The organism is Bradyrhizobium barranii subsp. barranii (assembly GCF_017565645.3).
Taxonomy (GTDB): Bacteria; Pseudomonadota; Alphaproteobacteria; order Rhizobiales; family Xanthobacteraceae; genus Bradyrhizobium; species Bradyrhizobium barranii.
The window spans coordinates 5,536,868-5,593,975 of record NZ_CP086136.1; the positions used below are offsets into that span (position 1 = coordinate 5,536,868).

The 57,108-nt window shown below is 59.9% G+C and carries 44 protein-coding genes and 6 pseudogenes; 19 read left to right on the forward strand and 31 right to left on the reverse strand.

The features are described 5' to 3' along the window. Positions 1-380: 380 nt before the first annotated feature. Positions 381-1,109, reverse strand: a complete 729-nt coding sequence (locus J4G43_RS26620; RefSeq protein ID WP_208086798.1) for a hypothetical protein — start codon at positions 1,107-1,109, stop codon at positions 381-383. A 25-nt stretch (positions 1,110-1,134) separates the two neighbouring features. Here J4G43_RS26620 and J4G43_RS26625 point away from each other — a divergent pair, with 25 nt between their 5' ends. Beyond that, entirely contained in the window at positions 1,135-1,359 is a 225-nt protein-coding gene (locus J4G43_RS26625) for a hypothetical protein (protein ID WP_208086799.1), read from the forward strand. 392 nt (positions 1,360-1,751) lie between these two features. Here the strand turns inward: J4G43_RS26625 and J4G43_RS55360 are convergent, their stop codons facing one another. Continuing rightward, complete coding sequence (locus tag J4G43_RS55360) at positions 1,752-1,886, reverse strand: hypothetical protein (protein WP_256461294.1); 135 nt, start codon at positions 1,884-1,886, stop codon at positions 1,752-1,754. A 117-nt stretch (positions 1,887-2,003) separates the two neighbouring features. Here J4G43_RS55360 and J4G43_RS26630 point away from each other — a divergent pair, with 117 nt between their 5' ends. Together J4G43_RS26630 and J4G43_RS26635 are read left to right on the forward strand one after the other, a co-directional pair. Beyond that, positions 2,004-2,348, forward strand: coding sequence for a hypothetical protein (locus J4G43_RS26630; RefSeq protein ID WP_208086800.1), 345 nt, complete (start codon positions 2,004-2,006; stop codon positions 2,346-2,348). 528 nt (positions 2,349-2,876) lie between these two features. After that, positions 2,877-4,220, forward strand: a complete 1,344-nt coding sequence (locus J4G43_RS26635; RefSeq protein WP_208084195.1) for an IS1380-like element ISBdi2 family transposase — start codon at positions 2,877-2,879, stop codon at positions 4,218-4,220. Between the two features lie 938 nt (positions 4,221-5,158). Here J4G43_RS26635 and J4G43_RS26640 read toward each other — a convergent pair. The 3 genes from J4G43_RS26640 to J4G43_RS26650 form a co-directional block, all read right to left on the reverse strand. Then, positions 5,159-5,773: a hypothetical protein gene (locus J4G43_RS26640; RefSeq protein ID WP_208086801.1), complete on the reverse strand. Its 615-nt coding sequence runs from the start codon at positions 5,771-5,773 to the stop codon at positions 5,159-5,161. A gap of 182 nt (positions 5,774-5,955) precedes the next feature. Further along, on the reverse strand, positions 5,956-7,299 hold the full coding sequence (locus J4G43_RS26645; RefSeq protein ID WP_208084195.1) for an IS1380-like element ISBdi2 family transposase: 1,344 nt from the start codon (positions 7,297-7,299) through the stop codon (positions 5,956-5,958). Between the two features lie 456 nt (positions 7,300-7,755). After that, positions 7,756-9,807, reverse strand: coding sequence for a Dyp-type peroxidase (locus J4G43_RS26650; RefSeq protein ID WP_208086802.1), 2,052 nt, complete (start codon positions 9,805-9,807; stop codon positions 7,756-7,758). A 116-nt stretch (positions 9,808-9,923) separates the two neighbouring features. On the opposite strand from J4G43_RS26650, the pseudogene istA (J4G43_RS26655) reads away from it, so the two are divergent. The 5 genes and pseudogenes from istA (J4G43_RS26655) to istB (J4G43_RS26675) form a co-directional block, all read left to right on the forward strand. Further along, positions 9,924-11,033 (forward strand): annotated as a pseudogene (gene istA, locus J4G43_RS26655) (IS21 family transposase); the annotation flags it as partial. 106 nt (positions 11,034-11,139) lie between these two features. Continuing rightward, positions 11,140-12,897 carry an IS21-like element IS1631 family transposase gene (gene istA, locus J4G43_RS26660; protein ID WP_100214066.1) on the forward strand — a complete coding sequence of 586 codons (1,758 nt, stop codon included), beginning with the start codon at positions 11,140-11,142 and terminating at the stop codon, positions 12,895-12,897. 4 nt (positions 12,898-12,901) lie between these two features. Next, positions 12,902-13,669 carry an IS21-like element IS1631 family helper ATPase IstB gene (gene istB, locus J4G43_RS26665; protein ID WP_038952109.1) on the forward strand — a complete coding sequence of 256 codons (768 nt, stop codon included), beginning with the start codon at positions 12,902-12,904 and terminating at the stop codon, positions 13,667-13,669. Between the two features lie 76 nt (positions 13,670-13,745). Beyond that, a pseudogene (locus J4G43_RS26670) lies at positions 13,746-14,183 on the forward strand (IS21 family transposase); the annotation flags it as partial. Continuing rightward, positions 14,143-15,006: an IS21-like element helper ATPase IstB gene (gene istB, locus J4G43_RS26675; protein ID WP_208083951.1), complete on the forward strand. Its 864-nt coding sequence runs from the start codon at positions 14,143-14,145 to the stop codon at positions 15,004-15,006. The pseudogene J4G43_RS26670 and the gene istB (J4G43_RS26675), both read left to right, overlap by 41 nt. 1,390 nt (positions 15,007-16,396) lie before the next feature. Here the strand turns inward: istB (J4G43_RS26675) and J4G43_RS26680 are convergent. Beyond that, positions 16,397-17,305 (reverse strand): annotated as a pseudogene (locus tag J4G43_RS26680) (sulfatase-like hydrolase/transferase); the annotation flags it as partial. Between the two features lie 350 nt (positions 17,306-17,655). On the opposite strand from J4G43_RS26680, the gene J4G43_RS26685 reads away from it, so the two are divergent. Next, on the forward strand, positions 17,656-17,910 hold the full coding sequence (locus tag J4G43_RS26685) for a PepSY domain-containing protein (protein WP_039156949.1): 255 nt from the start codon (positions 17,656-17,658) through the stop codon (positions 17,908-17,910). Positions 17,911-18,017: 107 nt separating this feature from the next. Further along, complete coding sequence (locus J4G43_RS26690; protein WP_135217200.1) at positions 18,018-18,215, forward strand: hypothetical protein; 198 nt, start codon at positions 18,018-18,020, stop codon at positions 18,213-18,215. Between the two features lie 36 nt (positions 18,216-18,251). On the opposite strand, the gene J4G43_RS26695 is transcribed toward J4G43_RS26690, so the two are convergent. The 4 genes and pseudogenes from J4G43_RS26695 to J4G43_RS26710 all read right to left on the reverse strand — a co-directional run bounded on the left by J4G43_RS26695 (position 18,252) and on the right by J4G43_RS26710 (position 20,891). Next, a complete protein-coding gene (locus J4G43_RS26695) occupies positions 18,252-18,629 on the reverse strand; it encodes an NUDIX hydrolase (protein ID WP_039148570.1) in 378 nt (125 codons plus the stop codon). Between the two features lie 86 nt (positions 18,630-18,715). After that, positions 18,716-19,984: an IS256 family transposase gene (locus tag J4G43_RS26700; RefSeq protein ID WP_038952271.1), complete on the reverse strand. Its 1,269-nt coding sequence runs from the start codon at positions 19,982-19,984 to the stop codon at positions 18,716-18,718. Between the two features lie 297 nt (positions 19,985-20,281). Beyond that, positions 20,282-20,530: a hypothetical protein gene (locus J4G43_RS26705; RefSeq protein WP_208086804.1), complete on the reverse strand. Its 249-nt coding sequence runs from the start codon at positions 20,528-20,530 to the stop codon at positions 20,282-20,284. Further along, positions 20,530-20,891: pseudogene (locus J4G43_RS26710) on the reverse strand (hypothetical protein). The gene J4G43_RS26705 and the pseudogene J4G43_RS26710 overlap by 1 nt, the downstream one beginning before the upstream one ends. A 472-nt stretch (positions 20,892-21,363) precedes the next feature. Between J4G43_RS26710 and J4G43_RS56055 the strand changes: the two are divergent. Then, the gene (locus J4G43_RS56055) at positions 21,364-21,525 is read left to right on the forward strand and encodes a DUF6894 family protein (protein WP_408581366.1); all 162 of its coding nucleotides are present in this window, start codon (positions 21,364-21,366) and stop codon (positions 21,523-21,525) included. 151 nt (positions 21,526-21,676) lie between these two features. Here J4G43_RS56055 and J4G43_RS26715 read toward each other — a convergent pair. The 4 genes and pseudogenes from J4G43_RS26715 to J4G43_RS26730 form a co-directional block, all read right to left on the reverse strand. Then, positions 21,677-22,528 (reverse strand): annotated as a pseudogene (locus tag J4G43_RS26715) (IS1380-like element ISBdi2 family transposase); the annotation flags it as partial. Positions 22,529-22,673: 145 nt separating this feature from the next. Beyond that, a protein-coding gene (locus J4G43_RS26720; RefSeq protein WP_129557670.1) for an IS3-like element ISRj2 family transposase occupies positions 22,674-23,803 on the reverse strand; the annotation gives its coding sequence in 2 pieces (ribosomal slippage) (positions 22,674-23,551 and positions 23,551-23,803; 1,131 coding nt in all). 86 nt (positions 23,804-23,889) lie between these two features. Then, positions 23,890-24,387: pseudogene (locus tag J4G43_RS26725) on the reverse strand (transposase); the annotation flags it as partial. 469 nt (positions 24,388-24,856) lie between these two features. Continuing rightward, positions 24,857-25,921 (reverse strand): IS630-like element ISRj1 family transposase, encoded by a 1,065-nt coding sequence (locus J4G43_RS26730; protein WP_208086805.1) that lies wholly within the window; start codon positions 25,919-25,921, stop codon positions 24,857-24,859. A 471-nt stretch (positions 25,922-26,392) separates the two neighbouring features. On the opposite strand from J4G43_RS26730, the gene J4G43_RS26735 reads away from it, so the two are divergent. Then, the gene (locus tag J4G43_RS26735) at positions 26,393-27,676 is read left to right on the forward strand and encodes a sensor histidine kinase (RefSeq protein WP_225005113.1); all 1,284 of its coding nucleotides are present in this window, start codon (positions 26,393-26,395) and stop codon (positions 27,674-27,676) included. Between the two features lie 1,175 nt (positions 27,677-28,851). Here J4G43_RS26735 and J4G43_RS26745 read toward each other — a convergent pair. From J4G43_RS26745 to J4G43_RS26765, 5 genes are all read right to left on the reverse strand, one after another. Further along, positions 28,852-29,502, reverse strand: a complete 651-nt coding sequence (locus J4G43_RS26745; RefSeq protein WP_063712394.1) for a UPF0149 family protein — start codon at positions 29,500-29,502, stop codon at positions 28,852-28,854. Further along, positions 29,499-31,049, reverse strand: a complete 1,551-nt coding sequence (tnpC, locus tag J4G43_RS26750; RefSeq protein ID WP_035681142.1) for an IS66 family transposase — start codon at positions 31,047-31,049, stop codon at positions 29,499-29,501. Before tnpC (J4G43_RS26750) ends, J4G43_RS26745 begins: the two co-directional genes overlap by 4 nt. Before the next feature lie 50 nt (positions 31,050-31,099). After that, complete coding sequence (gene tnpB / locus J4G43_RS26755) at positions 31,100-31,456, reverse strand: IS66 family insertion sequence element accessory protein TnpB (RefSeq protein ID WP_018273742.1); 357 nt, start codon at positions 31,454-31,456, stop codon at positions 31,100-31,102. Beyond that, positions 31,453-31,875 carry an IS66-like element accessory protein TnpA gene (gene tnpA / locus J4G43_RS56060; protein ID WP_018273743.1) on the reverse strand — a complete coding sequence of 141 codons (423 nt, stop codon included), beginning with the start codon at positions 31,873-31,875 and terminating at the stop codon, positions 31,453-31,455. Before tnpA (J4G43_RS56060) ends, tnpB (J4G43_RS26755) begins: the two co-directional genes overlap by 4 nt. A gap of 797 nt (positions 31,876-32,672) precedes the next feature. Beyond that, a complete protein-coding gene (locus J4G43_RS26765; protein WP_208086806.1) occupies positions 32,673-33,902 on the reverse strand; it encodes a tyrosine-type recombinase/integrase in 1,230 nt (409 codons plus the stop codon). Positions 33,903-34,351: 449 nt separating this feature from the next. Between J4G43_RS26765 and J4G43_RS26770 the strand changes: the two genes are divergently transcribed. Together J4G43_RS26770 and J4G43_RS26775 are read left to right on the forward strand one after the other, a co-directional pair. After that, complete coding sequence (locus tag J4G43_RS26770; RefSeq protein ID WP_210387364.1) at positions 34,352-34,618, forward strand: helix-turn-helix transcriptional regulator; 267 nt, start codon at positions 34,352-34,354, stop codon at positions 34,616-34,618. A 1,175-nt stretch (positions 34,619-35,793) separates the two neighbouring features. Next, on the forward strand, positions 35,794-37,137 hold the full coding sequence (locus tag J4G43_RS26775; protein ID WP_208084232.1) for an IS1380-like element ISBdi2 family transposase: 1,344 nt from the start codon (positions 35,794-35,796) through the stop codon (positions 37,135-37,137). A gap of 406 nt (positions 37,138-37,543) precedes the next feature. Here the strand turns inward: J4G43_RS26775 and J4G43_RS26780 are convergent, their stop codons facing one another. After that, positions 37,544-38,002 (reverse strand): hypothetical protein, encoded by a 459-nt coding sequence (locus J4G43_RS26780; RefSeq protein ID WP_208086807.1) that lies wholly within the window; start codon positions 38,000-38,002, stop codon positions 37,544-37,546. A gap of 84 nt (positions 38,003-38,086) precedes the next feature. Continuing rightward, positions 38,087-39,031: a hypothetical protein gene (locus tag J4G43_RS26785; protein ID WP_208086808.1), complete on the reverse strand. Its 945-nt coding sequence runs from the start codon at positions 39,029-39,031 to the stop codon at positions 38,087-38,089. Between the two features lie 138 nt (positions 39,032-39,169). Here J4G43_RS26785 and J4G43_RS26790 point away from each other — a divergent pair, with 138 nt between their 5' ends. Beyond that, on the forward strand, positions 39,170-40,438 hold the full coding sequence (locus J4G43_RS26790) for an IS256 family transposase (protein ID WP_038952271.1): 1,269 nt from the start codon (positions 39,170-39,172) through the stop codon (positions 40,436-40,438). Positions 40,439-40,708: 270 nt separating this feature from the next. Here the strand turns inward: J4G43_RS26790 and J4G43_RS26795 are convergent, their stop codons facing one another. The 3 genes from J4G43_RS26795 to J4G43_RS26805 all read right to left on the reverse strand — a co-directional run bounded on the left by J4G43_RS26795 (position 40,709) and on the right by J4G43_RS26805 (position 43,996). Beyond that, positions 40,709-40,945: a hypothetical protein gene (locus tag J4G43_RS26795; protein WP_208086809.1), complete on the reverse strand. Its 237-nt coding sequence runs from the start codon at positions 40,943-40,945 to the stop codon at positions 40,709-40,711. A 79-nt stretch (positions 40,946-41,024) separates the two neighbouring features. Continuing rightward, positions 41,025-42,029 (reverse strand): M12 family metallopeptidase, encoded by a 1,005-nt coding sequence (locus J4G43_RS26800; RefSeq protein WP_208086810.1) that lies wholly within the window; start codon positions 42,027-42,029, stop codon positions 41,025-41,027. Further along, positions 42,026-43,996 (reverse strand): gluzincin family metallopeptidase, encoded by a 1,971-nt coding sequence (locus J4G43_RS26805; RefSeq protein ID WP_208086811.1) that lies wholly within the window; start codon positions 43,994-43,996, stop codon positions 42,026-42,028. The genes J4G43_RS26800 and J4G43_RS26805 overlap by 4 nt, the downstream gene beginning before the upstream one ends. A gap of 1,573 nt (positions 43,997-45,569) precedes the next feature. Between J4G43_RS26805 and J4G43_RS26810 the strand changes: the two genes are divergently transcribed. Both J4G43_RS26810 and J4G43_RS26815 read left to right on the forward strand, forming a co-directional pair. Further along, entirely contained in the window at positions 45,570-45,725 is a 156-nt protein-coding gene (locus J4G43_RS26810; protein WP_208086812.1) for a hypothetical protein, read from the forward strand. A gap of 117 nt (positions 45,726-45,842) precedes the next feature. After that, positions 45,843-46,640: a hypothetical protein gene (locus J4G43_RS26815; RefSeq protein WP_208086813.1), complete on the forward strand. Its 798-nt coding sequence runs from the start codon at positions 45,843-45,845 to the stop codon at positions 46,638-46,640. Positions 46,641-47,255: 615 nt separating this feature from the next. Here the strand turns inward: J4G43_RS26815 and J4G43_RS26820 are convergent. The 5 genes from J4G43_RS26820 to tnpA (J4G43_RS56065) form a co-directional block, all read right to left on the reverse strand. After that, a protein-coding gene (locus J4G43_RS26820) for an IS3-like element ISRj2 family transposase (RefSeq protein WP_085967151.1) occupies positions 47,256-48,385 on the reverse strand; the annotation gives its coding sequence in 2 pieces (ribosomal slippage) (positions 47,256-48,133 and positions 48,133-48,385; 1,131 coding nt in all). Positions 48,386-48,623: 238 nt separating this feature from the next. Continuing rightward, positions 48,624-49,274, reverse strand: a complete 651-nt coding sequence (locus J4G43_RS26825; RefSeq protein WP_063712394.1) for a UPF0149 family protein — start codon at positions 49,272-49,274, stop codon at positions 48,624-48,626. Beyond that, positions 49,271-50,821 (reverse strand): IS66 family transposase, encoded by a 1,551-nt coding sequence (tnpC, locus tag J4G43_RS26830; protein ID WP_035681142.1) that lies wholly within the window; start codon positions 50,819-50,821, stop codon positions 49,271-49,273. Before tnpC (J4G43_RS26830) ends, J4G43_RS26825 begins: the two co-directional genes overlap by 4 nt. 50 nt (positions 50,822-50,871) lie before the next feature. Further along, positions 50,872-51,228, reverse strand: coding sequence for an IS66 family insertion sequence element accessory protein TnpB (gene tnpB / locus J4G43_RS26835; RefSeq protein ID WP_018273742.1), 357 nt, complete (start codon positions 51,226-51,228; stop codon positions 50,872-50,874). Further along, the gene (tnpA, locus tag J4G43_RS56065; RefSeq protein WP_018273743.1) at positions 51,225-51,647 is read right to left on the reverse strand and encodes an IS66-like element accessory protein TnpA; all 423 of its coding nucleotides are present in this window, start codon (positions 51,645-51,647) and stop codon (positions 51,225-51,227) included. Before tnpA (J4G43_RS56065) ends, tnpB (J4G43_RS26835) begins: the two co-directional genes overlap by 4 nt. Before the next feature lie 116 nt (positions 51,648-51,763). On the opposite strand from tnpA (J4G43_RS56065), the gene J4G43_RS26845 reads away from it, so the two are divergent. Both J4G43_RS26845 and J4G43_RS26850 read left to right on the forward strand, forming a co-directional pair. Further along, entirely contained in the window at positions 51,764-52,135 is a 372-nt protein-coding gene (locus tag J4G43_RS26845) for a hypothetical protein (RefSeq protein WP_208086814.1), read from the forward strand. A gap of 230 nt (positions 52,136-52,365) precedes the next feature. After that, on the forward strand, positions 52,366-54,156 hold the full coding sequence (locus tag J4G43_RS26850) for an adenylate/guanylate cyclase domain-containing protein (RefSeq protein ID WP_208086815.1): 1,791 nt from the start codon (positions 52,366-52,368) through the stop codon (positions 54,154-54,156). 178 nt (positions 54,157-54,334) lie between these two features. On the opposite strand, the gene J4G43_RS26855 is transcribed toward J4G43_RS26850, so the two are convergent. Beyond that, complete coding sequence (locus tag J4G43_RS26855; RefSeq protein WP_208086816.1) at positions 54,335-55,267, reverse strand: hypothetical protein; 933 nt, start codon at positions 55,265-55,267, stop codon at positions 54,335-54,337. Between the two features lie 1,399 nt (positions 55,268-56,666). Beyond that, positions 56,667-57,101, reverse strand: coding sequence for a hypothetical protein (locus tag J4G43_RS26860; RefSeq protein WP_225005117.1), 435 nt, complete (start codon positions 57,099-57,101; stop codon positions 56,667-56,669). Positions 57,102-57,108 lie beyond the last annotated feature (7 nt).

The following is a 57,108-nucleotide window of genomic DNA, read 5'->3' on the forward strand; positions in this document are numbered from 1 at the left end:
ATCGATTTGCGACAGGTTCGGGTGGAAGTAGGGCGGCGAGATCCTATCCGTAAAAGCCAATCAAAAAACGGATAGCAAAAAACGCCCCTGCGACTACGGCTGCCGTGATGGCTATCGCGAAACCAACCCTAAAGCTTTCGCCCATCAGTTCACCCCGTTAGGCCGCAGGCAGATCCCCCTCCGAAATTGCGCCTGCGGCCTCCGCCGCGACGGTCCTCAATCATGCCGGTCACTGCGGTAGTGTGCGACTACAAATTCTTGTAGTTGACCAGTTCGTGTTCTCTGGGCTCGAATCGCTGTCGAGCGGACCCTATGCCAGTCGCGAGCCCAATCGCCGGATGGAGCGTAGCCATGACGAATGAACCCTGGCACAAGGCCGGCTAAAGCACCGCGCCAGATGGCGGCCTTATCGCGGGCCAGCGTTCGACCAGATTGGCACAGGTGGCGGCCATTTCCTTGAAGAGATAGGTAGCGTTGCCCGGCGCTTCGTGGGCGATGGCCGAATGGGCATCCAATGTGATGCAGAGCGCCTTTTCAGATTCCCCCTCTTCTTTGAACTGAGGCTGGCGGAAAAATTCGTAAAGAAAAGCGCTCTGATGAAGCCCGGCTTTTTCAGCAAGAGGCTTGCCCTTTGCATATCGCAACATCAGAGCACCAATCTTGCGCTTATTAGTCCGAGTCATTCGGGAAAGTAGAACGTCAGCCTGAACGCTGATGGGCATCCCGTTTAACACAATCTTATCAAATTTTACTGGTTTGGCGTAAGTGTAGTCTTTGAAATCGAAGTCATCGTGCAAAGCAATAAACCGTGAAACGTAGTTGCAGTTGTGCGCTTTTACGTCTTCCTCGAAATCACTGTCGCAAATCTTGTTCTGAAGTATTTCGAGTTTTTGCTTCAGATCTTTAAGTTCTCGATTCTCAGAGCGGATATAGTTTGATACTATCGCCTTTGCGTCGTTGTACTGGATCAGGCGAGCGATTGGCTGGTACTTGCAACTCGCTGCGATGCTTCGTTTGGCCTGCTCGGAAGCGGCCATGTAGTCGGCCAATCGCGCGAGTGAGATTTGCGGACTCTTACGCTCGACGTGGGTCTTTTTTGGCTCAGCCATGGGCACCACATTTGGAGGCGAATCGATGGGGGAACTCTACTTTAGCACGAATGTCTCCAACGACGTGACCCTGTGCATCTCCCCGTTGACAGATGAGCGGGCCAGCGCCGCCGGGCTTGATGCTGATGCAACTGGCTATTTTCTCTATGAGCGCTCGCAGAGTGGCGAGGCCAACGATGTCTCGGTGTTGGCCCAAATCCACTCTGAGGAAGCTGCATTCCGCTTGAGCCGAATGCTCGGGATGGATTAGCTTTTACCACCTTCGATTACTACGAACTTCCGGCGCCGATCTGGCGGGGTCTCGGTGGGCAGCGCAGGGGCCACAGCGAGCGCAGCTTCCACAGGCTGGGCGACGCTCCAAGGCCGCTCAGCGAGCCCCAGCGCCCTTGCCGGCGACGGCGAAATGCGGATCGGCTCTCGGCGTTAGGGTATCTTGACGCGCAAGGCAGCGAGGCCTGCTGGCGTGATCCGGTACGTTCCTGCCGTGCTCCCACGTTCAATCCAGCTCTTCGACTGCATGTTTGCGATGGTGCGCTGACCGGTGGGCTCAAGCGCTCTGAGTGTCAGCTCGCGACCCGCCCGTAGTTTTTGCAATGCATCTCGCTCCGAGCTGGTCGGCAAATGACTGGCACGCGCTGGCATCTATTTCTTGGCCTTCAGTCCGATCTCCACCAGCCGGCGGATGGACTCAGGCCGGCCGGGCAGGTCATCTTGCTTGCGGCGCCAGTCGTCGATCTCGGAAACAGCCTCTACGGGCAGCCGAACATTGACCGCCATGGTATCCACAGGCGGCCGGCCTCGTTTTGGTTTGTTAGCGCTATTAATTGTTGACTTCATGGTTTGATGATGCCATAAATTAGCGAGTCGAGCAATACCTGTTCGATTTTATAGATAATGAAAGCCATCACCAGCATGACCGCTTCTGTTGCCGTAAACACTGTCGCAATCCCTCTATCCCAGCTCCTCGAAGCCCACCAAAAAATCACAGACCTAGTCGGCACTGCACTGTCCAGCGCTGCGGGCGACAACCTTCGGGAGACCGCCGAAGAAGTGCTTTATGACATCACGCTTACGCGTGCCGCGACGTGGGCTGAGTTCGGCCGGAAGGTGCAGCTCCTCGTCGATCAAACAACCGAGGCGTCCCACGAGGGTTGGCTGACCGCGGTACAAGAAGGCGTGTATTGGGATCTGAAGCAGCTGAACGGCGATCCGGTCAAGTTTGCCGAAGCGGCGGAATAGGCCAGCCTGACGCCGTATTAGCCCGCGTCGTAACTGGCGCGGGCTGTTTCTATTTAAGGGCAGGGCGCTTAGCCCGTCTTATTCGCGAGAGGGCGCCTGAGAGGCTGGCGAGCGTGGTGTAAAGCGCTGATGCGGCGTAGGATTCGGTTGCGAAGCCACCCCATCACCTTCAACCGCGAACGCCACGCCCGCCATGACCGATGATACGATTTCAGACCACTATCGAGAAGCAAGAATTCAACACAAATAAAACCTCTGCCTCGCGCTCGATCTCTTCATGCTTGATAGTCTCGTTTCGGAGGCTGATCACCTACCGCGTCTAATAGGCCGCTCGCGCCGGTTTCTTTGGACGCGGCACGACCGCGACTCCACGTTTCGGCACAGAAATGATCGGGAGTCACTCAATCTTTCTTCAACTTAACCCGTCTTATTCGTAAGAGTGCGCCTGAGGGGTAAAGCGCTGATGCGGCGTAGGATTCGGTTGCGAAGCCAACCCCATCACCTCCAACCGCGAACGCCACGCCCGCCATGACCGACGATACGATTCCGCCCTTCTCGTTTCCAGCCGTTCACGCCAAGAAAGTCACAGCTGCCTTCGATGGTGGGCGCCTAACCTCGAACGGGGGCGTGATGCTTCTGGCGATGGCCGAGCGGCGTCTCGGTTTGGCCAACAATCTGGCCCGGGTGTTCCCGGATCGGCGCGATCCGACGCGGGTCGTGCACAGCCTGGTCGATATGCTCCGCGCTCGCATGTTCGCGATCTGCTGCGGCTACGAGGACGCCGACGACCTCGATCATCTGAGGTCCGATCCGGCATTCAAACTGGCCTGCGGACGGCTGCCGGACACGGGCCGGGATTTGTGTTCCCAGCCGACGCTGTCGCGGCTGGAGAATGCTCCGCGCCTGCGCGACGTGATCCGGCTGACCTACATTTTGGTCGACGCATGGATGGATAGCTACCCCCACGAGCCGGCATCCGTCACGCTCGACATCGATGATACCTGCGACGTCGTCCACGGCCATCAGCAGCTCTCGCTGTTCAACGCTCATTATGACGAACGCTGCTTCCTGCCGATCCACGTCTACGACACGGAGAAGAGCCGGCCCGTGGCCGTCGTGCTGCGGCCCGGCAAGACGCCGGGCGGCGTCGAGGTGCGTGCCCATCTGCGCCGCCTGGTACGGCATATCCGGACGCGATGGCACAACACGCAAATTACGTTCCGTGGCGACGGGCACTATGCCCGGCCGGAGGCCATGGCGTGGTGCGAGACCAACGGCATCGACTACATCTTCGGTCTGTCCGGCACCAAGCCTCTCGCCAGAAAAGTCGACGAGGTCGCCGACGACATCCGCACGCGACGCGCCATCGAGAACCTGCCGGTTCTGCGTGGCTATACCGAGACGCGCCACAAGGCAAAGTCCTGGGATCGCGAACGGCGCACTGTCGCCCGTATTGAGGCGACGATGCTCGGCCTCGACATCCGCTTCGTCGTCACCAGCCTCGATGTCGGCTCGGCCGAGTGGATCTACGACAGCCTGTATTGCGCGCGCGGCCAAGCCGAGAATCTGATCAAGCTGCATAAGACGCAGCTCGCCTCCGATCGCACCAGCTGCCGTTCGGCGCTCGCCAACCAGGTCCGTCTCGTGCTCCATACGGCCGCTTATTGGCTGATGCTGACCGTGCGCGACGCCATTCCCAAAGCCCGGGAATTGGCCGCTGCCGAGTTCGCGACGCTGCGTCTTCGGCTCTTGAAAATCGCCGCCCGTGTCGTCGAGACCACGAGCCGCATTCGCCTTGCGTTTGCCGCGGCATGTCCCGAAGCCGACCTGATCTGCGGCTTGCCCGGCGCGCTGCTGCCGCTCGGTCCTTGACCGGCGGGGCGTCCGCCCCCGTTCGCCCAACCCATCCCTCAAGCGCGTTGCAAAGTACCGGTCGTCAGGCGGCGAAAAGCCGAAGGCAATCCTGTGCGCCTCGTCAGACAAGATGTGCGGCCGCATCAATCGGGCCCAAAAGCCGCACTCTCACGAATAGGACGGGTTAGGAATCAGGTTAGGAATGGACCATCCTATATTCGAGTTGCCTTAGTAATTTCAATTATATACATGTAATGACTGGCGGAAGGGGTGTCCTGTCAACCTTGCTGCAATTACTTGCATTTTCTGTCTGCGTCGCGAGCAATCTACGGTCCTAACCACGGCTAGCTTAGCGGCCTCTCGACCGTAGTTTTCGGCCAGCTCCCCGTAGCTCGCCGCGCTCGAGGGGCAGGGTGCTTTCGCACATCAGGGCGTGGGGGACGCTCCACTCGAAGACGCGACCGGCTCACGAATAGCTCGATCGGCCTCGATCGCGCTGCGGATAGCGGAAGAACTCACGGAGTTCGCGCCAATACAGTCACCGTCGCCAATCCGATTTTCTTGCTCATCCGCTGTCAGTGCTTCGGCGGCGATAACGAGGGACAGCTCGGCCAGCTGAGAGTAGTTTCTTCGGTCGTCTGACCTATACCGAAAACCTTCTTGCACTGTCGCTCAAAAGATCTCGATTTTTCAGAACCTCTGAGTGTGTTGGTGTCTATACGGAAAACACTTGGACAGGGTGGGTACCTGGGTCGTGCAGCGCGTACTCGCGGCGTCAGTAGAACGTTGCTGAAATCCAAGGCTGCGCCGGACTATCGGCGGCACAGTGGAAGCCAATCGCTAGAGGTTTTGAATCCTCCTCCACTTTGTCGCAGATCAATCCCAACGCGCCTGTGCAATCTATGATTTTTGCACTGGGTGATATCGCCGTCTTCGCCAGGAGGCGGCGAGAACCATTAAAGCTCATACGTAAGAGGCTGCTGTGGTCGCCACGCAGCGCATCCCAAAAACGATAGTGCTCCAAGCTGGGCAATGGCAAGAACGATCAGCAGACCGTCGGACAAGTACGGAATGTACTCTGCGACGTGCTCAGCACGGCCGGCCCCCTCCATACGCTGTCCCATCGCGAAGCATGGCCCCTTTGGGCAGCCTTTCGCTTGTGCTTCGGCCCGGCTCCCAATGAACGAATCCGAAAGCGGCGCGGTCGAATCCCACAGATAGATGCGACTGTCAGCATATCTGTTTCCAAAGCAAGCAATGCCGGCGAGTATCATGAGTCCGAAAGCTGCAACGGTGCTCCACGACAATAGCCTGCTTCGGTTATCGGGATCCTCGAAGAAAGTGTTGGGAGGCGCGATGATCGGCGCATGTGCGCGGCGCGCCTTGAGGACATAGAGCGCCAACGTAGACGCGAGCAAGGTACCGACCGCCAGGGTTACGCCTAAGCCAAGATAGCCAGCGGAGATCAACATCCCCCGGTGGGGACCGTTGTAGACGAAGAATCCCCAGCTGCCAGCGGCGGGTAAGTAGGCGCCACCCAAGATTGTCCAGAAGCGAGCCAGCGGCAACATTGCAGCCAACCCCTAGCCCGTCCTATTCGTGAGAGTGCGGCTTTTGGGCCCGATTGATGCGGCCGCACATCTTGTCTGACGAGGCGCACAGGATTGCCTTCGGCTTTTCGCCGCCTGACGACCGGTACTTTGCAACGCGCTTGAGGGATGGGTTGGGCGAACGGGGGCGGACGCCCCGCCGGTCAAGGACCGAGCGGCAGCAGCGCGCCGGGCAAGCCGCAGATCAGGTCGGCTTCGGGACATGCCGCGGCAAACGCAAGGCGAATGCGGCTCGTGGTCTCGACGACACGGGCGGCGATTTTCAAGAGCCGAAGACGCAGCGTCGCGAACTCGGCAGCGGCCAATTCCCGGGCTTTGGGAATGGCGTCGCGCACGGTCAGCATCAGCCAATAAGCGGCCGTATGGAGCACGAGACGGACCTGGTTGGCGAGCGCCGAACGGCAGCTGGTGCGATCGGAGGCGAGCTGCGTCTTATGCAGCTTGATCAGATTCTCGGCTTGGCCGCGCGCGCAATACAGGCTGTCGTAGATCCACTCGGCCGAGCCGACATCGAGGCTGGTGACGACGAAGCGGATGTCGAGGCCGAGCATCGTCGCCTCAATACGGGCGACAGTGCGCCGTTCGCGATCCCAGGACTTTGCCTTGTGGCGCGTCTCGGTATAGCCACGCAGAACCGGCAGGTTCTCGATGGCGCGTCGCGTGCGGATGTCGTCGGCGACCTCGTCGACTTTTCTGGCGAGAGGCTTGGTGCCGGACAGACCGAAGATGTAGTCGATGCCGTTGGTCTCGCACCACGCCATGGCCTCCGGCCGGGCATAGTGCCCGTCGCCACGGAACGTAATTTGCGTGTTGTGCCATCGCGTCCGGATATGCCGTACCAGGCGGCGCAGATGGGCACGCACCTCGACGCCGCCCGGCGTCTTGCCGGGCCGCAGCACGACGGCCACGGGCCGGCTCTTCTCCGTGTCGTAGACGTGGATCGGCAGGAAGCAGCGTTCGTCATAATGAGCGTTGAACAGCGAGAGCTGCTGATGGCCGTGGACGACGTCGCAGGTATCATCGATGTCGAGCGTGACGGATGCCGGCTCGTGGGGGTAGCTATCCATCCATGCGTCGACCAAAATGTAGGTCAGCCGGATCACGTCGCGCAGGCGCGGAGCATTCTCCAGCCGCGACAGCGTCGGCTGGGAACACAAATCCCGGCCCGTGTCCGGCAGCCGTCCGCAGGCCAGTTTGAATGCCGGATCGGACCTCAGATGATCGAGGTCGTCGGCGTCCTCGTAGCCGCAGCAGATCGCGAACATGCGAGCGCGGAGCATATCGACCAGGCTGTGCACGACCCGCGTCGGATCGCGCCGATCCGGGAACACCCGGGCCAGATTGTTGGCCAAACCGAGACGCCGCTCGGCCATCGCCAGAAGCATCACGCCCCCGTTCGAGGTTAGGCGCCCACCATCGAAGGCAGCTGTGACTTTCTTGGCGTGAACGGCTGGAAACGAGAAGGGCGGAATCGTATCGTCGGTCATGGCGGGCGTGGCGTTCGCGGTTGGAGGTGATGGGGTTGGCTTCGCAACCGAATCCTACGCCGCATCAGCGCTTTACCCCTCAGGCGCACTCTTACGAATAAGACGGGTTAAGTTGAAGAAAGATTGAGTGACTCCCGATCATTTCTGTGCCGAAACGTGGAGTCGCGGTCGTGCCGCGTCCAAAGAAACCGGCGCGAGCGGCCTATTAGACGCGGTAGGTGATCAGCCTCCGAAACGAGACTATCAAGCATGAAGAGATCGAGCGCGAGGCAGAGGTTTTATTTGTGTTGAATTCTTGCTTCTCGATAGTGGTCTGAAATCGTATCATCGGTCATGGCGGGCGTGGCGTTCGCGGTTGAAGGTGATGGGGTGGCTTCGCAACCGAATCCTACGCCGCATCAGCGCTTTACACCACGCTCGCCAGCCTCTCAGGCGCCCTCTCGCGAATAAGACGGGCTAGACCGTCGTGGCGGTAGGCAAACAGTTGATTTTATCATCTCGGACGGTGGGCAATCCGTCGCTGCACCATTTGCTAGCATTAAGATTGGCGAGATATCGAATAGCCGAACGGCTCGGCAGGAAGAAATATCCTCCTGCCCGAACGTCAACGAAGCTTTCCATGTCGTGTAATCTCACAGGACCCGACGGAGTCGGTATCGTAAATACTCGGGTCTTGGGGGCCTGCCAGGCGACGATTGGGTCAGGCTCGTTGTTTAAGCCATGGAAAGTTGGCGAGCCTATCCATGTTTGCTGAACAAACTCGAATTGGCGCTCCAGATCGGTACACAGCGCAACGAACAGAAGGCCCCTCTCAGCCACGGCGCCTTCCTTCGTATAATACTCGTACGAGCGGCCTCGTCGCAGGAGCCGGTGGCGGTTGGTGATTAATTGTTGCGTGGGATCGTCGGGCTGCAGGCTGTCGCGGGGATTCGCCCGGCGAATGTGGGATCCGAACGGACAGTGCATTCCTTGCGGATCGTCGAGAGCGTACGAAAAGTCGTTCTCGTGCGTTGAATGCTTCCGCAAACCCTCGCCCTTGTCGGCGCCGGGGCGCTCAACGAGTGGCGTTCCGTCTCGCCACCGTCCCATCATCTTAGCGGCAACCCAGTCCGCCGTGATTTGTCCGCCGGCAATATTGGCAAGATTCGGATATTGCCCGGATAGCTCGTTCGCTTTGTTGGAGGTGAATTTCCAGAATCCCTCAACGTCCTGGGCGAGCTCCCTGATCACCAGATAGCTGCCGTTACGGCCAAAATCGCGGGCCGCTGGATCCTTGCGGCCGAACGCAGGAAATCTCGAGGGAGGCCTTGCGGGAATCGGAAGACAATCCCCCAGGTCGGAGTCGGCTCTGACAAGCGGCGCCGGCGGATAGTGATCCTGGTTGTTGCGGTAGCCGAGAATGAATTCGCCTGGCTCCACGGTGTCGCGTGCCAGGGCACCCTTTGAAAACCGCTGGGTTCCGTGGATGACCGGCTGAGAGATGCCATCGCGAAATCCGAAATGTTCGAACTCCAGGGACTCCTTCTCAGTCGCTGCGGCGTGAGTGCGCACGGGTCTTGTGTCGATCCTATGCAGGAGGCGCCCTGCAGAACCGATAGCTTTCTCATGTTGATCGAGAATAGCTTCGCAATGTTTGATCGACTTGCCGTAGATGAGAATAGCAGCATCTGCCGCACGCGGGTTCTGCGCCACTTCATTGCAATCGCCGTCGGTCCAGCGCCAACCCTGGCTCCCGCCACGATCGCCGAGAGCACGGCCGCGGTTGGCCATTCCTATATTGAAGACGCCTTGAAACGAGCCCAGACCGTCGCTGCACTGAGGTCCCGGTACCCGAAGTTTCTTGAGACCGGTCGCCGTAAACGCGACAAAGGTAGCGATGGTGTTTTCGTCAGGAGCGCTCCTGAATGGACGATCTCCGAACGTTATCTCGAGAGAACTTGTGGCTCTCACCGGATAGCCCTCATGCGGGTTGAGGCTGCCAGGCACCAGCATGTCCAGCCATTTGGCAAGCTCTTTCGGGTCGGATTGCTCCGAAAACTGGAACAAGGCGCACACCGAATAGGGGAGGGCCCGCAATCCCCGAAACACAAGCGATTGCACTTCGTCGGTCTCGATGACGTAATCGGGGCGCGGCATGGAGCCGAGGCAATCAAGCCAAGCACGTGCGTCCGAATCGGTTCTCGCTCGCGCGAGTCCATCGTGAATCAAGGCATTGTTACGAATATGATCGGTCGTCAGTTCGGGAAACCGGCTGTACCAAAACTGCGCGACTACCTGTTGAAGGCGCACCCAACGCTTGAATTGATCGCCGTTTTGGGCGCCATCCTTGATCAGGTATCTTGTCCGGGGGAAACCGACGCCATTACACCAGGCGGCGGTCTGACCGGGATGTGCCTTCATGATGAAATCTTCCAAATAGCTTTCCCAGCTTCCGTCGTAGTTCGACAGAAAGATCAGGTTTTCCGTACCGGCCGGGCGAAACCATCTTGCGTAGTGGATCGTGCCCATATTGTGTGTTTCGGCATGGAATAAGGACCCCGTATTCGGGGTAATCGGCATCCAATCGGGACCCCGGGACAAGGGTCCACAGTGGCTTCCATCAAGTCATGGAAGCCGAGGTTGGGATGCTGGTGGTGGAGACGATTGCGAAGATCCGTCGCGCTTATTTTGTTCATGGTCAGCCGATCAAGGCGATCTGCCGGGAGCTTGGCGTATCGCGCAAGGTGGTCCGCAAGGTCATCCGCTCGGAGGCGACGGAGTTCCGGTACGAGCGAGAGACGCAGCCGCTTCCGAAGATGGGCCCGTGGAGTGCCGAGCTTGACCGGTTGCTGGCGGCGAACGAGAGCAAGACGACGCGCGAACGGCTGACGCTGATTCGCTTGTTCGAAGAGCTTCGCGGCCTCGGATATGCCGGCGGCTACGACGCGGTTCGTCGCTATGCGCGGCGGTGGAGCCGAGAGCGTGGCGCCTCGACGACCTCAGCTTATGTGCCGTTGAGCTTTGCGCCCGGCGAAGCCTACCAGTTTGATTGGAGCCACGAAGTCGTCCTGTTGAGCGGAACCACGGTGGTCGTGAAGGCGGCGCATGTCCGGCTTTGCCACAGTCGGATGCTGTTTGTTCGGGCCTATCCGCGCGAGACGCAGGAGATGGTGTTTGACGCCCACGACCGGGCGTTCGCACTGTTCAAGGGGACTTGCCGGCGCGGCATCTACGACAACATGAAGACGGCGGTGGAGACGATCTTTGTCGGCAAAGGCCGCCTCTACAATCAGCGCTTCCTGCAGATGTGTAGCCATTATCTGGTCGATCCGGTTGCCTGCACGCCAGCGTCGGGCTGGGAGAAGGGACAGGTCGAGAACCAGGTCGGGTTGGTCCGCGAACGCTTTTTCACCCCGCGACTGCGCTTCAAGACATTGGACGAGCTGAACGCCTGGTTGCTCGATAAATGTATCGCCTACGCCAAGGCGCATCGGCATCCAGAGTTCGCCGACCGGACTGTCTGGGAGATCTTCGAGGCCGAGCGACCCAATCTCGTGCCTTATGCAGGTCGGTTCGATGGCTTCCATGCCGTCCCGGCCTCGGTCTCCAAGACCTGCCTGGTGCGCTTCGACAACAACAAGTACTCGGTTGCGGCAAGCGCGGTCGGGCGGCCCATTGAGGTCCAGGCTTATGCGGACCGCATCGTGATCCGCCAGGACGGCCGGGTCGTTGCCGAACATCCGCGATCATTCGGCCCCGTGGGTCGGTCAAAATCCCCCGGGTATGGTCACTTGAAACTCCCCCACCTGATGATCGCCGTCAGCGCCGCTGAACAGCAGTAGCCGGTCAGGCAGGACGTTTATGTTCGACCCCTTTAGCCAGCAAGGGGCCGGGGAGTTGAACGTCTTGAAGCGACATCTGCAAAGCACCGTACTTACATTACTTGATCGCAACACCAGCCAGCGCGAGATTCACCGGCTGACGGGTGTCGATCGCAAGACGATCCGGCGTTATCAGGCGCTGCGGGCCGGTGCGGAGGCAAATTCCCCCGGGGAAGTGACCACCGGCTCGGTGAGCGCGGACGGCCAAATTCCTCCACCCCGACCACCGGCTTTTGGGACATCGGAAGCGACGGTCACCAGCAGCCTGGCCCGTTCGGCTTGCGAAGCGCATCGGACGTGGATCGAAGAACAGGTCCGGCTGAAGCGGAACGCGCAGGCGATTTACCAGGACCTGGTTGATCAATTTGGCTTTCCGTCCAGCTACCAGAGTGTCAAGCGGTTTGTGCGCCGGTTGCGGCACGCTGATCCTGAGCAGTTTGATCGTCTTGAGTTCCTCCCCGGCGAGGAAGCTCAGGTCGACTATGGCGAGGGCGCGCCGACGGTTGATCCGAAGAGCGGGCGGTACCGTCGTCCCCGCCTGTTCGTGATGACGCTACGCTACTCGCGGCGCAGCTTCCGGCGGGTAGTCTGGAAGTCCAGCCAACAAGTCTGGGCGCAGCTCCACGAAGAGGCGTTCCGGTATTTTGGCGGGGTCCCCAGCTATGTCGTGCTCGACAACCTGAAGGAAGGCGTCCTCAAGCCGGATTTGTACGAGCCCCAGCTCAACCCGATTTACAGCGCGATGCTGGCTCATTACGCCGTGGTCGCCGATCCCGCGCGCGTGGCCGATCCAAATCGGAAAGGATGCGTCGAGAATGCGATTCAACATACCCAGGGCACTGCGCTGGCCGGACGGCGCTTCGAGACGCTGGAGGCGCAAAACGAGTTCTTGAGGCACTGGGAGGAGAACTGGGCTTCCAAACGCATCCACGGCAGCACGCGCCGTCAGGTCGAGGCGATGTTCCAGGAAGAGAAGCCGCACCTGCGGCCGCTGCCTGTCGCTCCCTTCCGCATCTTCACCGAAGTCGTCCGGACTGTCTGCGACGACACCACCGTACGCGTCGACAACAGCTATTACGCCGCGCGGCCCGCGCCGATCGGCAGCCAGGTCGTCGTGCGCATCTACACCACCACGATCGAGATCCGTGATCGCCACACCCGTGCGCTGCTGCGTGTTCATTCCCGGATGGCGCACCCCGGTTCTGTCGTCCTGCCGACCAGCGAACGGCCGTTCAACCCGTCGCGGCAAACCGCCGTGCTGCTGGCGAGCGCCGAGCGCATCGGACCGCAGACCAGGGCCTTGTGCCAGCAGGTGTTCGACACCGAAGGGCGCCCCGGACAGCGCGCGATGTGGGGCATTGTCGGGCTGGGCCGGAAGTATCCGGCGCGGCTGGTCGAGCAGGCCTGCGCGCACGCCATCGACAACCGCATCTACCGCTACAAGCACGTGCGTGCGACCGTCGAGCGGTTGTTCGAACAGGCGATCGAGCAGGTTGGAGTGACGCCACAGCCGGCATCGCCGCTCACCCAGGATCATCCGCTGATCCGTACCCCCGCGGAATACGGCGACCTCTTCAGCCGCGCTGTGCGGCGCGACGCCGACGACAATGGTCGGCAGGCCGAGGCTCACGACGATCACGCCACGGCAATCCGCGCTCGTGTCGCCTGCGCAACCCCGGCCAACTCCGGCGCCACGAGCGCTCCCGCTGCACCTTCTCACCTTAAACTGGAGACCTAGCCACATGATGACCATGCCGGAAATTGAGCGTTGCCTACGACAGCTGCGCCTGTCGGGTGTCCGCGACACGCTGCAGACGCGCGTGCTCCAGGCGCAGGGCGCCAACCAGCCCTTCCTCGAGACCTTCTCCCTTATCCTGCAGGATGAACTGGACCGTCGTCAGTCCCGTCTTATCGAGCGGCGATACCAGCAATCCGGGCTCGACGAAAAGCTGACGCTCGCCGAGTTCGACTGGTCCTTCAATCCCAAACTGCCACGTCAGACCTGCTTCCAGCTCCACACCCTGGCGTTCATTGCCGCTGGCGAGAACGCTCTGCTTGTTGGCAAACCTGGCACCGGGAAGTCGCACATCGCCAAGGCGATTGCCTATCAGGCGATCCTGCAAAGCCACAAGGTCCAGTATCTTGAGACCGACGACTTCTTCCACCGCTACGCCCTGAACTCTCCGGCACAACGCGAGGTCCGGCTGCGAACCATCATCGACTGCGATCTCCTCGTGCTGGACGATCTATTCCTCGCACGCGCCATCCCCGACGACGCCGGCACTTTGCTGCAGACCCTGATCCATCAGCGTTACAAACTGCGCCGCAGCGTCATCGTCACCTCCAATCGCGTCGTGCAGGATTGGGGGGCATACCTTGGGGACAACACTATGAGCACGACGATCCTCGATCGCCTTATGCATCATTGCCATCTGCTTGAGTTCGACGGACGCAGCTATCGGCTCAAAGAAGCCGCTGAAGCTCTTGCCCGGGAAACAAACTCAAACTAACAGTCCCTTGTCCTGCCTCGCGGGTGGAGGAATTTGACTGACCACACCCGGAGGAATTTGAAGTGACCCGCGGGGATCATTCGGTCGCGGCGAGACGGTCTACGACCCTTGGCACTATGTGCCCGTGCTTGTGCGCAAGCCCGGTGCCTTGCGTAATGGCGCTCCCTTCAAGGACTGGGTGCTGCCCGCAGCGATTGAGCGTGTACGGCGCAAACTCGCCGGTGCCGACGATGGCAATCGACAGATGGTCGATATCCTCAATGCGGTGCTGACAGACGGATTGCCCGCGGTGGAAGCCGCCTGCGCCGAGGCGGTCGCTCATGGCGTTCATTCCGCCGATGTCGTGCTCAACATCCTGGCTCGTCAACGTGAACCTGCCCCACCGGCCAACATCATGACGCCGGCCGCCTTGACGCTTCGCCATGCGCCGATCGCCGATTGTGCCGCTACGACAACCTCCGGAGGACAAACTGATGGAACGAACCCAAATCTTCGATCTCATGGGCGAGCTTAAGCTCTACGGCATGAAGGCCGCCTTCGACGAGATCATGGCGACCGCCGTCAAACGCCAGCACGAACCCCAGCGCATCGTCGGCGATCTGCTCTCCGCCGAGATCAACGAGAAGCAGGCCCGCTCGATCAAATACCAGCTCACCATCGCCAAGTTGCCGCTTGCAAAGGACATCGCAGACTTCCAGTTCGACGCCACGCCGATCAACCAGACGCTTGTCAATGATCTCGCCGGCGGCGGCTTCATCGCCCAGCAACGCAACGTCGTCCTGGTCGGTGGAACGGGCACCGGCAAGACCCATCTGGCCATCGCTATCGCGCGAAGCTGCATCCGATCCGGCGCCCGTGGCCGCTTCTATAACGTGGTCGACCTCGTCAACCGCCTCGAGACCGAGACCCGCAACGGGCGACAGGGCCGGCTTGCCGAGCACCTAACCCGCATGGACTTCATTGTCCTGGACGAGCTCGGATATTTGCCCTTTGCCCAGTCCGGCGGTCAGCTTCTCTTCCACCTCGTCAGCCGGCTTTATGAGCGCGCCTCCGTCCTCGTCACCACCAATCTGGCATTCGGCGAGTGGCCGAGCGTGTTCGGCGATGCCAAGATGACGACCGCGCTGCTCGACCGGCTGACTCATCACTGCGACATCGTCGAGACCGGTAACGACAGCTGGCGCTTTAAAAGCCGCGACGACGATCAAACAACCCGCGCTCGCGCCGTCTCCGCAACCCCGGCCAGCTCCGACGCCGCGAGCGCTACCATCAAGACTCGCCGATCAAAGGGGTCCCCTTTGGACGCCGATCGGGGGTCCCAGTCCAACGCCGATTGACAGCTGGGCCAGATCGGCCACCGTCGCCTGCTCCCGCACCGCTTCCAGCGCGATCTTTGCCTTCAACGCCGCGTCGATCTTCCGTCGTGTCTTCTTCGTCATCATGCCCTCCGTCTATCAAACGGAGCGGCCCTTTTCCAACTTAGCCTCTGGTCCCAAAACCGGGGTCCATTTCAGACATCAGTGCCTCATCCTAGTGGTGGCTGCAGCGAGCCGGGACAAGTACGGCGCCGGGCTTAAATTGGCCCGGCGGCGGTAAGGTTCAATCTGTTGGGATGCCAACTCAAAGGCCCGCTGGTTCACTGGCGGGCCTACCACCAATAAGCAACCCCTGCCGGTTTACGACAGGGGCTGCCGCGGATGGATGGCCTGAGGCTAGCGCCGGGGCGTCTAGGTGTCACGCCAAGGACCCGCTGAAAGTCAACGCCGCTCGGCGCCTCGCAGCTAGCAGATTTGTTAAGCAGCGCGCACAAATAAGCGGCTTCTTAGGGCCGTGTCGGGTTCGATCACGTGTACCAGGGCGGAATACACGTTTTGGTTTTACCAATTGTTCTGCAGTACGCATTGCGACCACCAGTCACGCTAGCGGTTCGCCAGCTTGACCGATCGAAAAGCGGTCGCGCAAGCCGTGGTCCCCCGACACACGGGCTTTCTAACTCAACGATGCTGCGATATTTTAAAAGCCATGCCTCGGAGCGCAAACCGTAACCTGCCGAAATCTGCAGACCTATTGGCCGCCAAGGACGAGCTTCTTGCTGGTCGACGGATCGTCATTGGTGCTTCGGCTGGACCGCGTCTTAGCGGGAAGAAAGGCATCGTTCTTGGTCAGGGAGCGACGGCCACTCAGGTCAAGGTGCTCTTAGACGGTGCCAAGGGCTACGTGATTCTCCATGCGCGATACGTTGATCTATTCGAGGATCGATCCGCTACCGAGGGGGTCTAGAATGACCGAAATGAAGGCGCGGTACGTTGTTTGGTATGAGCGACCGGTGACCGGCCGGTTCACCGTACTGGATCTTTCACTAGATGTGCCTGCGATCGGAAAAGGCGGGAAGCCTCTGTCTGGCTTGTCGCACTCCATTGCTGAAGCAGAGGCCGATAGACTGAACGCTGCCCGCAGCCGACCGAGGGGCCCAGAAAGGGGATGGACGGAAAGGGGCAATTGAACCGCCGGGCGACGCATCGTCGGCGCTTAAAGCGCTAGGAAATAACGAAGGCCGCAGTGATTGAAGTCGCCGCGGCCCGCGCATGGTCAAATCAGACCGGGTAAAAAGATCTAAGTGAAATATGGCCAAATGCACTATGCGACCTGATCATCCTTTGTGGGACTTCTGGATGCTCGGGGACAAGTGGCCGATCCGAACGGATCGGCCACTTCTGACGTTCGCGACTAATCGCTGCGACCGGCAATTTTGGCCTGCTTGATCTGTTGCAGCACCTGGTCGAGGTTGTAGCTCGCCGGGTCCTGGAGCGGCGGGTACGCAATATAGGTCTCGAGTTCCTTCAGCCACAGCGACTGGCCGATGGGCAGCATGTTCCAGTCATAGACGTAGGCTGTAGAAGGGGAGCCGATTGTGCCGCCCAGACCCATGAGTGTCTTGTATTGTGAACCGATCGAGGTCTCGAACGGGTCTCGCTTGATATTGACGACCTGGGCCCAGTGATAGGGAGCCGCACCGGCAATAAAGCCCTGCGGCGCGTCGGATACCATCGTGAAGTAGATCTTCCAGTTCTTGTAGCGGACCGCCGACGGATCCTTGCCCGAATAGTAGAAGAAGGTATCGCGCGCCGACGTTTCCGAACGCCCGGAAAGGTATTCGGTCTGATCGACGCCATCGAGCGTCGTCTTCACGATGCCGGGATATTGACCGGCCTCGATACGCTTCTTCAGCGCATCTCCCTTTGCGCCACCGGCGATGTTGACAAACGTCGGCAGCCAGTCGAGCGCCGCGAATATCTCGTTCTTGATGGTGCCGGGCTTGATGACCCCCGGCCAGCGAACGACCAACGGAGCGCGCATGCCGCCTTCCCAGGTGCTCAGCTTGCCGCCCTTGAACGGAGCGGTGCCGCCGTCCGGAAAGGTGATGGTTTCGGCGCCGTTGTCGGTGGTGAACACGACGATCGTGTTGTCGAGCTGACCCATGTCCTGGAGCTTCTTGAGCACATAGCCGATGTTGTCATCCATCTGCTTCATGCCGGCCTCGTTGAGGCCCCAGTCCTTGCCGCCGGGCTCGCCGACCATGGCCGCGTACTTGTCATTCAGCACGGTCGTGATGTGCATGCGCGCAGGGTTGTACCAGTCGTGCCCGTTGCGGGTGAATAGCCGCACGGTCTTTCCGTGGCGCTCGACGCGCAGGCGATAGCCGTCATACTTGATTTCGTGGATCCAGTCGGGCCCGGCCGGCACCACCTTGGCGGCGGTCGGCAGGCAAAATTCGAACGCGGTACGCATGCTGCGGAGATAGGGATCGTCTTTCCCATAAGAAGGGGCAGCATTGTCGGTTTTGACCCGAAGCCGACTATCTTGTCCCCAGGAGCCCAAAACGGACGTCCATTCGTTTGCGTCGATCTGACACCAAGTCCGCGGGCGAGACAGAGGAACATCAATTCAGCGCGCCCGTTGAAGCCTTTCATCGAGAGGAGGCCAAAATGAAGCTTGCCACAATTCTGGTTCTCGGTTCCCTCGCCATTGGCTCAGCAGCGAGAGCAGACCAACCCGGGCCTGACTGGATGCCGATGGAGCAAGTGAAGGCCAAGGTCATGGAGTCGGGCTATTCGCAGGTCACTAAGCTTGAAGCCGACGACGGCCAATGGGAGGGCGAAGGCATCAAGAACGGACAGAAGATGGAATTCCACGCCGACCCTAAGACCGGCGTGATCGTGCGCGAAAAGCCAGACCACTAGCTTTGAGAAGATGCAAGGTGGGTGGCCAGTTGAGCCGCCCCCTGGGGGCATTACAGTATTGACGCATCAGCATCTGGCCCGAAACGACAATCGGGATCGCACTGCAAATGCGCACCAAGGATGTCACCAAAGCCGCCGCGCTCTATATGCTCAAGAATGGTCTTGCGAGCTATAAGGAAGTCGCCGAGCTTTCCGGTCGATCACGGCAACTCATTCGCATTTGGGGCGGGAAGGTTGGTGCACCGGGAGCCCGAAAACGATATCTGAAGAAGGTCTGGACCCGCGCTAAACGGTTGCGCGGTTGACCGCTGGGTTCGAGGCCGCAGTTGCGAGCGCGTGGTCTACTTCGGAAACAACTTGTCCCGGATGTAGCGCGACGTGGGCGTGAGTCTGATGCCGCGCGGCTTGCGCCAAGCCGCTTTGTCGATCTCGTTCTTATCGCCGATCCTCAGGGCACCGGACGCCTTCTTGGCCACAAAGATCGCGTCGCTCATCTGTCGTCCGGACTGACGGTTTTTTCCCTTTACCTCTTTCCAGAGCTTCACTGGCCCAAGTTTTAGCTTCGGCAGTTCCTCGGTGATCTCGCGGCGAAGACACTTCCTCTCACTTTCACCCGCACGCTTACGGCCGCCCGGGAACGCCCAGCGCTTATCGCGCCGTCGTCGGACCAGAAGTACTCGCCCATTCTTAGCGGCGACAAGTTTCGAGGATTTAGCCATCTTCCTACGAATCGATTTCACAATCCGGCATCAGTTTACAGCGGGGTTCGCCCGAGCTATGGCTGATTTTGGGTGACGCGGCCTGATCAGGCGGCGTGGCTTTCAGTGTTCGGAATGACTTCGATTCCGTCGATGAACTTTACACCGGCGATGACTTTCGGCAACTGGTTCGTGCTCTTCAATCGCCGCCAGGTCTTCGATGCGGCGTCGATGAGCTTGAACACCATCAGCTTTGCAGTTTGTTGCGACAGCGATCCCTTGGTCCGCACCGTTCGGTGGCGCACCGTGGCGAAGACGCTCTCGATCGGGTTCGAGCTGCGTAGGTGGATCCAGTGCTCAGCAGGGAAGTCGAAGAAGGCGAGCAGCGCATGGCGATCCTTGATCAGGCACTCCACCGCACGTCCGTATTTGACGTGGTATTTCTCGACGAAGACGTCGATCGCGGTTTCAGCTTCGGCCCGGTGTGGGGCCAGATAGATGTTCCGCAGGTCGTTCTTCATGGGGCCCTGCACGGATTTGGCGACCTTGTCGAGTACGTTGCTCACTTTATGGCACCAGCATCGTTGGTGCCGCGTGCCGGGAAAGGCCTCGTCCAGTGCCTTCCAGAAGCCGAGGGCGCCGTCGCCGATGGCGAGTTGCGGGGCAATCCGTAACCCGCGTTGCCGCAGGTCGATCAGGAGTTCGCGCCAGCTCTGCGCGCTCTCGCGCACGCCGACCTGGAAGCCGATCAGCTCCTTCTTGCCTTCCGGCGTGGTGCCAATCAGCACCAGCATGCATTCGCTGTGATCTTCCATGCGGGCCTGCAGGTACACGCCATCGGCCCAGATGTAGACATAGCGACGCGCCGACAGATCGCGTCTCTGCCAGCGTTCGTACTCGACCTGCCAATCGGCCTTCAGGCCGGCGATCACCGAAGGCGACAGGTTCGGCGCATCCTTGCCGAGCAGCGCCGAGAGCGCCTCCTGGAAGTCGCCGGTCGAGATGCCGCGCAAATAGAGGACCGGGATCAAGGCATCCAGGCTCTTCGTCCGCCGCGCCCATAGCGGCAGGATTGCCGAACTGAAGCGGAGGCGGTCGCCTGGCCCGCTCGCTCCGCGGTCGCGGACCTTGGGACGAGCGACCTCCACCGGACCGATGCCGGTCGCAATCTCGCGCACCGGACCGTGCCCATGTCGGACCAGGCGCGCTCGACCGTCGGGCAGCGTCAGATTGGCCGTGCTGGCCAGAAACGCGCCAACCTCGATCTCGATCGCCCTGGCAAGCAGGTCCCGCGCGCCGGCACGAACGATATCGGTCAGTGGATCATCAACCGCGGACGGCTGACGGAAAGCAAGAACATTGGTAGTCTCGGTCATGGCGTATCGCTCTCCTCGAGAGGTTCTGGCAGGCTCGTCACCCGCCTCGATACGCCGCCTTCCTCACACCGTCATCACCCAGATTCCGCCATAGCTCGGTTCGCCCCGCAGTGAAGAGCATCGTTCCCCTATGATTACGGAGCAATCGGTTTACGTCCACGTCGCTGGTTCGCGCTGGGCCAACGACTGGTCGCGCTGTGCGTATCGGGCGGGTGAGCGCCGAAGGCGGCTCTTGTGGACCCGCCGATGAAGTCGCCAGCGACCGTTCGGCGCTACTGCGAAGGCGCTTGGGGCCGCTCACAAGGCACAGTGCCGCCAGCCGTCCTTGTCGACCTCCACCCGAAAGCCTTCCGGCATGCGCGGCACTTCACCTTCGCCAGCAGCGTTGCAGGCCGGGCAGGGTGCGCCAGCGCCGCCACAGGTGCAGGCGCGCGCGCCGTCCCAGGGGCGGTCCGGGTGGTTCTCGCAAACCCAGCCGAGATCGTCACAGTTGGCGCACGTCGTAGCCATTGCACCGGCCGCCAGGGGCTTTTCGTCGCTGGGCATCAGGCGACTCCGCGCAAGGGCAGCGCTAGCTGCATGTCGAAGCGCCTTGTGGCGTTGGCGATGATGAAGGCTTGCAGTGCAGAAGAGACCTCAGTGTCAGTGTCAGATGCGCGCTGGGCCAGTGCGTCGGCGACGTCGGAAGTCGCATCTCGCGACCACCCCTCGATGGGATTGAAGGACACAATCCGAACTGGATAGGCGACTGGCCGGACGGGAGATTTCGCAAGATCGTCTCGAGGTCGGTCTCAGCCTCGTCGGTCTCGCGCCAGGCGCAACCGGCGCGCGCGCCAAAGTCTTCAAGCACCAGATAGATGTCGCGGTCGAAGCGGTCAGCCGGCACGATCGAGGGCGCGGAACGCATACGCTACTCCGATCGACAAGGGCGGAGACACGGCCCCGGCTGCAGGGGACGAGGGGGGTAGGCCGGGGCCGCTCCGCCAGCTCTGGCAGCGAGCCGGCGACGACTCAAATAAGCGCCCGTGCTCGTCGTTCCTATTGGGATCACTCCAAAAAATTGGCTCGTGCCCGACCTTAGGAGAGCCCTGACGGTACTTAACCTCAATGTCCGAAGCTGATCTTTGACTGGCCTTACGGCAAAAGGGAGGCTGAGCTCTTGATCAACATTGCTGAGTGCCGAGAACATACTGACCTCTACAAGAGACTTTCTCGCGCGAGCGGTATTTCCAAGGATCGCGTCGCCGTCTTGAAAAACATTGCCCGAGGAATGAGCAGAGGTAGGATGCCGGCACTGCTTCCGGCGTCAGTCCCAGTTTGATTTGGGTGTGGCCTGCTTTACGAAAAGAACAATTTGAGGTCGGCGTCGTTCTGGTCTGATGAGACGGTATTACTTTGACATCAGAGAGGGTGACGAGATTTTCCCGGATGAGGAAGGTCTGGAGCTCTCAACCATAGAGAAGGTGCAGGAAGAGGCGGCGCGCTCGCTGGCCGATATGGCCCGAGATTGCCGTCGGCACCCTAGCCCGTCCTATTCGTGAGAGTGCGGGTTTTTGGCCCGATTGATGCGGCCGCACATCTTGTCTGACGAGGCGCACAGGATTGCCTTCGGCTTTTCACCGCCTGACGACCCGTACTTTGCAACGCGCTTGAGGTATAGGTTGGGCGAACGGGGGGCGGACGCCCCGCCGGTCAAGGACCGAGCGGCAGCAACGCGCCTGGCAAGCCGCGGATCAGGTCGGCTTCGGGACATGCCGCGGCAAACGCAAGGCGAATGCGGCTCGTGGTCTCGACCACACGGGCAGCGATTTTCAAGAGACGAAGACGCAGCGTCGCGAACTCGGCAGCGGCCAATTCCCGGGCTTTGGGAATGGCGTCGCGCACGGTCAGCATCAGCCAATAAGCGGCCGTATGGAGCACGAGACGGACCTGGTTGGCGAGCGCCGAACGGCAGCTGGTGCGGTCGGAGGCGAGCTGTGTCTTATGCAGCTTGATCAGATTCTCTGCTTGGCCGCGCGCGCAATACAGGCTGTCGTAGATCCACTCGGCCGAGCCGACATCGAGGCTGGTGACGACGAAGCGGATGTCGAGGCCGAGCATCGTCGCCTCAATACGGGCGACAGTGCGCCGTTCGCGATCCCAGGACTTTGCCTTGTGGCGCGTCTCGGTATAGCCACGCAGAACCGGCAGGTTCTCGATGGCGCGTCGCGTGCGGATGTCGTCGGCGACCTCGTCGACTTTTCTGGCGAGAGGCTTGGTGCCGGACAGACCGAAGATGTAGTCGATGCCGTTGGTCTCGCACCACGCCATGGCCTCCGGCCGGGCATAGTGCCCGTCGCCACGGAACGTAATTTGCGTGTTGTGCCATCGCGTCCGGATATGCCGTACCAGGCGGCGCAGATGGGCACGCACCTCGACGCCGCCCGGCGTCTTGCCGGGCCGCAGCACGACGGCCACGGGCCGGCTCTTCTCCGTGTCGTAGACGTGGATCGGCAGGAAGCAGCGTTCGTCATAATGAGCGTTGAACAGCGAGAGCTGCTGATAGAGCTGGCCCCGGTTGTTTGGACAGCGCCCCGCTGGATTTAAGTGGATTCCTGCCGGGTTATGCTGAACGCGGGGCTTTACGGTTTTGTCGTTGCGTCGGGAGGGCGTAGCCCGACCAGAGCGACGACAAAACCGTCGGCGACGGTCATGCGGCCATCACCATAGCTTGCGTGCCGAAGTAAGCCTCGTCGGGCGTGCGCCCGTCAAGGCTCGAGTGAGGGCGTCCCTGATTGTAGAAGGCCAGATACTTGGCAATTGACGCTCGCGCCTCGGACACGCTGTCGTAGGCGCGGAGATATACTTCTTCGTATTTGACCGTGCGCCAGAGCCGCTCGACAAACACGTTGTCGCGCCAGGCGCCCTTGCCGTCCATGCTGATGGCGATCTTCGCGTCCAGCAGCACATCGGTGAACTCGAGGCTGGTGAACTGGCTGCCCTGATCCGTGTTGAAAATCTCGGGCCTGCCGTGCTTCGCCAACGCCTCCTGGACCGCTTCGACGCAGAAGGCCGCCTCCATTGTGATCGAGACGCGATGGGCCAGGACCCGTCGGCTGAACACATCGACGACCGCCGCGAGATAGACGAAGCCACGCCGCATCGGAATGTAGGTGATGTCCATTGCCCACGCATGGTCGGGCCGCTCGATCTTCAATCCGCGCAACAGGTACGGGTAGATCTTGTGACCCGGAGCCGGCTTGCTCGTGTTCGGGCGACGATAGACCGCCTCGATCCCCATGCGCTTCATCAGCGTCGCGATGTGGCGGCGACCGGCGTATACGCCCTCCCGCCGCAGCAACGATCGCAGCATACGCGCTCCCGCGAAGGGATAATCGAGATGCAGCTCATCGAGCCGACGCATCAAGGCAAGGTCCTCGGCCGAAACTGGCCGAGGTTCATAGTAGACCGTGCTGCGAGCCAGCTTCAGGACCTTCGCCTGGCGCACGATAGAAAGATCATGATCGCGGTCGATCATCGCTTTGCGCTCAGCAGGCCCGCCTTGGTGAGCGCGCCGGACAAAAAATCGTTTTCCAACGCCAGCTCGCCGATCTTGGCATGTAACGCCTTCAAATCGACCGGCGTCTCGGCCGATGTCTTGTCATGCCCAAACACGCCGGCGGCGCCTTCCAGGAGCTGGTTTTTCCAGATCGTGATCTGGTTCGGATGAACATCAAACAGTTGCGCCAGCTCCGCCAGTGTCTTGTCGCCTTTGACCGCAGCCAAAGCAACCTTCGCCTTGAATGCCGGAGAATGCGTCCGGCGGCTCTTCTTCGTCATCTTCGCTCCTGATTCGCAGCAAGAATCCTCGCCGCTGTCAGGCAGAAAATCCACTCAAGCTACTGTCCGAATTTGCGGGGCCAGCTCTGATGGCCGTGGACGACGTCGCAGGTATCATCGATGTCGAGCGTGACGGATGCCGGCTCGCGCGGGTAGCTATCCATCCATGCGTCGACCAAAATGTAGGTCAGCCGGATCACGTCGCGCAGGCGCGGAGCATTCTCCAGCCGCGACAGCGTCGGCTGGGAACACAAATCCCGGCCCGTGTCCGGCAGCCGTCCGCAGGCCAGTTTGAATGCCGGATCGGACCTCAGATGATCGAGGTCGTCGGCGTCCTCGTAGCCGCAGCAGATCGCGAACATGCGAGCGCGGAGCATATCGACCAGGCTGTGCACGACCCGCGTCGGATCGCGCCGATCCGGGAACACCCGGGCCAGATTGTTGGCCAAACCGAGACGCCGCTCGGCCATCGCCAGAAGCATCACGCCCCCGTTCGAGGTTAGGCGCCCACCATCGAAGGCAGCTGTGACTTTCTTGGCGTGAACGGCTGGAAACGAGAAGGGCGGAATCGTATCGTCGGTCATGGCGGGCGTGGCGTTCGCGGTTGGAGGTGATGGGGTTGGCTTCGCAACCGAATCCTACGCCGCATCAGCGCTTTACCCCTCAGGCGCACTCTTACGAATAAGACGGGTTAAGTTGAAGAAAGATTGAGTGACTCCCGATCATTTCTGTGCCGAAACGTGGAGTCGCGGTCGTGCCGCGTCCAAAGAAACCGGCGCGAGCGGCCTATTAGACGCGGTAGGTGATCAGCCTCCGAAACGAGACTATCAAGCATGAAGAGATCGAGCGCGAGGCAGAGGTTTTATTTGTGTTGAATTCTTGCTTCTCGATAGTGGTCTGAAATCGTATCATCGGTCATGGCGGGCGTGGCGTTCGCGGTTGAAGGTGATGGGGTGGCTTCGCAACCGAATCCTACGCCGCATCAGCGCTTTACACCACGCTCGCCAGCCTCTCAGGCGCCCTCTCGCGAATAAGACGGGCTAGTACCCGGAATCAGAGCTGAGTGATACGGCGGCCTTTGAAACGGCGTTGACGGACCTTTTTCTTGGTCCAGACGAAGGGCTCGGCTCTGTCGTTGTATGCGTTGACGTAGGCATCGATGTGTTCCTGAAGCTGCTTGAGGCTCGTGAAGGAGGTGCCGCTGAGCGACTGCCCCTGCAAGATGGAAAACCATACTTCGACCTGATTGAGCCATGACGCACTTGTCGGCGTGAAATGAAATTGCACGTTGGGGTGGGCCTTGAGCCAGTCCTCGTTCTTTTTATGGGTGTTGAGGTTGTCGAGGATGACGTGAAGCTTGCGGTTCGGAAAAGTCGCGGTGACGCTGTTCATGAAATCGAGAAACTCGACGCGGCGCCGGCGTTTTGAATGGGTCGCGATGATCTTTCCGGTGGCGACTTCGAGCGCCGCAAACAATGTTGTGGTGCCATGCCGCTTGTAATCGTGGCTTTGGCCGGTTAAGGCGCGGCCATTGGGCAACTTCAGATAACCCTGCGCTCGCTCCAAAGCCTGGATCGAGGGCTTCTCGTCCACGCACAGCACAATGGCCTTCGCCGGCGGCGCGACATAGAGGCCGACAACATCGGCGGCTTTGGCCGTAAAGTTCGGGTCGTTGCTCTCGCACCAGGACTTGCGAGCCACCAGGTCAATCTTGTGGCTGCGCAGGAACCGCCAGACATATTGGACATCGACATCGCCCAGCGCCTCGGCCAGCAGGGGGCCGGTCCAGCGCGCAAACCCTTGCGGTGGCGGCTTATCCAGCAGCTTCAGAATCCGCTTGTCGGTCGTCTTCGTATAGATCGGCTGCTTGCCAGGCCGCGGCTTGTCTTGCAGCCCTTCAAGGCCATGGTCGGCATAGCGATGCCGCCAAAGGCTGACAATCCGCGGCTGGACCCCAACTTCCTTGGCGATCGACCGGGTGCTGCGCCCATCCGCCGCCAACAGAACTATCCGCGCCCGCTTCAAATCGCGCTGCAACGTCACCGGAGAGCGATAACACGCCTCAAGCACCTTGCGATCTTTCCTCGAAAGGTGGACTTCTCTTGCTTCGGGTATCATCCCGACCTTGAATCACGACTCACGTTCCAAGAAAAGTGGGTACTAGGGACCAGTGGCCGACAGATGTCGATTGAAGTCCGGGACGACAGCGGTCCGGTGCTCCACCTCAAATTCACATTCGCGGTCGAACGGCGCAGGCATTGAGGCCGCCTCCGTTGGCGGGCTGTGTTCCTTCTGTCGGGAACCCGAGTTCTGGTTTATGGTCCCGAGATCACCGCCCAGTCCGAGGCGTCCATCGGTGACTGAGAGTGCTTCATGCTCCCGCCCCATATGCGAGCGGAAGCATGTGTGAAAAGTGCACTCTGTACGACGATAAGATCGCCCGATATCGACGATTGTCACTCGGGATCAACGACCGGCAAACACTGGACGAAATTGCAATCCTGATCGCACAGGCGACGGAAGCGAAGGCCGCCAATCACCCCCCCGACCCGAAAGAGTAGGGCCGCCTAAGTTTGGCGGCTTCGGTCATTGACCTCTTCAGCCTGCGCCGCCGCTAACAGCGTTTCTGAACTCACTCGAAGCATGGCGGGCTTTCACCTTAACAAAAAAACCACGGCAGAATACTCAACATGCGCAAAGGGGCCGGCTGTGACCAATCCAAGTGAGACACGAGGGCATGAACGCCGGCTGGCGGATTTCATTCGGCAAAACCACGCCGCTATCGTCAAGGAATGGATCGATTTCGCGCGAACTATATCGCCGGCCAGCGACAAGATGACGAAGCTAGCTTTGCAAGATCATGTCGTGGATATTCTCGGGTTTATTGCAGACGACCTCGAATCTGCGCAGACTGCGCGAGAGAGGTTTGATAAATCGCGCGGCGTGGGCCCTCCAGAAAATCCGTTTTCCGAGAGCGCGGCTGAGGTTCATGCCGCTCTTCGCCTTGCCGATGGTTTTGACATCGACCAGATGGTCTCCGAATACCGGGCGCTTCGCGCAAGTGTTGTGAAGCAATGGGTGGCTCATCATCAAGGGCTGGCTGCAACCGATGTTGAAGACCTCACGCGATTCAATGAAGCGATTGATCAGGCTGTCACGGAGTCGGTAGCTCACTACACTAAGACGATTAATGACTCCCGCAATTTGTTCTTGGGCGTGCTGGGTCATGATTTGCGCAACCCCATAGGCGCGGTTTCGATGGGTGCTCAGTGGATGGAGCGATCCGGAATAACAAATCCGAAACAGGCAAAGGTGGTTTCGGAGATTAGGACGGCGGCCCGTCGGGCGACACAAATTTTAAATGACTTACTCGATCTCACGCGCTCGTCCTTCGGTACTGAAATTCCAGTTGTAAAGACCAAAATCGACATGGTGGCGCTCTGTCAGGAGATAGCGGATGAGCTGCGCGCCATCCACACGGATCGTGATTTTGAGGTCACGCACGACGGAGATCCTACGTGCTCGTGTGACGCTGCGCGCCTGGGGCAGGTGCTGTCGAACCTGATGGGCAACGCCATCCAATATGGCGACCGAGAGCAGCCTATCACTGTGAGGATCGCAGGCAACGCCCCCGACACCGTCACAATAGCCGTGCACAACATGGGTTCACCAATCCCCCCGGACACACAAAAATTAGTATTTCAGTCTTGGATGCGCGGCCAGGACGTCAGCGATGAGTCTGAGCACAGTACACATCTGGGCCTCGGTCTCTATATCGCGAAATTAATCGTCGAAGCCCACGGCGGCGAAATTTCTGTCGCCTCCAACGAACAAACGGGAACGACATTTTCCCTCCGACTTCCGCGCAGTTGAACTCGCAGGAGCAGGGCTACACACTTCAAGGCTGTCCTTGGGCGAAGAGAACGGCCCCGGCTCCGGAGGGATCAAGGGGTAGGCCGAGGCCGCTCCGCCGGCTGTGGTCAGCGAGCCAGCGACGATTCAAATATTCGGCCGCCCTTGTGTTCCCTTTGAGTCCTTGTCCCGCAAGAAAAGGGCCCCAGCTCAAATGGGGGATGAGCCGGGGCCTAGAGGTTACCCTCGACGAGCCTCGAGGGCGTCGGGAAAACTTGGCAAAAGCGACGATGTTCCTGGCTCGGCAGAACCCCCTCGGCCAACAAACGTCAACGGTGCAGGGTAGCACCAGATGCACGCCGATCGTGCGGAACGTCGCAGCACGGGCCGCAGGTGCCGGACGAGACCGGACCCTGCGGCCGAGCGCGCGCTGTGTGAAACAGGCCACAGGCAGGGGAGATTTAGGACTTGGCTGGGAACATCTATGTTGCGCCCGGCTTGTGTTCTGCGGTGACGGTCTCGGTCCCACGAGACAGAAGCCTGTCCGGAAGCCGCAGCATCATCACGCCCCCCGGCCCGATGCTGGGGCCTCCACGGGCAGAGGATTCAAAGATGGGTCCCAATGCCAATACGGTTTTGGGCGTTCTGCTGGCGGCCGCCCTCGCGTACGTCATTTTTGTGCATTAGGCGCTGGCCTGTTTCCGATCGCGGTGGCTTATGTAGGGGAGTGGCCTTTACCTTCGGTGACTGGTGCGAGGTGATCAAAATTGACCATAAGTCCGGTAGCGTACATGCCAGACTAGCCCCATCACCGCGCAGCCCTTGGCATCTATCGGTGATGAGAACGCCATCACGCGCTCCCGCCTCCTTCCCTTTGGACAGGAGCTGGCGCCATGCACCGACGCCGCATCAAGCAAACTACATCTCTTGAAGAACGCCTTGCCGAACAAGCCCAGCGGCTCCGGCAGGCAGCCAAATCGCTTCCGCCAGGTATCGAGCGGGAGCGGGCGATCCGCAAAGCTCGGCAAGCCGAGACCGGCGCTCACATAAGCGAGTGGCTGACCTCGCCGGGTCTGGCACCACCGAAATGATCGGATACCACGCCTACCTCATAGGCTCCGATGGTCACATTCAACAGCGGATCGACCGTAAACGGTACGAGAGGCCCACGGAGCCACGGACTTGGTGCGGACGGCCTACGCACCGCGCTTGAAGCGTATAGGCATCCAGAACTGCCGGAGGGCCTCGACGGTTGCTGGAATGTTGCGCCAGGCGTTTTGGATGATGGGCTGCGTTCCCAGCGTGCGCCGGGCCGGGGGTAGCAAGGGTCGACCGGCGTCGTCGATGCAATGGACCAAGATCGGCCGCAGCATAAGGTGTTCGGTTCCATTCGGGGGGAGAAGCCGCGACCAGACGAGAAGCCGAAGCTTCATGACGGCGTAGAAGCCCATGCACCAGGGCTGCGGGTCGACTTCGCCGTCCGGTGATCGCACGAACAGCGGCTCGAAGCTCTCCGGTCTCGTCGACAGCGTCTCGCTGATAGCGTTGTGGCGCATCAGCGTGGCGGCGATTGCCGAGAACTCCTCGGTGTCGTGATTGAAGGCGTCGGGATCTACGCCGAGGAGCGGGCACACCCATTCCTCGGACGCCATCGAGACCGGCCCGGCGACGACCGCGGCCACCGCGCCATCGAGCATGGAGAGCGACGTCGCCCGCGGATGCCGAAGCGTCGGCGACCTGGCGCGCTTGCTGATCCATTGCCCGAGCCGTTCGAACGACATGGCATAGTCCGCCATCGTCGTCTTGCGTGCTTTTCGCGTTCCCCGCCCTTGCTTCGGCTTCGTCATGCCACGGCCCGCTTTTCGGCTTCGCGTGCGGCCTTCCAGTTCCAGGCCAGAAGTTCGTGAAGCTGGTTGGTCTTCGTGGCGCCGCTCACCATGCGATCGAGAACGTCGACGAGATACGCCTCGGGGTCGAGGCCATTCAATTTCGCTGTGTTAAGAAGCGAAGCGAGTATCGCCCAGGTCTCGCCCCCGCCTTCGTCACCACTGAACAACGAGTTCTTTTTTCCGATCGCAATTGGCCTGATCGATCGTTCGACCGTGTTGGTGTCCGGCTCGAGCCGCCCGTCATCCAGGAACGTCGTCAGGCCCTGCCAGCGTTCGAGCATGTAGTCGATCGCCTTGATGAGCGTCGAGCGGCGGGAGATCCCGTCCTTCACCGCGATCAGACGGGCCCTCAACGCCTCCATCAGCGGCTTCGTCTCGGCCTGTCGCGTCGCGCGGCGTTCCCCAGCATCGAGACCGCGGATCCTCTCCTCGATCGCGTAGACGGCCGCAATGCGCTCGATGACCTCCGCGGCGAAGGGTGAGTTCGTCGTCTTGTGCACCCTCACGAAGTTGCGGCGCGCGTGAACGAGACAATACGCCAGCTGGATCTGGCCCGACATCATCGCATCGCCCGCCAGCGAGGCGTAGGCGGCATAGCCGTCGACTTGCAGCACGCCTTCGAAGCCGGCTAACTGCGCCACGATCTCCTTTTTGCCGCGACCACCTGCGAACACGTAGGCGACCGCCGGCGGCGCCGGCCCCTTCCACGCCCGATCGTCCGTCGCGTGCGCCCAGAACTGGCAGATCCTCGTGCGGCCGCGTCCCGGATCGAGCACTGGCATCGGCGTCTCGTCGCAGAACAGCCGCTCGAAGCCGTGCATAGTCTTCAGTTGCAGATCGTAGAGGCCCCTGACCAGCCACGCCGCGCTCCCCATCCAGCGCGCCAGCGTCTGACGGTCGACGACGACACCCTGACCCGCCAGGATCTGCGTCTGGCGATAGAGCGTCGATTGCCAGGCATATTTGGCCGCGGCGATATGCGCGATCAGCGCCGTCGTTGCCATGCCGCCCTCGACGAGCCGCGCCGGTGCCGGGGCCTGGACAATCGGGCCCTCACAGGAGCGGCAGGCGTATTTTGGACGGATCGTGCGGAGCACACGCAGCCACGCGGGAACCCGATCGAGCGCTTCGCTGCTCTCCTCGCCGATCCGATGCATCTGACCCGTGCAGCACGGGCACAGCGTGGACGCCGGCTCGATCACCCGCTCGACCCGAGGCAGATGCGCCGGCAGCGCGCCGATGTTGCGCTTCGCTTTGCGCCGCTCCGGCCGCGGCGCGTCCGGTTTGTCGTCATTGGCCGGGAGCTGTGAGCCGGCGGTCCGTTCCAGATCAAACGCGATCTGTTCGGCGCAGACGATCGCCGCGCGCTCCGATCGTGCGCCGAAGATCAGGCTCTTCAACGTGGCGATCTCTGCGCGCAGATCATCGTTCTCGCCTTCGAAAGCCAGCACCATCTCGGCAAGAGCCGCAGGGTCAGAGGGGAGATCTTCGGGGCGAAGCGCCATATCGCAGAGCTACACGAACGCACTCGCAATCGCCAGCAAAACAAGACGCTTCAGGCAACCTTCGTCGGCCGCTTCGTCACCTTCGGGACCACACGCGACCACTCCGCAAGACCTTCAATCAGCATCGCCAGTTGCGCCCCCGTCACCGGCATCGTACCCTCGCGAACAGGTGGCCAGGCAAAGCCCCCATTCTCCAGCCACTTCGTCGCTAGAACCATTCCCGAGCCGTCAAAAACCAGTAGCTTCAAACGATCCGATCGCTTCGATCGGAAGACATAAACGTCACCGCTGTAGGGCTTGCCGCCTAATCCCTCCGCTACCAGCGCGACAAGGCCATGAACGCCTTTACGAAAGTCAATCGGCTGCGTCGCGACGAACACACGGACCATTGGACCGAAAGAGATCATCGCGTCGATCTCACCGCCGCCAGCACGCGCTCCAGCGTCGCGGCGTCGACGCCGACGGGCACGCGCACCGTCGCGCCCGCGATCATCACCTCGATCCGCTCGGCCGGATCCGTCAGAACATGCGCCTTATCGATCGCGTTCGGCTGCGCCTCGACGGCGGCCTCGAGCCTGACTTGCACGAACTGCGGCGCTTCGCTCGACGCGAGCCGCGCCTGGCGCCGCCACACACTGAGCAGTCCCCGGTTCACCCCGTTGCGTCGAGCCACCTCGGAAATGCTCGTCTCCGGATCGGCACTCTCGGCCACGATCCGCGCCTTCTCCGCATCGCTCCAACTGCGCCGTCGCCTCTCCCCTGTGATCACCTCGATCCGCTGATAGGAGGCGGCATCATGCCCGTCTTGATGTCTGTCTTGATGCATGGAACGAGCGTCCCTCGCGTTGTCAAATCCACGCGCGAGTCTCGCTCATCCCGTCCACCTAAACGAGGTGGGGTCGTCGTACCGCTATCGATCGACCTCCTATGCGATGCCGACGAGGCCGCAAAGGAACAGGCCGAACAGCTTATGGATGGTCATGACGTAGAGCTGTGGCAACTCAACCGCAGGATTTTGCGAGTTCAAAGCCAAAGAGTGAGGCCACCTCAGTTGGCGTTCGTTGTCGCCGGCCGACCGCCATGAGAGACTGACGGCCGCGTCTCGGAGGGAATACCGATGCGCCTGGCATTGCCTTATCTGGGAATTGGTTTCTGCGCGCTTCTCTCGGGCTGGTTGTTCTTTGCCCTGATCTATTGAGTGAGTAAGCCATCGCCCGAGCTGAGCAAGCGTACATATGTCCCACTCTCGTGGAGCTGGAGCCAGCCGCGCTCGATCGCGTGTTTGAGCCCGGCGCCAAACTCGCTGCGACTGCCCTTCAGCTTGAACAAGAAGGGCGCGTCCTCTCGATATAGATGCGACCGTCCTGCACGGCCGCGACGTCGGCTGCGAGCTTGACGAGCTTGCGCGCGGCTGCCTCCGGATTTGCGTATGGTCGTTCCTCGGCGTGCTTCATCGGCGTGTCCCGTTGGTCGCCTTCGCGGCGGTGATGCGCGCGGTGCGGGTAGCTCGCCGCCGGTTTCCAGCTGTCGAATGTGGTCCCGGATCCTTAAGACCTCGTTGTAGAGATCGTCGACAAGGGGCCGCCCGCGAGAACCGGCGGGCCTTTCGCTCGGTAGCCGGAGTTATCCCACCCTGCGGTCTTGCAGCTGAAACACATTGCTGCCGGTGAGGAATGCGGCCCAATCCTTCATTAGAGCCCGTCGCTTTTCCAACTTTTGGCCTCGCTGATAGGCTGCGGTGGTCTCGCTCTTGTATTTGTGGGCCAGCGCGGCTTCGCGTACGCCGTCCGGATAATCGGTGCATTCCTCCGCCCAAGTCGCGAAGGTTGATCGGAAACCATGGACGGTGACGTGTCCGTAGCCGAGACGATCAAGCACTGCGAGCATTGCGTTTTCTGAGAATGCTCCGCCATCAGGTCCGGCGAAGATTAGTTCGCCTTCGCGTCCATCGCGCAACTCGTCGAGCACCGCCAAGGCGGGGGCAGACAATGGAACGTAATGGTCCTGGTCCATCTTCATTCGGTCGCCCGGAATTTTCCAAGTCGAATTTGGCCGATCGATCTCGGACCACCGCCCCTCGACCGCCTCGTTGGTGCGGCAAGCCGTAAAAATTAGAAAGCGCAACATGGCAGCAGCTCTGCCTGGCGCGCTAGCTAGAAGCCTCAAAAATGCTGGTGCTTCGGCATAGGCCAAAGCGGGATGATGCCGAACGACTCGCTTGGAGCGTTTTGGTAATTTCTCGCGCATCTGCCGTGTCAGTTCGGCTGGGTTGCGGAATTCCGGATCATCGATATCGACGTTCTTTGCGATGATCGTTTCAATTCGGCCACGGACGCGGTTCGCAGTCTCCCGCTTCTCTACCCAGATTGGCTCCAGCAGATCGTGGATGTGGCTTGGCTTGATCTCCGGAATCGTCAGTTTGCCGATGGTAGCATAGGCGTAGCGTTTGAGGGAGGACGGCCATTGATCGCGATGCTTCTCACTCCAGGTCGACCAGTTCGCCCGAATGTAGGCTTCCGCACATTCTTCAAAGGTTGGCAATACCATCTTGGCCACGACGGTTTTTGCCTCGTCGCGTTCTTTTCGCCGTTCTTGAACGATGTCGATACCGGCAGTGCTGCGATCACCTTTAACACGCAGTCGGGCCGCATCTCGCGCAAGCCGCGCATCCTTTAGCGATACCGCCTTCAACGAGCCAAGACCGTGCCACCGCTCTTTGCCGTCTTTCCAATATCTATACGACCAGCTTCTCGAGGTCGGTCCTGTGACGATCAAATACAGGCCGCCGCCATCGGCGTATTTGCCGGGCTTTATGAGGCGCTCTACGTCGAGTGGTCTGAGCCGTCCAGCCATTGTTCCTCCAAGGAATCGTCCTCCGAACCCACGGTCTTCAGCTACGGTCAGTGACCCGATTAGGAAGAACACCAACGAACTGCGAAGTACAGTCGTTCGGCGTAAGTCACTGAAGTTGCTGTGGAGTTCGAACGACCACGAACAGTGGCGAACAATATACTGGCGGAAGGGGTGTCAACCGAAGGGCGCTGAATTCTCGAACGAATTTCGATTTTCTACGGTTCAACCCACGTCTAGCCCCGCATCGCCTTGTCTACCGTGTTCCCGGCGGTTCAATAGTCAAGATAGAGGATCGCCGGGGGTGACCGATGTTCATGACGCTTATGGACGGCGTGGCTCGTGGTTGATCATAATCGGGCTGTGCGTGCTGGTTTTCATTTTCGTGAGCGCCGGGCTCGGCGCCTTGATCGGCAACATAATCGTGGCGCTCCGCCGGATGAGCGCCCGCATTGGCCGACGATAGCCACATTGAGCCTCGTTTGCTCTCCGGGAAGGCTGCCGCCGCGTATTGTAGCGTGACCCTAAACACCTGGTCGAAATGGGTGACAGCCGGCCTAATGCCCAAACCGGTCATCGGGCGCCGTTGGGACAAGCGAGCCATTGACCAGATGCTGGACAAGTTGTCGGGGATTGAGGCGCCTTCCGGGCCTGCCGAGGAAGAGAACCCCTTCGAAAAATGGATGCGGGAAGACGCGATGCGACGAGGAGGAACCTAATTTGACGAATGGGAGCGCAAATACGAAGCGCGGAAGAAACGCTAGGATCGGTCGACCTTGCCTTGAATTCTTGACCAGGGACCATCGAGCGCCAAGAACCTTATTCCTGCCTTTTCCATGGCGGTGACGATCTTAGTCAGTGACTCAGACCGCGCTGGCGCCGGAGGTGCATCATCATGAAGGCGCTTGCCAAAGTGATCGAGATGCCGGCAGACTAGCCGCCGCGTCGGGCGGATGCGCTAACACCCGCCCCGGACGTCACGTTAGCGGCGAAGCTTCCGAAGGGTCAGGCGAAACCATCGCTTGACCCTTTCTCGTTTTCGTTGGCAGGGTTCACGTCCAACCCGGCGATTGGTAGTGCAGCGGCCGATTGAAGTCCGAAGCCGCGTCGGACGCTCTCCACAGTGCAAGCAAGAGGCGACTGACCACCGTCCGGGCGCTTTCGCCGGCGAGGCGAGCAGCCGCGCCGTGATCCGTTTACCGTTGGTTGTGCGGATTGGCATCCCGTCGCCTTCGACCAGCGTAAGCAAGTCCTCGTCGACCGCGTAGAATCCGACCTGACAGCTTCCCAGGTCACCAGGCGCGCCGGATGGATTGCGGGTCGAAACAGTGATTTCGTCGATACGACTATCGTTGCGACAGATGCAAACCGGTGGCGCAAGGTGTTAGAAAATTATGATTGTCCCGATAAGGGATACGTTCTTCCCGGAGCACTCTAACCCGTCTTATTCGCGAGAGGGCGCCTGAGAGGCTGGCGAGCGTGGTGTAAAGCGCTGATGCGGCGTAGGATTCGGTTGCGAAGCCACCCCATCACCTTCAACCGCGAACGCCACGCCCGCCATGACCGATGATACGATTTCAGACCACTATCGAGAAGCAAGAATTCAACACAAATAAAACCTCTGCCTCGCGCTCGATCTCTTCATGCTTGATAGTCTCGTTTCGGAGGCTGATCACCTACCGCGTCTAATAGGCCGCTCGCGCCGGTTTCTTTGGACGCGGCACGACCGCGACTCCACGTTTCGGCACAGAAATGATCGGGAGTCACTCAATCTTTCTTCAACTTAACCCGTCTTATTCGTAAGAGTGCGCCTGAGGGGTAAAGCGCTGATGCGGCGTAGGATTCGGTTGCGAAGCCAACCCCATCACCTCCAACCGCGAACGCCACGCCCGCCATGACCGACGATACGATTCCGCCCTTCTCGTTTCCAGCCGTTCACGCCAAGAAAGTCACAGCTGCCTTCGATGGTGGGCGCCTAACCTCGAACGGGGGCGTGATGCTTCTGGCGATGGCCGAGCGGCGTCTCGGTTTGGCCAACAATCTGGCCCGGGTGTTCCCGGATCGGCGCGATCCGACGCGGGTCGTGCACAGCCTGGTCGATATGCTCCGCGCTCGCATGTTCGCGATCTGCTGCGGCTACGAGGACGCCGACGACCTCGATCATCTGAGGTCCGATCCGGCATTCAAACTGGCCTGCGGACGGCTGCCGGACACGGGCCGGGATTTGTGTTCCCAGCCGACGCTGTCGCGGCTGGAGAATGCTCCGCGCCTGCGCGACGTGATCCGGCTGACCTACATTTTGGTCGACGCATGGATGGATAGCTACCCGCGCGAGCCGGCATCCGTCACGCTCGACATCGATGATACCTGCGACGTCGTCCACGGCCATCAGCAGCTCTCGCTGTTCAACGCTCATTATGACGAACGCTGCTTCCTGCCGATCCACGTCTACGACACGGAGAAGAGCCGGCCCGTGGCCGTCGTGCTGCGGCCCGGCAAGACGCCGGGCGGCGTCGAGGTGCGTGCCCATCTGCGCCGCCTGGTACGGCATATCCGGACGCGATGGCACAACACGCAAATTACGTTCCGTGGCGACGGGCACTATGCCCGGCCGGAGGCCATGGCGTGGTGCGAGACCAACGGCATCGACTACATCTTCGGTCTGTCCGGCACCAAGCCTCTCGCCAGAAAAGTCGACGAGGTCGCCGACGACATCCGCACGCGACGCGCCATCGAGAACCTGCCGGTTCTGCGTGGCTATACCGAGACGCGCCACAAGGCAAAGTCCTGGGATCGCGAACGGCGCACTGTCGCCCGTATTGAGGCGACGATGCTCGGCCTCGACATCCGCTTCGTCGTCACCAGCCTCGATGTCGGCTCGGCCGAGTGGATCTACGACAGCCTGTATTGCGCGCGCGGCCAAGCCGAGAATCTGATCAAGCTGCATAAGACGCAGCTCGCCTCCGATCGCACCAGCTGCCGTTCGGCGCTCGCCAACCAGGTCCGTCTCGTGCTCCATACGGCCGCTTATTGGCTGATGCTGACCGTGCGCGACGCCATTCCCAAAGCCCGGGAATTGGCCGCTGCCGAGTTCGCGACGCTGCGTCTTCGGCTCTTGAAAATCGCCGCCCGTGTCGTCGAGACCACGAGCCGCATTCGCCTTGCGTTTGCCGCGGCATGTCCCGAAGCCGACCTGATCTGCGGCTTGCCCGGCGCGCTGCTGCCGCTCGGTCCTTGACCGGCGGGGCGTCCGCCCCCGTTCGCCCAACCCATCCCTCAAGCGCGTTGCAAAGTACCGGTCGTCAGGCGGCGAAAAGCCGAAGGCAATCCTGTGCGCCTCGTCAGACAAGATGTGCGGCCGCATCAATCGGGCCCAAAAGCCGCACTCTCACGAATAGGACGGGCTAAAAATAACGATATCCCTTACGTTATCAGAAGAAATTTGTTCCGGTCGGGATTCGCTCAAGACGATATTTTCTCGGATTTGAAGGACTGAAAGCTCCTTATGCTATGTTTGACTTTCCCGACGAATCGCGAGCTTAAGCTTCGCTCATTCAGGCGGCGCGCACTAGCCAAGCCGCAAGAGTGATGTGGCCGGCCGACTGCGGCAGGAAAAAGCGGACTCAATTCGAAGTGATTTAACTTCAGCCAATTGTGCTCGTGGAGGAGGCTACCTCCAGGACCTTACTCAGACTTGCAGGAAGGCCCTCATAAAATTTCACGCCACCCGGTCCAATGCTTTTAAGGCGCGCCGCCAGTACCAACCCGATCAACAGCATAAGCGTCGCAGGCTCAAACACCTGAGCGTGAACCTGAGTGGCGTCTGTTATAGCTTTCTTCGCCCATTTGCCAAAATCTGGACCTTGGCCCCGTGGGCTGTCTAAGAAAGCCTCCAACATTATACGACACAGCTTCGCAACTTTCGGATCATCGGATTTCGGATCAACAATCCAATCCTCAATGGGCCCCTGAGCTTGTCTCACTTTCTCAATAGTTTGAGAAACCTCGAATACTTTCGAGCCAGCGACTTTTATCCACTCCTGAACGATGAAATTGGTCGCCCGGATTGCTTGTTCATCGGTCAACTGCGAAACTGAGACCATGTCGTTTCTCCGCAAGTGAGAGACGGTCCAATCTGAGTATCCGAGCATTCTGCGATCATCTAGCGCAGACGATACTATATCTTATCATAAAATTGTTGCCTTCATGTCTCGAAGACAAGCATCTAGAGGAGAAACGAATGAGTATTGCTCCGTTCCCGCAATAACGAGCCCAATGCCGCAACCATCTGCCGTGTATACGAGCGCGCCGCTATCCCCCGCCCTAGAAAAAGGTCCCTTATCGCACCGCACGGCTAGAATATTTGTGTAAATGTAGTGCCGCTCAGTAACGGCTTCAGCGGGGTCGCTATTTGCTACGACAATTCGTTGTCGCTGTAGACCGACTATATCTAAAATACCGCTAGTCAATCCCGTCGTTCGCCCCATCTTGTACACGCGCTGTCCCAATCGATTGGCCACATCTTCACCCCCGATCACCCGCTGGATGGGCATAAGGATATTTGGCCGGTCGGGAGACCAAACCTCAGTCACGTCGGGAATGTCACTTGTATCCTCTACCTTAACCAGCGCTATATCTTCACAGCAGAGGTAATTGTCGGACGCGCATTGAAAATGAGGTAACAACTTAAAGTTTTGCAGCGTACCAATCTCTTCATTGAGCGTTCTGCGCCCATCTGGATCCCCCGGCGAAAGGACTTTGTCGCCTCTTCGTGATCTATTATTCCTGCCCAGGACGTGCGAGGCGCTAATTACTCCAAGCCAATTGCCTTCGGTGCAACGAACGAAGCAGCCTAGGGTGCCAGGATAACCAGACATATGGCCTATTGATGCTCCGGCTTTGCGATCGGGTAGCGACGGAGATTTTGGCAAATGCGATGCCCTCGCGTCCAAAGAATGAGCTTCCGCCGTAAGGCGAGTGACAAAAACTGCCTCAGAACTGCGAACTATCTCTTGAACCAGGGGATCTGCATCATTTTCTGCTAGGATGATGACTTTAAATTCGCCGTGACGGCGGGTAATTCCCCACGAAATTTGATTGTCAGCAGGTCGCCCGGCTAAAATTGCTGGCATTGCTGCATTAAGCGTCTTTAACCGTTCAGCAATTTCAGTTCGAGCTATGGCGGAATCTGGGTGATGACGGTGTGAGGAAGGCGGCGTATCGAGGCGGGTGACGAGCCTGCCAGAACCTCTCGAGGAGAGCGATACGCCATGACCGAGACTACCAATGTTCTTGCTTTCCGTCAGCCGTCCGCGGTTGATGATCCACTGACCGATATCGTTCGTGCCGGCGCGCGGGACCTGCTTGCCAGGGCGATCGAGATCGAGGTTGGCGCGTTTCTGGCCAGCACGGCCAATCTGACGCTGCCCGACGGTCGAGCGCGCCTGGTCCGACATGGGCACGGTCCGGTGCGCGAGATTGCGACCGGCATCGGTCCGGTGGAGGTCGCTCGTCCCAAGGTCCGCGACCGCGGAGCGAGCGGGCCAGGCGACCGCCTCCGCTTCAGTTCGGCAATCCTGCCGCTATGGGCGCGGCGGACGAAGAGCCTGGATGCCTTGATCCCGGTCCTCTATTTGCGCGGCATCTCGACCGGCGACTTCCAGGAGGCGCTCTCGGCGCTGCTCGGCAAGGATGCGCCGAACCTGTCGCCTTCGGTGATCGCCGGCCTGAAGGCCGATTGGCAGGTCGAGTACGAACGCTGGCAGAGACGCGATCTGTCGGCGCGTCGCTATGTCTACATCTGGGCCGATGGCGTGTACCTGCAGGCCCGCATGGAAGATCACAGCGAATGCATGCTGGTGCTGATTGGCACCACGCCGGAAGGCAAGAAGGAGCTGATCGGCTTCCAGGTCGGCGTGCGCGAGAGCGCGCAGAGCTGGCGCGAACTCCTGATCGACCTGCGGCAACGCGGGTTACGGATTGCCCCGCAACTCGCCATCGGCGACGGCGCCCTCGGCTTCTGGAAGGCACTGGACGAGGCCTTTCCCGGCACGCGGCACCAACGATGCTGGTGCCATAAAGTGAGCAACGTACTCGACAAGGTCGCCAAATCCGTGCAGGGCCCCATGAAGAACGACCTGCGGAACATCTATCTGGCCCCACACCGGGCCGAAGCTGAAACCGCGATCGACGTCTTCGTCGAGAAATACCACGTCAAATACGGACGTGCGGTGGAGTGCCTGATCAAGGATCGCCATGCGCTGCTCGCCTTCTTCGACTTCCCTGCTGAGCACTGGATCCACCTACGCAGCTCGAACCCGATCGAGAGCGTCTTCGCCACGGTGCGCCACCGAACGGTGCGGACCAAGGGATCGCTGTCGCAACAAACTGCGAAGCTGATGGTGTTCAAGCTCATCGACGCCGCATCGAAGACCTGGCGGCGATTGAAGAGCACGAACCAGTTGCCGAAAGTCATCGCCGGTGTAAAGTTCATCGACGGAATCGAAGTCATTCCGAACACTGAAAGCCACGCCGCCTGATCAGGCCGCGTCACCCAAAATCAGCCATAGCTCTTTCAGTTCCTACGGCACCCATATAAATGCGCAGAATGTCGCGCGTTGCATCAACTAGATACTTGTGTGTTCCGGTGTGCTCTTCCATCTGATTGTCACCCCGCTTGTTGAACCGGGCTTCTCAGTTGGGGTCGTGATCATAGTGCCTATTTTCTTCGCAACGCAATGGGATTCGCAGTCGCGGCTCACGAACCATCTATCGTCGGACCGACGCGCTTCTCGACCCAAAGATCCCCGTCAGGCCGTGACCACAATTTCGATCTGCTGACTTTGCAGGCGACCTTGCCATGGATCTCCCCTGAGCACCTCGATGCGAGCCTGCCCGGATTGAACCGCACGAAACAATATGTTGGTTGGCGGTCCGACCGGGCTCAGTACACGGCCATCGTCCGAGAGTACGCCAGTTGAGAAGACCCCCAGCAGTTCGACGGTCGTTTCGCCTTCCAAGAGATGACCACCGCTTGCTCCAAACATCAGTGCGTCTCCCACCCGCACGTGCAACACGGGCGGGAGGTCCTGACACGCCTGGATCTCGACGAGGTGCGCCAAAGCGTTAAGGTACCAGTTCCTCGTCCACCTCCACATCCTCCGACGGGGACCATTCGTCGGCGAGGCCCATTTGAGCTTGGAGCGACGATGCACCCTCAGATGAAACCTTCGGGTAGATCTGTCCCGCGAAGGCATAGTCGGTGGCATTGATGTCCGAGCCTCCCCGGATCGGCTGACCGTCTTTGGTAATCGATCCCGGAAGTTGATAGCACATGATCGAATCTTGGTCCGGTGGGGTGGCCATGATTGAGTCCTGGCTGAGCGGTGTCAGCACCTGCTGGTCCACCATCTCACGAGACCACCCCTGTGTGCGCAGGAAGAAGTCGTAGGCCTTCTGTGGATCTATGAGATCAACCAGCTCCTCGCGCATGTGTTCATGCGGGAAGCCGAGCGTGTGTCCGGCTTCATGACGCACCACACGATGGAATTCGCTGTCCTCCGTATTCATGGTGAAACCCTGCAGGTTCAGCGTCGGGCGATTACTGGGAATGTGCAGGATGTCGGTCCCGAGATAGGACCAGTATCCTGCTTGATTCCGCGAGATGCGCACCTTCCCCACACCGCGGGTCTCCACGAATGAGATCCCTGCGGTTTGATTCCAGGCATTCATGTGCTGAATGATCCGTCGGCGAAGATCGCTTGGTCCGCCATCCAGGAAGCTGACCGTGAGCCGGCGCTGCTGCGGGCCCCAATACTTACCAACCAGAACTGCAATTGCGGCCGGAGAGAGTACCAGGCCGCGTGCCACGGAGCCGATGGCACCGAAGCTAACTCGGTTCATAGGATTGATGGATGTTGCAGTCTTCGCCGCCTTTTCGACTAGACGGCCGGGCAGTTGCTTAATCGAACAATGCGCGTTTTTTCCTCCCGCGTGGTTATGTGGGCGCCGCGCCGTCTCGCCATGCGGCTTATCGTCCTCGTCCACATACCGTCCGGTATCCGCGGCTGCCTGAGCCACATCTGCGATTCTCATCAACGCTTGGCGGAGTTTCTGTTCGCTATCGCTCATGTCATTCTCCTTCCTGTTGTTGGTTGCTGGGCACCGACTGTTCCACTAAAGAGATGGCACATGCTCGATCGCGACAGTTGGTGGTGGCTGCCACGGCTCGTCCATCCCTTTGAACCACCTTTACCGTTGAGATGGTCTGCTTGCGCTTCTATTCGGCGTTGATCCGTCACGCACTTGCGAATTACGTAGCGAACGCTGCCGTCTGGGCCGAGAATGACCGTTGAGCCGCCGAAGACCTCTCTGAACGTTCCCGAGCTCCCCTTGCACCAACGCCGTTGGGTGATCTCGGCGACTGTATCGAAGGTGACTTGCCGGTCCGGGCCGACGCGACGAAGAGATCGAATAGAACCAACAACTGCAGGATCGATGTGATCGCCGTTTAGTTGCATGTCGCCCGGCAGAGCGCAGCCGAACGCGCGTGCGTATCCTGGTCGCATGACGTAAGACCCGAGAGCTTCGGCCTGTCGGCGCAGTTCGGTCTCGTCGGCTGCTCGCCCCGGATCGCCCGCGAAGCGCAGCCTTTTGAAGTGCAATGCTTCGATCGGCTCCATGCCCTTCTTGTCAGGCGGTCGCCATAGCAGAGAATCCTCCGCTAGATCCGGCACGTCATCGGCGTAGATGCGACGACGGGCGAACGAATCGATGATTGCCTCGCGATAGCCGAAGGGGTCGTCCTGAACGAGATCGAAGTCCGCAGTGATAACTGCTCGCAGATATTCGCCAAAACAGAGGTCGAACGGCGGGCAGTAGTCGATGGCTCGTATGCAAATGGAAAGAAACTGTGATGCCAATGTGCTTGCCTGGTCGGCGAGGATCTCGCAAAGCTCGGAGCCTGGAGCCTCACCGGGAGCCAGACGTGCCAGGCGAATGAATCGCTTTGTCTTCCGTTGAAGTATCGTGGCGAACGCTTCGAAGATCGCCGTTACCAGAAGCGAACCGCGCTCGTGCGGCTCGTCCCCGACTTCGTCATATCGTCGGACGCTGCCCTCCTTGTCTTGGCCAAGTCCCGCAGGATCGATGGCTGATCGCAATGGTCTGCACGAACCTGTGGTATGTCCGAATTGGGTAGCGATTGACAGAAGCACCTCATCGGGCGTGACCCCTGACCGCTCAATCGCGGCACGAACAACATCCGAATACGAGAAATGCATGAGTATTGCCACGAGGTCGGCAAAACCTTCGTGAAAGGCCGAGACATCCGGATGGGTCGGCAGTCGAAAGCGCGGCCGAAGACCGTCCAGCAACGCGTGGGTCATCTCGTGCACAATGATGTCGTGTGAGAGGCTTGTGAACACCCGACCGCCGGGACGATTTCGTCCCTGCACACTACCATCGGCAGCATAGTAGCCGAACTTGAGTTCCCCAGCTGATGAATCGTAATAGGCATTGCGGCCGCAGAAGGCCTGTGGCCGAATTCTAAGCTTTGCATAAGCTTGGCCACGCCTGGAGCGAAAGCCCCAGCACGGATCACGTCCCAGCGCGCGCCTGAAGACATCGTACGTGGACGCGCAGACCGCGTAGACCATCTGCTGCCGGAACTGAGGGTCGGACGGCGAGGGGGGGCGCCCATTTTCGATCAGGATTCGAGGATCATCCAAGTCGACGGGCCCGTTGAACTGCTCCGTCGTCTCATCCCAGTCGACCACTTCTAGGACGCTGCCTTCTAGAGCGTTGCGCTCGCACATCGAGCGCAATCGCTCAAATGGGGCATTTAGCACCGCAACAGCGCCATCCTGCCGACTTGCAGCTGGATCGAGCGTATAGATTCTGAGCGGCCGATGGATTGGATCCTGATGCGTCCTTTGATACGGCTGCATAGAGGCAGTCGCTAAGAAAACCGGATCCACCACGAAATAGTTGGCCGATGCAGTCAGCGCACGCTGTACTTTGCCAATCTTCGGGCGAGGTACACTCGCTGCCATCTCAGGCTTCACGCAATGAAGGGGTGGATGCGCCTGAATACCCATAAAACGACTCCCCAGCACAATTCAGCTAGTAGAGCGCGATTCTTTTGGCGTAGATTTCACCCGGGTGTCACCGAAACATATTTTGTACGAATGGCGACCCAAGTTTATCGACATCGCACGTCAAAACGGCACGCAGCTATTGCAACGTCAGTGGTCGCCGGTACGAGAACTTGTTCACTCTACAAGCTTTAATAAGCCAACCGGCGTATTTCAGCAGCCTGACTCAGCTTCATTTCTTGGCAAGAATGGCGTACCCGCCAATGTATCCGCGAACGTATTGCTAAAGGTAGAGTATGCTCGCGCAGTCAAGGCACTCACTCACTCCGCAGCTGTGCGGCCACGGCTGCCCTGCGCGGGTCGAAGGTCACTAATACTGCCCTACGACGGATTTCGTAGTTTAGCCCAAATCTCCACCGGGAGGTAGTACTTGTCTCTAGGACAACTTGTCGCGCAATGGTTGCCGCACTCATGAGACGCTCGCGGCTTCGAGCCCAGACAATTCGACGCTGAGGGCATTTTGTTCTCGCGGCAGTGCGCGGAATTGAGCCCAGAATCAAGAACGGCGTTTGGGCGCCCGGCATTGGCTTTCGAGAGTTTGCATTGCTAGGACGCGGGTTTGAAAATTGCCCTATCAAGCGCACCGCGGTCTTCGTGTATCTTGTTAGACATTTCGTCAGTCGGTGATGATGCGGCAGTGGTCTATCGAAGGACTCGCTGCGCCCCCGACGACCCGCGCTTAATCTGCCCTGGCGTTCTGGAACTATGTCCCGCGATCTCTCGTATCGCGAGCAGCATGATGGCAAACGCCAAGAAGCGTGAGGACACGTCGAGAGACAAGATTGCGCAGCGCCAGCCGCCCAAACAACAAACTCTTTGGGTATAGCACACATCCACCAACCGTTGCTTGGGGCCAGAAGCAGAAGTTGAGGCGCATCCTGATTAGGTCTAGCGATGTCTTCCTGCAGCCGCGCTGCCATGCGCAGGCCTTGGCGGCCGTCTCTTCGGCGAAATTATGTTTGGCCATTGGATAGGCCTCTATGCCGTCTTTTGGCTAGGCGCCAACAGCTCGCTTGGGCTTGAATGGAAGACTTGAAACCGGGCTTCCGACAAGCGTGTCAACGGATGTCCGCCGGGGCTCGTTAAGGTTGAACCTAATTCAGACCTGGGAGAACAAAGAAGGGTGTGGAGGTGGTAGGCGTTCGAGCGCTTACACAAAAGACTTCGGCGCGTCTCAGACAAGTCTGGAGGACCGCTATGGAGTATGTCCTTGTCATCATAGCGATATTTGTTCTGATCTTCCTAATTTCTCGATCGTACGAGAAGCAGCAGCCCTCAAAGCCCGATAGGGTAATCTTTGAGGGGCCGACTGAAAGCAGGGATTTTAGTAATCGAGATGACGAGACAATATCGATTATTGGCTCGTTAGACGACGCTGACTCGATCGGGCGCACTTACGCAAATGTATTTGCGCTCCTAAGTCCAGAACGACGGCGCGCTCTGATCACGTACTATCAGGCAAAGCACTGCTGCGGTGAAATTGAAGCCATGAAGTTTGCAATTATCGATCGGCAAAATGACGAAGATCGATATCGTTAATCCACCGCTCGGCCAAGCGAAATTAGGCGGACGAGACGCCGATCTCTACAACGAAGATAATTCTAAATGCTGTTGGCGGGATTTTGCCGAAGCCACTATTGAGGCGGAGCTCAGCGGCAGATCGTCAAATTAGGATTGCTAGTCGCTAGGGGTATTTTGGTTACTAGAGTAGACGTTTTCCAATGAGCTGCTTCGCAAGCCGCGACGCCCGACACCTAAAGAGCCTCTGAGCGCAAAACGGATTCTTCACATGCGCATCCGATCGCATCTCGACCCGACACTCTTCGTTGTCTTCTGGCATATTGACGCACGCGAGTATGACGAAGAGTTCAGACGACTTGTGCGCTCACAGACGCGGGGGAAGGGCACCGACGTTGGCCGCATCTTCGACGCGCTACGCGAGCGGGAATCGCGCATCTGGGCACACGAGCGTTACCACTTTTGGCAGGGTTTGCGGCTGCCATTCCTGCATCTTTACGCAATGCAGACAATGCGAACCGTGATAGTCGGCGCTGGTACCCTGGCCAAACTCGTCGAAGATTGGCGAAAATGGGCGGACCATGCTCTTGCCGTTGCGCTGTTCGCCCGGTTGGATAGTCCGTTCCATTTAGGCGCAAACAGGTCCGGTCAGATTGCGCTCGGATCGACGCCGCTCGCTGGCTATGAGTTCACCCTGAAATCCTCACCGAAGGAAATGCTGGAGTGCGCAGCGTCCATCTTTGACTATCAAACATCCTGCAAGGCCGTGCGCGAGATGAGCGACCCCGTGTCGTTTAGAAAGTGGTGTAAGCGGAATCCCGCCTACCTCCGAATATTCGATTTTCTCAAAGACTTTTTAAGCTCAGATCGGCTTGCCCTTAGAACGGTATTGCCTCTGATTAACGCCGCATTTCACACGAGCTATCCGGAGCGTGCTTTTGCCGAGTTGGCGGCGAGGATATGGGGGGGCTCCACGGGGCCAAATCCGCAGGCAGCGGCTTTTCTTGCTCAGAGCGAGCCGTGCCGTTGGCACGAGGTTTTCCAGCAGTGGTTGACTGAAATCGAATAAGATTATCCTCTTGGTGAAATTCCAAATGGAATCGACCTGGACGATCGTAAATTTTATTATTTGGAGCCAGATGCATGGCTGGGGGCTCAGGGTCTTGGTCGAGGAATTCAGCATCCATTCCTAGGACCGCTGGCAGCCGAATGGCAGAATCGCGCAAAAGAAATCCCAGGGCTTGATTCTTATCTGGATATGCCTGGCTATGTTTCAGATAAGGAAGCCCGCCAGTTCGCTCACACGGCACAGCCGGCACTCCAGATTCTTCGGATTTTTATGGATGATGGATCTGATAGAGTCTTTCCAGTTGGAGACGGGTTTATCGGAAGCGCTTTCACTCACGAGGGATTCATCAAGGGGTCAGCGGATGAATTCCGTGGACTGGCGATCGACACGTTGGCCGTTTATGGTGCCTTCAGGCGTGCAGCTAATATATCGATGACCGAAGCGGCGAGGACTTGTCATCTCAGCAACTAGAGCTGGCCCCGGTTGTTTGGACAGCGCCCCGCTGGATTTAAGTGGATTCCTGCCGGGTTATGCTGAACGCGGGGCTTTACGGTTTTGTCGTTGCGTCGGGAGGGCGTAGCCCGACCAGAGCGACGACAAAACCGTCGGCGACGGTCATGCGGCCATCACCATAGCTTGCGTGCCGAAGTAAGCCTCGTCGGGCGTGCGCCCGTCAAGGCTCGAGTGAGGGCGTCCCTGATTGTAGAAGGCCAGATACTTGGCAATTGACGCTCGCGCCTCGGACACGCTGTCGTAGGCGCGGAGATATACTTCTTCGTATTTGACCGTGCGCCAGAGCCGCTCGACAAACACGTTGTCGCGCCAGGCGCCCTTGCCGTCCATGCTGATGGCGATCTTCGCGTCCAGCAGCACATCGGTGAACTCGAGGCTGGTGAACTGGCTGCCCTGATCCGTGTTGAAAATCTCGGGCCTGCCGTGCTTCGCCAACGCCTCCTGGACCGCTTCGACGCAGAAGGCCGCCTCCATTGTGATCGAGACGCGATGGGCCAGGACCCGTCGGCTGAACACATCGACGACCGCCGCGAGATAGACGAAGCCACGCCGCATCGGAATGTAGGTGATGTCCATTGCCCACGCATGGTCGGGCCGCTCGATCTTCAATCCGCGCAACAGGTACGGGTAGATCTTGTGACCCGGAGCCGGCTTGCTCGTGTTCGGGCGACGATAGACCGCCTCGATCCGCATGCGCTTCATCAGCGTCGCGATGTGGCGGCGACCGGCGTATACGCCCTCCCGCCGCAGCAACGATCGCAGCATACGCGCTCCCGCGAAGGGATAATCGAGATGCAGCTCATCGAGCCGACGCATCAAGGCAAGGTCCTCGGCCGAAACTGGCCGAGGTTCATAGTAGACCGTGCTGCGAGCCAGCTTCAGGACCTTCGCCTGGCGCACGATAGAAAGATCATGATCGCGGTCGATCATCGCTTTGCGCTCAGCAGGCCCGCCTTGGTGAGCGCGCCGGACAAAAAATCGTTTTCCAACGCCAGCTCGCCGATCTTGGCATGTAACGCCTTCAAATCGACCGGCGTCTCGGCCGATGTCTTGTCATGCCCAAACACGCCGGCGGCGCCTTCCAGGAGCTGGTTTTTCCAGATCGTGATCTGGTTCGGATGAACATCAAACAGTTGCGCCAGCTCCGCCAGTGTCTTGTCGCCTTTGACCGCAGCCAAAGCAACCTTCGCCTTGAATGCCGGAGAATGCGTCCGGCGGCTCTTCTTCGTCATCTTCGCTCCTGATTCGCAGCAAGAATCCTCGCCGCTGTCAGGCAGAAAATCCACTCAAGCTACTGTCCGAATTTGCGGGGCCAGCTCTACTGTCCTCATTTCGAAAGAAATTACTGTAATTGCTATCCGCTGATTCCTGATCAATTCGAGGATTGTGGTTTCCCTGCCAGGATCCAACGCTGGATCGATGGTAAACGGTACGAGAGGCCCACGGAGCCACGGACTTGGTGCGGACGGCCTACGCACCGCGCTTGAAGCGTATAGGCATCCAGAACTGCCGGAGGGCCTCGACGGTTGCTGGAATGTTGCGCCAGGCGTTTTGGATGATGGGCTGCGTTCCCAGCGTGCGCCGGGCCGGGGGTAGCAAGGGTCGACCGGCGTCGTCGATGCAATGGACCAAGATCGGCCGCAGCATAAGGTGTTCGGTTCCATTCGGGGGGAGAAGCCGCGACCAGACGAGAAGCCGAAGCTTCATGACGGCGTAGAAGCCCATGCACCAGGGCTGCGGGTCGACTTCGCCGTCCGGTGATCGCACGAACAGCGGCTCGAAGCTCTCCGGTCTCGTCGACAGCGTCTCGCTGATAGCGTTGTGGCGCATCAGCGTGGCGGCGATTGCCGAGAACTCCTCGGTGTCGTGATTGAAGGCGTCGGGATCTACGCCGAGGAGCGGGCACACCCATTCCTCGGACGCCATCGAGACCGGCCCGGCGACGACCGCGGCCACCGCGCCATCGAGCATGGAGAGCGACGTCGCCCGCGGATGCCGAAGCGTCGGCGACCTGGCGCGCTTGCTGATCCATTGCCCGAGCCGTTCGAACGACATGGCATAGTCCGCCATCGTCGTCTTGCGTGCTTTTCGCGTTCCCCGCCCTTGCTTCGGCTTCGTCATGCCACGGCCCGCTTTTCGGCTTCGCGTGCGGCCTTCCAGTTCCAGGCCAGAAGTTCGTGAAGCTGGTTGGTCTTCGTGGCGCCGCTCACCATGCGATCGAGAACGTCGACGAGATACGCCTCGGGGTCGAGGCCATTCAATTTCGCTGTGTTAAGAAGCGAAGCGAGTATCGCCCAGGTCTCGCCCCCGCCTTCGTCACCACTGAACAACGAGTTCTTTTTTCCGATCGCAATTGGCCTGATCGATCGTTCGACCGTGTTGGTGTCCGGCTCGAGCCGCCCGTCATCCAGGAACGTCGTCAGGCCCTGCCAGCGTTCGAGCATGTAGTCGATCGCCTTGATGAGCGTCGAGCGGCGGGAGATCCCGTCCTTCACCGCGATCAGACGGGCCCTCAACGCCTCCATCAGCGGCTTCGTCTCGGCCTGTCGCGTCGCGCGGCGTTCCCCAGCATCGAGACCGCGGATCCTCTCCTCGATCGCGTAGACGGCCGCAATGCGCTCGATGACCTCCGCGGCGAAGGGTGAGTTCGTCGTCTTGTGCACCCTCACGAAGTTGCGGCGCGCGTGAACGAGACAATACGCCAGCTGGATCTGGCCCGACATCATCGCATCGCCCGCCAGCGAGGCGTAGGCGGCATAGCCGTCGACTTGCAGCACGCCTTCGAAGCCGGCTAACTGCGCCACGATCTCCTTTTTGCCGCGACCACCTGCGAACACGTAGGCGACCGCCGGCGGCGCCGGCCCCTTCCACGCCCGATCGTCCGTCGCGTGCGCCCAGAACTGGCAGATCCTCGTGCGGCCGCGTCCCGGATCGAGCACTGGCATCGGCGTCTCGTCGCAGAACAGCCGCTCGAAGCCGTGCATAGTCTTCAGTTGCAGATCGTAGAGGCCCCTGACCAGCCACGCCGCGCTCCCCATCCAGCGCGCCAGCGTCTGACGGTCGACGACGACACCCTGACCCGCCAGGATCTGCGTCTGGCGATAGAGCGTCGATTGCCAGGCATATTTGGCCGCGGCGATATGCGCGATCAGCGCCGTCGTTGCCATGCCGCCCTCGACGAGCCGCGCCGGTGCCGGGGCCTGGACAATCGGGCCCTCACAGGAGCGGCAGGCGTATTTTGGACGGATCGTGCGGAGCACACGCAGCCACGCGGGAACCCGATCGAGCGCTTCGCTGCTCTCCTCGCCGATCCGATGCATCTGACCCGTGCAGCACGGGCACAGCGTGGACGCCGGCTCGATCACCCGCTCGACCCGAGGCAGATGCGCCGGCAGCGCGCCGATGTTGCGCTTCGCTTTGCGCCGCTCCGGCCGCGGCGCGTCCGGTTTGTCGTCATTGGCCGGGAGCTGTGAGCCGGCGGTCCGTTCCAGATCAAACGCGATCTGTTCGGCGCAGACGATCGCCGCGCGCTCCGATCGTGCGCCGAAGATCAGGCTCTTCAACGTGGCGATCTCTGCGCGCAGATCATCGTTCTCGCCTTCGAAAGCCAGCACCATCTCGGCAAGAGCCGCAGGGTCAGAGGGGAGATCTTCGGGGCGAAGCGCCATATCGCAGAGCTACACGAACGCACTCGCAATCGCCAGCAAAACAAGACGCTTCAGGCAACCTTCGTCGGCCGCTTCGTCACCTTCGGGACCACACGCGACCACTCCGCAAGACCTTCAATCAGCATCGCCAGTTGCGCCCCCGTCACCGGCATCGTACCCTCGCGAACAGGTGGCCAGGCAAAGCCCCCATTCTCCAGCCACTTCGTCGCTAGAACCATTCCCGAGCCGTCAAAAACCAGTAGCTTCAAACGATCCGATCGCTTCGATCGGAAGACATAAACGTCACCGCTGTAGGGCTTGCCGCCTAATCCCTCCGCTACCAGCGCGACAAGGCCATGAACGCCTTTACGAAAGTCAATCGGCTGCGTCGCGACGAACACACGGACCATTGGACCGAAAGAGATCATCGCGTCGATCTCACCGCCGCCAGCACGCGCTCCAGCGTCGCGGCGTCGACGCCGACGGGCACGCGCACCGTCGCGCCCGCGATCATCACCTCGATCCGCTCGGCCGGATCCGTCAGAACATGCGCCTTATCGATCGCGTTCGGCTGCGCCTCGACGGCGGCCTCGAGCCTGACTTGCACGAACTGCGGCGCTTCGCTCGACGCGAGCCGCGCCTGGCGCCGCCACACACTGAGCAGTCCCCGGTTCACCCCGTTGCGTCGAGCCACCTCGGAAATGCTCGTCTCCGGATCGGCACTCTCGGCCACGATCCGCGCCTTCTCCGCATCGCTCCAACTGCGCCGTCGCCTCTCCCCTGTGATCACCTCGATCCGCTGATAGGAGGCGGCATCATGCCCGTCTTGATGTCTGTCTTGATGCATGGAACGAGCGTCCCTCGCGTTGTCAAATCCACGCGCGAGTCTCGCTCATCCCGTCCACCTAAACGAGGTGGGGTCGTCGTACCGCTATCGATCGATGCGATGAGGGGGGGGGCGTCATGGATGAGCCTAGAATTGGTATTTCACTCGGGGAAGACACTGAAAGGTTGTTGCAGGACGTGCTCGGGGAGGTTGACGATGACGATCTTTACATTGAGCGGGAGCTGGAGGAGAGCGAAGGCCTAGCCGGTGAGCCGATAACATTTGGTGTGATTATCGGCGGAAGCGCAGTTGTACTATCCGCTGTCCTTCGGCTTATCGAGCGTCGTCTGGAACACAAGCGGCAGTGGAAGGCCATGAAGATGGTAGCCGAAGGCTTTCAATCCCATCCTGAACTGGGCAAGCTCTTGGCGCAGATTGCGAAGAAGAACGCTGACGTCTCAATTACGTATGGGATTGCGAAAGAAGCATGGGCGTCTAAACGCCAGTGATTCGAGCTTCTTTGCGATTGCTTAGAAGATGTCCGGTTCGGGTCAAAAGGCGAAGAACTCAGCGGGAGCAAATCTCGTCCGCTACGCCCCACTAAGCTGACCTCAGTGAGGGGTGTCGCCACTTCGCTGATGGGCCAATAGCCGACATCAACCCCTGGCATCCCGTCAAGGCGTGCTTGGCACTGCCGTCTGATCCGTCATACAGTGTGCTATGGGTTGGATAGCGTGCCATGGCAGAAGAGCGGCCGGTCCGTGTCGAGCGCAGGTTGTCGGGGATATTGGCCGCCGACGTGGCTGGCTATTCGCGGCTCATGCACCATGACGAAGAAACGACGCATGCCAAACTGACGGCACTCCTAGCGGACGCTGTTGAACCGAGTATCGCCGAGCACGGTGGCCGCGTGGTGAAGAACACCGGAGACGGGTTCTTGGCGGACTTTCCGAGTGCGGTCCAAGCGGTTCGGGCTGCTGTTCAGTTTCAAACCCGCATCAAGGAACTTACAATTGGTGACGCGGAAGACAGACGCATTGCTTTGCGCGTGGGCGTCAATATCGGCGACGTAATCGTCGAGCCCCATGACATCTTTGGAGATGGCGTCAACGTCGCGGCGAGACTTGAGAGCATCGCAGAACCTGGCGGCATCTGCATCTCGTCTTCTGCCTACGATCAAGTCCGAGGCAAGGTCGGGGTTGAGTTCACCGATCTGGGCGAGCAGAACCTCAAGAATATTGCTCGTCCGATCCGAGCCTATGCCGTGGCCCGAGAGGGACTTAGCCCGGTGACAAAGGTCGGCAGCACGACGCCAAGCTCGCTTTCAGCGCCGCGTCTGTCCATGGTGGTGCTGCCGTTTGCGAATATTGGTGGCGATCCCGAGCAAGACTATTTCGTTGACGGCGTGACCGAGAGCCTGACCACAGACTTGTCGCGCATCAATGGCTCATTCGTGATTGGCCGACACACCGCATTTACGTTCAAAGGCAAAGCGGTTGATCTCAAGCAGATCGGGCGCGAGTTAAACGTCCGCTACGTACTGGAGGGCTCGGTGCAGCGTGGTGGCAACCGGTTTCGCGTGAATGTTCAGCTGATCGACGCCGAGACTGGCAAACACCTGTGGGCCGAACGGTTCGATAAGCCAGTCGCTGATCTATTCGATATGCAGGACGAAATCGTATCGAGGCTCGCCAACACGCTAAACACTCAACTTGTTGAAGCTGAGGCGCGGCGGGCGGAGCGTTCGCTGCATCCCGATGCGATGGATTTGATTTTCCAGGGCATGGCTTGCTTAAACAAGGGAAGGACTTCCGAGTATCTTGCGCAATCGCGCAGCTTTTTCGAACGCGCCTTGGCGCTCGATCCCAAAAATGTCGAAGCGCTGGTCGGATTGGCAGCTGTTGATGCGGCAGCTGTTGGCATGGCTTTGACCGTTGAGCGGGCCGCGCGTCTCGCAGCGGCTGAGACGGCCTTGATCAAGGCTCTGTCCCTGGCCCCCCAGCACGCACGCGCCCACTGGCTTCTCGGAAACATCAAAATGTTCACAAACCGCGCGGCCCAAGGCATTGCTGAATGCGAGCAGGCATTGGCGCTGGACCGAAACCTAGCTAATGCGCACGCCTACATTGGTCGCGCCAAGTATCTTCTCGGTCGCGGCGAGGAGACTGAGGCCCATGTCCAAGAGGCACTCCGCCTCAGTCCTCGTGATACGGAGGCTTTTGTTTGGATGATGTTCGCGGGCTTCGCCAAGCTGCAGCTCGGCGCCGATCAGGAGGCGGTCGCACGGTTCCGTCGCTCGGTCGAGATCAACCGAAATCATCCACGCGCGCACATCTATCTTGCCACCGCGCTAGCGCACCTCGGTCAGCTTGATGAGGCGCGATCCGCGGCCCAAGCAGGGCTTGCGCTCGACCCGACTTTCACCATCTCCCGCTTCCGCGCCAACGTGCCGAGCGACAATCCGACTTACCTCGCTGGACGCGAGCGCTTCTGTGAGGGCATGCGCATGGCCGGGGTGCCAGAGGGGTGATGTCGGAGACGGGTCACAAGCCGCCGATCACGCTCAAGATGGCAGACTTCCGCTTTGCGCTGCTAATCCGACCTTTATGAGTACGCGCCCTAGTACTGGAGTCCGCTAAGAGCGTTGTCGGATGGCAGGCCGAAGGGTCTGCTAAGGGCGGCTCTTATCGGACTCCAGGATCGAAATTCTAAGGCGACGTCGGGGTCGAAGGAGCTTGTATTTGCGGTGCGTTTCCGCCGCCCTGAAGAGCTAACGTCGTCTGCACGCCGCTCGCGGCTTTTGCGATTTCTTGCGCCATGGCAATGATGACGCTCTCGCCATTTGCGAACAGCATGCGAGCGTCTGGCTCCGAAAGAATCACTCTCGGATGAACGATTGGATTGCGATAATCCTCACGCATCTGATCGATTTCGGCGAGTGTCTTCTCGCTGGGACACGGAGTCGGTTTGGTCGCCGCAATCTTCCTCAAGGCAATGATGTAGTCTTTCCATCCGTTCAAAGTCTCAGTCTTGCCGCTAAAAAGGAAATAGTACGATTCTAGACAGGCCTCGACGGCTCTTGCCACATGAAAGCCGGAGGCCGCTAATAAATTGAAGGCTAGGCATCTTCCGGCAGACTTCCAATCATCTTTGGTTTTCTGGGGAATGTGGCTTTGCAGTTCGGTCGGGAATGAGTCGTCAGCAGTGTCGATGAGGGCGGGCGTATAGTAAATCCCGCGTCGGGGCACAAAGTACGTGGCGGTTTCTCGCATCTCTTCTGCAAAAACGGTCTCGAACTCCTCGATCGCCGTCTTGATCCATTGCAGTTCCCAAGCCGAAATCGGCTCATCATTTGCTTCTGGGAAACGGAGAGTTGCTTTTCCCTCAGCATCTGTGACTTCAAAGCGGCGAGACATGAGCTCCGTCATCCGAGTTACTGCGGCCTGCGCTTTTCCTTGAGAGATCCCAATCGGGATCGGATCGCTTTTGAGCAGGCGCTGGAGGCTACCCCTGGCCTGCCAGAGCGGCCAGAACACCTTCGTCGTTGCCGTCTCTCCACTGAGTTCAGTGAAATCTCTGATCGTCTTCGCAAAATCATAAAACGCGAACGGATTTATCCTGTCCATGGTCAGCCCCGGCATGCCCCTTATTGATCCATGTCATATCGCGCTGCAGACCGACCGGTGCGGTTTCTAACTCTCGTGTCCACAACCTTTGTTGGCGGGTCTTGCCGGGTTTGAAACAAAACCGGTGGCCCGGCCCCAATTTTCGGCTAGCTGCGGGGGATAAAGTCGATGCAACGCCTTTGGAGCCGATTTCGATCAGCGAGGCGGCCCGGAAGATCGGGGTCAACAAGTCGATGCTGAGGCGTCAGATCGAGAGCCGGGCGGTCCGGTCCCATGAACGAGCAGATCGACGGTCGTGCTCATGGCGACACCTCTGCGATCGGCAGCGGTCGACCAAGCCTGGCTCCTTTAATGCGATCGGGAAGGTCGAAGCGGAGAGGCTTTGCAGAGCGGCCTCGTCCTCGGAAAGTCGCCGTTCAATGAACTGGCGCTCCAAAGGCGAAAGCTTGGTACGCAGGAGCCGGCGGTAGCGGCTGATGTTGTTGTGATGGCACGAAGGCGTGCCAGGTTCTCGTCCATCGTCATTTGGGCCTCCGAAACTACGCCGCGGCAGCCGCACGTACGGTCGAACGGAGTTTCCGCCGGGTGGCGTCCGGCGTCGCCCCAATCCTCTCAAAACGCGCGAACCGTCCGACGTCTCCAAGCTCCGCGATGCCGTTCTCAAAAAGGTACTTCAGACGGTTCAGCACATCGGTGCGCTAGAGGCACCTCAGTGTCGCCAGCCGTCCTTGTCGACCTCCACCCGAAAGCCCTCTGGCATGCGCGGCACTTCACCCTCGCCAGTCACGTTGCAGGCCGGGCAGGGCGCGCCAGCGCCACCACAGGTGCAGGCAAGTGGGCCGCCCCAAGGGCGGTCCGGGTGCTTCTCGCAAACCCACCCGAGGTCGTCACGGTTGACGCACATCGTGGTCGTGGCACCGGCGGCCACCGGTTCATCCTCGCAGGACATCAGACGACCCCGCGCAAGGGCAGCGCTAGCTGCATGTCGAAGTGCCTTGTGGCGTTGGCAGCGATGAAGTCTTGCAGCGCGGACGAGACCTCGGCGTCGGCGACCTCGGAAGTCGCATCCCAAGGGGGTAGGCCGGGGCCGCTCTGCCGGCTGTGGCAGCGAGCCAGCGACGGTTCAAATATTCGGCGGCCGCCGCGGCCGGCGGCGCACCCCACCGGCTGAAGCGGTAGCTTATCCACAATTCCGGCGCTGCGAGCATTTGCTTCGGCGCCGCCGGGATCCAAAATCAAAATCGCGACTCATCAGGGGAGCAAGCACATGCGCAACAGGGCGGAAGCAAATGCCGATGTTGAGGCGCGGATTGCTCAAATCGAGCAGATGACGTTAGACCAGATCGCGACGTTTCAGGGCAGGATGCTGTCCGATATTACCACCGGTAGAATTGCGCCAAGAGAAGCCAGTGCCCTAGATCGCGCTCTCCGAAAACGTTTGAAAATGATCGAGCAGGGACTGCGCGAGGGCGGCTGAGGCGCGGGGCTTCGGTCCCGCGCTACACCGCAGTTGAATGGCCCGCCGGTTCACGCTGGCGGGTTCGGCCCGCCAGTCGCGGTCTTGGCGCCATTCGGCGAAGGCGGCGTCTGGGATGGTGAGCCGCAGCTCGGACCACGCGGCCTCGAAAGCCTCGCGCGCGGCTTCGAAGGTCGCGGCCATGCCCCTTCGCCTCGCGCCTGGCTCCATGCCGGGATAGAAGCCAACCGACCAAGCCCATGGATCGGCGTGCACGGGCACGCCGGCGCGCACGCCGATCGCGCCGATGCGGACGTCGCTGGAATAGATGTGCCAAGTCTCCTCGTGCGGATTGTCGGCGCGGCGGCGGGTGAGGGCGGTATCATCGGTCATGGCGAGA

What these genes read in the sequence shown, in the direction of transcription:
- J4G43_RS26620 (WP_208086798.1), bottom strand. Translation starts at nt 1,109, where the DNA reads ATGGCTGAGCCAAAAAAGACCCACGTCGAGCGTAAGAGTCCGCAAATC.
- J4G43_RS26625 (WP_208086799.1), top strand. Translation starts at nt 1,135, where the DNA reads ATGGGGGAACTCTACTTTAGCACGAATGTCTCCAACGACGTGACCCTG.
- J4G43_RS55360 (WP_256461294.1), bottom strand. Translation starts at nt 1,886, where the DNA reads ATGGCGGTCAATGTTCGGCTGCCCGTAGAGGCTGTTTCCGAGATCGAC.
- J4G43_RS26630 (WP_208086800.1), top strand. Translation starts at nt 2,004, where the DNA reads ATGAAAGCCATCACCAGCATGACCGCTTCTGTTGCCGTAAACACTGTC.
- J4G43_RS26635 (WP_208084195.1), top strand. Translation starts at nt 2,877, where the DNA reads ATGACCGACGATACGATTCCGCCCTTCTCGTTTCCAGCCGTTCACGCC.
- J4G43_RS26640 (WP_208086801.1), bottom strand. Translation starts at nt 5,773, where the DNA reads ATGTTGCCGCTGGCTCGCTTCTGGACAATCTTGGGTGGCGCCTACTTA.
- J4G43_RS26645 (WP_208084195.1), bottom strand. Translation starts at nt 7,299, where the DNA reads ATGACCGACGATACGATTCCGCCCTTCTCGTTTCCAGCCGTTCACGCC.
- J4G43_RS26650 (WP_208086802.1), bottom strand. Translation starts at nt 9,807, where the DNA reads ATGGGCACGATCCACTACGCAAGATGGTTTCGCCCGGCCGGTACGGAA.
- istA (WP_100214066.1), top strand. Translation starts at nt 11,140, where the DNA reads ATGTTCGACCCCTTTAGCCAGCAAGGGGCCGGGGAGTTGAACGTCTTG.
- istB (WP_038952109.1), top strand. Translation starts at nt 12,902, where the DNA reads ATGATGACCATGCCGGAAATTGAGCGTTGCCTACGACAGCTGCGCCTG.
- istB (WP_208083951.1), top strand. Translation starts at nt 14,143, where the DNA reads ATGGAACGAACCCAAATCTTCGATCTCATGGGCGAGCTTAAGCTCTAC.
- J4G43_RS26685 (WP_039156949.1), top strand. Translation starts at nt 17,656, where the DNA reads ATGAAGCTTGCCACAATTCTGGTTCTCGGTTCCCTCGCCATTGGCTCA.
- J4G43_RS26690 (WP_135217200.1), top strand. Translation starts at nt 18,018, where the DNA reads ATGCGCACCAAGGATGTCACCAAAGCCGCCGCGCTCTATATGCTCAAG.
- J4G43_RS26695 (WP_039148570.1), bottom strand. Translation starts at nt 18,629, where the DNA reads ATGGCTAAATCCTCGAAACTTGTCGCCGCTAAGAATGGGCGAGTACTT.
- J4G43_RS26700 (WP_038952271.1), bottom strand. Translation starts at nt 19,984, where the DNA reads ATGACCGAGACTACCAATGTTCTTGCTTTCCGTCAGCCGTCCGCGGTT.
- J4G43_RS26705 (WP_208086804.1), bottom strand. Translation starts at nt 20,530, where the DNA reads ATGCCCAGCGACGAAAAGCCCCTGGCGGCCGGTGCAATGGCTACGACG.
- J4G43_RS56055 (WP_408581366.1), top strand. Translation starts at nt 21,364, where the DNA reads ATGAGACGGTATTACTTTGACATCAGAGAGGGTGACGAGATTTTCCCG.
- J4G43_RS26730 (WP_208086805.1), bottom strand. Translation starts at nt 25,921, where the DNA reads ATGATACCCGAAGCAAGAGAAGTCCACCTTTCGAGGAAAGATCGCAAG.
- J4G43_RS26745 (WP_063712394.1), bottom strand. Translation starts at nt 29,502, where the DNA reads ATGACGAAGCCGAAGCAAGGGCGGGGAACGCGAAAAGCACGCAAGACG.
- tnpC (WP_035681142.1), bottom strand. Translation starts at nt 31,049, where the DNA reads ATGGCGCTTCGCCCCGAAGATCTCCCCTCTGACCCTGCGGCTCTTGCC.
- tnpB (WP_018273742.1), bottom strand. Translation starts at nt 31,456, where the DNA reads ATGATCTCTTTCGGTCCAATGGTCCGTGTGTTCGTCGCGACGCAGCCG.
- tnpA (WP_018273743.1), bottom strand. Translation starts at nt 31,875, where the DNA reads ATGCATCAAGACAGACATCAAGACGGGCATGATGCCGCCTCCTATCAG.
- J4G43_RS26765 (WP_208086806.1), bottom strand. Translation starts at nt 33,902, where the DNA reads ATGGCTGGACGGCTCAGACCACTCGACGTAGAGCGCCTCATAAAGCCC.
- J4G43_RS26775 (WP_208084232.1), top strand. Translation starts at nt 35,794, where the DNA reads ATGACCGACGATACGATTCCGCCCTTCTCGTTTCCAGCCGTTCACGCC.
- J4G43_RS26780 (WP_208086807.1), bottom strand. Translation starts at nt 38,002, where the DNA reads ATGGTCTCAGTTTCGCAGTTGACCGATGAACAAGCAATCCGGGCGACC.
- J4G43_RS26785 (WP_208086808.1), bottom strand. Translation starts at nt 39,031, where the DNA reads ATGCCAGCAATTTTAGCCGGGCGACCTGCTGACAATCAAATTTCGTGG.
- J4G43_RS26790 (WP_038952271.1), top strand. Translation starts at nt 39,170, where the DNA reads ATGACCGAGACTACCAATGTTCTTGCTTTCCGTCAGCCGTCCGCGGTT.
- J4G43_RS26795 (WP_208086809.1), bottom strand. Translation starts at nt 40,945, where the DNA reads ATGTTTGGAGCAAGCGGTGGTCATCTCTTGGAAGGCGAAACGACCGTC.
- J4G43_RS26800 (WP_208086810.1), bottom strand. Translation starts at nt 42,029, where the DNA reads ATGAGCGATAGCGAACAGAAACTCCGCCAAGCGTTGATGAGAATCGCA.
- J4G43_RS26805 (WP_208086811.1), bottom strand. Translation starts at nt 43,996, where the DNA reads ATGGGTATTCAGGCGCATCCACCCCTTCATTGCGTGAAGCCTGAGATG.
- J4G43_RS26810 (WP_208086812.1), top strand. Translation starts at nt 45,570, where the DNA reads ATGACGAAGATCGATATCGTTAATCCACCGCTCGGCCAAGCGAAATTA.
- J4G43_RS26815 (WP_208086813.1), top strand. Translation starts at nt 45,843, where the DNA reads ATGCGCATCCGATCGCATCTCGACCCGACACTCTTCGTTGTCTTCTGG.
- J4G43_RS26825 (WP_063712394.1), bottom strand. Translation starts at nt 49,274, where the DNA reads ATGACGAAGCCGAAGCAAGGGCGGGGAACGCGAAAAGCACGCAAGACG.
- tnpC (WP_035681142.1), bottom strand. Translation starts at nt 50,821, where the DNA reads ATGGCGCTTCGCCCCGAAGATCTCCCCTCTGACCCTGCGGCTCTTGCC.
- tnpB (WP_018273742.1), bottom strand. Translation starts at nt 51,228, where the DNA reads ATGATCTCTTTCGGTCCAATGGTCCGTGTGTTCGTCGCGACGCAGCCG.
- tnpA (WP_018273743.1), bottom strand. Translation starts at nt 51,647, where the DNA reads ATGCATCAAGACAGACATCAAGACGGGCATGATGCCGCCTCCTATCAG.
- J4G43_RS26845 (WP_208086814.1), top strand. Translation starts at nt 51,764, where the DNA reads ATGGATGAGCCTAGAATTGGTATTTCACTCGGGGAAGACACTGAAAGG.
- J4G43_RS26850 (WP_208086815.1), top strand. Translation starts at nt 52,366, where the DNA reads ATGGCAGAAGAGCGGCCGGTCCGTGTCGAGCGCAGGTTGTCGGGGATA.
- J4G43_RS26855 (WP_208086816.1), bottom strand. Translation starts at nt 55,267, where the DNA reads ATGCCGGGGCTGACCATGGACAGGATAAATCCGTTCGCGTTTTATGAT.
- J4G43_RS26860 (WP_225005117.1), bottom strand. Translation starts at nt 57,101, where the DNA reads ATGACCGATGATACCGCCCTCACCCGCCGCCGCGCCGACAATCCGCAC.